This is a genomic window from Rhodococcus sp. AH-ZY2 (assembly GCF_030916465.1).
Classification (GTDB): Bacteria; Actinomycetota; Actinomycetes; order Mycobacteriales; family Mycobacteriaceae; genus Rhodococcus; species Rhodococcus ruber.
Window position 1 is genome coordinate 5,589,807 of the sequence record NZ_CP126458.1, and the last position, 45,353, is coordinate 5,635,159.

At 70.4% G+C, this 45,353-nt stretch carries 45 protein-coding genes and 2 tRNA genes; 30 read left to right on the plus strand and 17 right to left on the minus strand.

Annotation, left to right across the window (positions count from 1 at the left end; translation table 11 throughout):
- Positions 1 to 22: 22 nt before the first annotated feature.
- The 4 genes from QNA09_RS26755 (at position 23) to QNA09_RS26770 (ending at position 5,063) form a co-directional block, all read left to right on the plus strand.
- Entirely contained in the window at positions 23 to 832 is an 810-nt protein-coding gene (locus QNA09_RS26755; protein WP_010594996.1) for a metal-dependent hydrolase, read from the plus strand.
- Between the two features lie 87 nt (positions 833 to 919).
- Positions 920 to 2,695, plus strand: a complete 1,776-nt coding sequence (locus QNA09_RS26760; protein ID WP_040273647.1) for a cholesterol oxidase substrate-binding domain-containing protein — start codon at positions 920 to 922, stop codon at positions 2,693 to 2,695.
- Positions 2,696 to 2,821: 126 nt separating this feature from the next.
- A complete protein-coding gene (locus QNA09_RS26765; protein ID WP_040273649.1) occupies positions 2,822 to 4,267 on the plus strand; it encodes a family 43 glycosylhydrolase in 1,446 nt (481 codons plus the stop codon).
- Between the two features lie 49 nt (positions 4,268 to 4,316).
- Complete coding sequence (locus QNA09_RS26770; protein WP_048774220.1) at positions 4,317 to 5,063, plus strand: maleylpyruvate isomerase family mycothiol-dependent enzyme; 747 nt, start codon at positions 4,317 to 4,319, stop codon at positions 5,061 to 5,063.
- Between the two features lie 12 nt (positions 5,064 to 5,075).
- Here the strand turns inward: QNA09_RS26770 and QNA09_RS26775 are convergent, their stop codons facing one another.
- On the minus strand, positions 5,076 to 6,095 hold the full coding sequence (locus QNA09_RS26775) for an ABC transporter substrate-binding protein (protein ID WP_017681213.1): 1,020 nt from the start codon (positions 6,093 to 6,095) through the stop codon (positions 5,076 to 5,078).
- A gap of 80 nt (positions 6,096 to 6,175) precedes the next feature.
- On the minus strand, positions 6,176 to 7,396 hold the full coding sequence (locus tag QNA09_RS26780; protein ID WP_119699353.1) for a fatty acid desaturase: 1,221 nt from the start codon (positions 7,394 to 7,396) through the stop codon (positions 6,176 to 6,178).
- 353 nt (positions 7,397 to 7,749) lie between these two features.
- Between QNA09_RS26780 and QNA09_RS26785 the strand changes: the two genes are divergently transcribed.
- The gene (locus tag QNA09_RS26785) at positions 7,750 to 8,505 is read left to right on the plus strand and encodes a TetR/AcrR family transcriptional regulator C-terminal domain-containing protein (protein WP_010595002.1); all 756 of its coding nucleotides are present in this window, start codon (positions 7,750 to 7,752) and stop codon (positions 8,503 to 8,505) included.
- Here the strand turns inward: QNA09_RS26785 and QNA09_RS26790 are convergent.
- The 3 genes from QNA09_RS26790 to QNA09_RS26800 form a co-directional block, all read right to left on the minus strand.
- Positions 8,480 to 8,968: a DUF5994 family protein gene (locus QNA09_RS26790; protein ID WP_010595003.1), complete on the minus strand. Its 489-nt coding sequence runs from the start codon at positions 8,966 to 8,968 to the stop codon at positions 8,480 to 8,482. The two genes, QNA09_RS26785 and QNA09_RS26790, sit on opposite strands and share 26 nt — an antisense overlap.
- Before the next feature lie 195 nt (positions 8,969 to 9,163).
- Positions 9,164 to 9,237, minus strand: a tRNA-Pro gene (locus tag QNA09_RS26795).
- A gap of 54 nt (positions 9,238 to 9,291) precedes the next feature.
- On the minus strand, positions 9,292 to 10,245 hold the full coding sequence (locus tag QNA09_RS26800; RefSeq protein ID WP_010595004.1) for a metallophosphoesterase: 954 nt from the start codon (positions 10,243 to 10,245) through the stop codon (positions 9,292 to 9,294).
- A 65-nt stretch (positions 10,246 to 10,310) separates the two neighbouring features.
- On the opposite strand from QNA09_RS26800, the gene QNA09_RS26805 reads away from it, so the two are divergent.
- Positions 10,311 to 10,787 carry a GatB/YqeY domain-containing protein gene (locus QNA09_RS26805; protein WP_010595005.1) on the plus strand — a complete coding sequence of 159 codons (477 nt, stop codon included), beginning with the start codon at positions 10,311 to 10,313 and terminating at the stop codon, positions 10,785 to 10,787.
- 55 nt (positions 10,788 to 10,842) lie between these two features.
- Here QNA09_RS26805 and QNA09_RS26810 read toward each other — a convergent pair whose 3' ends face one another.
- A complete protein-coding gene (locus QNA09_RS26810; protein WP_010595006.1) occupies positions 10,843 to 13,194 on the minus strand; it encodes a penicillin-binding protein in 2,352 nt (783 codons plus the stop codon).
- Between the two features lie 301 nt (positions 13,195 to 13,495).
- Between QNA09_RS26810 and QNA09_RS26815 the strand changes: the two genes are divergently transcribed.
- On the plus strand, positions 13,496 to 13,819 hold the full coding sequence (locus tag QNA09_RS26815) for a WhiB family transcriptional regulator (RefSeq protein ID WP_026137870.1): 324 nt from the start codon (positions 13,496 to 13,498) through the stop codon (positions 13,817 to 13,819).
- Positions 13,820 to 13,874: 55 nt separating this feature from the next.
- On the opposite strand, the gene QNA09_RS26820 is transcribed toward QNA09_RS26815, so the two are convergent.
- Together QNA09_RS26820 and QNA09_RS26825 are read right to left on the minus strand one after the other, a co-directional pair.
- Positions 13,875 to 15,014: an ArsA family ATPase gene (locus tag QNA09_RS26820; RefSeq protein ID WP_010595008.1), complete on the minus strand. Its 1,140-nt coding sequence runs from the start codon at positions 15,012 to 15,014 to the stop codon at positions 13,875 to 13,877.
- The gene (locus QNA09_RS26825) at positions 15,011 to 16,024 is read right to left on the minus strand and encodes an ArsA-related P-loop ATPase (protein ID WP_010595009.1); all 1,014 of its coding nucleotides are present in this window, start codon (positions 16,022 to 16,024) and stop codon (positions 15,011 to 15,013) included. The genes QNA09_RS26820 and QNA09_RS26825 overlap by 4 nt, the downstream gene beginning before the upstream one ends.
- A gap of 42 nt (positions 16,025 to 16,066) precedes the next feature.
- Here QNA09_RS26825 and QNA09_RS26830 point away from each other — a divergent pair, with 42 nt between their 5' ends.
- Genes QNA09_RS26830 through QNA09_RS26840 form a run of 3 tightly spaced genes read left to right on the plus strand, consistent with a single transcriptional unit; the run spans position 16,067 to position 17,564 of the window.
- Positions 16,067 to 16,231 carry a DUF4177 domain-containing protein gene (locus tag QNA09_RS26830; protein ID WP_006945567.1) on the plus strand — a complete coding sequence of 55 codons (165 nt, stop codon included), beginning with the start codon at positions 16,067 to 16,069 and terminating at the stop codon, positions 16,229 to 16,231.
- 5 nt (positions 16,232 to 16,236) lie between these two features.
- The gene (locus tag QNA09_RS26835) at positions 16,237 to 16,716 is read left to right on the plus strand and encodes a RidA family protein (RefSeq protein ID WP_017681218.1); all 480 of its coding nucleotides are present in this window, start codon (positions 16,237 to 16,239) and stop codon (positions 16,714 to 16,716) included.
- Between the two features lie 59 nt (positions 16,717 to 16,775).
- Positions 16,776 to 17,564 carry an MBL fold metallo-hydrolase gene (locus tag QNA09_RS26840; RefSeq protein WP_010595011.1) on the plus strand — a complete coding sequence of 263 codons (789 nt, stop codon included), beginning with the start codon at positions 16,776 to 16,778 and terminating at the stop codon, positions 17,562 to 17,564.
- A gap of 66 nt (positions 17,565 to 17,630) precedes the next feature.
- Here QNA09_RS26840 and QNA09_RS26845 read toward each other — a convergent pair whose 3' ends face one another.
- Both QNA09_RS26845 and QNA09_RS26850 read right to left on the minus strand, forming a co-directional pair.
- The gene (locus QNA09_RS26845; protein ID WP_003935274.1) at positions 17,631 to 18,305 is read right to left on the minus strand and encodes a Crp/Fnr family transcriptional regulator; all 675 of its coding nucleotides are present in this window, start codon (positions 18,303 to 18,305) and stop codon (positions 17,631 to 17,633) included.
- Between the two features lie 198 nt (positions 18,306 to 18,503).
- Positions 18,504 to 18,773 carry a hypothetical protein gene (locus QNA09_RS26850; protein WP_026137871.1) on the minus strand — a complete coding sequence of 90 codons (270 nt, stop codon included), beginning with the start codon at positions 18,771 to 18,773 and terminating at the stop codon, positions 18,504 to 18,506.
- A 72-nt stretch (positions 18,774 to 18,845) separates the two neighbouring features.
- On the opposite strand from QNA09_RS26850, the gene nth reads away from it, so the two are divergent.
- From nth to QNA09_RS26870, 4 genes are read left to right on the plus strand one after another with little or no spacing between them, the layout of a single operon-like run.
- Entirely contained in the window at positions 18,846 to 19,640 is a 795-nt protein-coding gene (gene nth, locus QNA09_RS26855; RefSeq protein ID WP_026137872.1) for an endonuclease III, read from the plus strand.
- Between the two features lie 37 nt (positions 19,641 to 19,677).
- Entirely contained in the window at positions 19,678 to 20,301 is a 624-nt protein-coding gene (locus QNA09_RS26860) for a TlpA disulfide reductase family protein (RefSeq protein ID WP_010595014.1), read from the plus strand.
- Entirely contained in the window at positions 20,298 to 20,996 is a 699-nt protein-coding gene (locus QNA09_RS26865) for a CoA pyrophosphatase (RefSeq protein WP_119699354.1), read from the plus strand. Before QNA09_RS26860 ends, QNA09_RS26865 begins: the two co-directional genes overlap by 4 nt.
- A complete protein-coding gene (locus QNA09_RS26870; RefSeq protein WP_010595016.1) occupies positions 20,993 to 22,183 on the plus strand; it encodes a MarP family serine protease in 1,191 nt (396 codons plus the stop codon). Before QNA09_RS26865 ends, QNA09_RS26870 begins: the two co-directional genes overlap by 4 nt.
- 12 nt (positions 22,184 to 22,195) lie before the next feature.
- Here QNA09_RS26870 and QNA09_RS26875 read toward each other — a convergent pair whose 3' ends face one another.
- From QNA09_RS26875 to nhaA, 3 genes are read right to left on the minus strand one after another with little or no spacing between them, the layout of a single operon-like run.
- Positions 22,196 to 23,128, minus strand: a complete 933-nt coding sequence (locus tag QNA09_RS26875; RefSeq protein WP_026137873.1) for an alpha/beta fold hydrolase — start codon at positions 23,126 to 23,128, stop codon at positions 22,196 to 22,198.
- Between the two features lie 20 nt (positions 23,129 to 23,148).
- Complete coding sequence (locus tag QNA09_RS26880; protein ID WP_003935267.1) at positions 23,149 to 23,649, minus strand: phage holin family protein; 501 nt, start codon at positions 23,647 to 23,649, stop codon at positions 23,149 to 23,151.
- The gene (gene nhaA, locus QNA09_RS26885; RefSeq protein ID WP_010595018.1) at positions 23,646 to 24,863 is read right to left on the minus strand and encodes a Na+/H+ antiporter NhaA; all 1,218 of its coding nucleotides are present in this window, start codon (positions 24,861 to 24,863) and stop codon (positions 23,646 to 23,648) included. The genes QNA09_RS26880 and nhaA overlap by 4 nt, the downstream gene beginning before the upstream one ends.
- Before the next feature lie 195 nt (positions 24,864 to 25,058).
- On the opposite strand from nhaA, the gene QNA09_RS26890 reads away from it, so the two are divergent.
- Positions 25,059 to 26,432 carry an MFS transporter gene (locus QNA09_RS26890; RefSeq protein ID WP_048774219.1) on the plus strand — a complete coding sequence of 458 codons (1,374 nt, stop codon included), beginning with the start codon at positions 25,059 to 25,061 and terminating at the stop codon, positions 26,430 to 26,432.
- A gap of 70 nt (positions 26,433 to 26,502) precedes the next feature.
- Here QNA09_RS26890 and acs read toward each other — a convergent pair whose 3' ends face one another.
- Positions 26,503 to 28,440 carry an acetate--CoA ligase gene (gene acs / locus QNA09_RS26895; protein ID WP_010595020.1) on the minus strand — a complete coding sequence of 646 codons (1,938 nt, stop codon included), beginning with the start codon at positions 28,438 to 28,440 and terminating at the stop codon, positions 26,503 to 26,505.
- A gap of 203 nt (positions 28,441 to 28,643) precedes the next feature.
- Between acs and QNA09_RS26900 the strand changes: the two genes are divergently transcribed.
- A complete protein-coding gene (locus tag QNA09_RS26900; RefSeq protein WP_010595021.1) occupies positions 28,644 to 29,396 on the plus strand; it encodes a hypothetical protein in 753 nt (250 codons plus the stop codon).
- A gap of 427 nt (positions 29,397 to 29,823) precedes the next feature.
- Here the strand turns inward: QNA09_RS26900 and QNA09_RS26905 are convergent, their stop codons facing one another.
- A complete protein-coding gene (locus QNA09_RS26905) occupies positions 29,824 to 30,666 on the minus strand; it encodes an HAD-IB family hydrolase (RefSeq protein ID WP_010595022.1) in 843 nt (280 codons plus the stop codon).
- Between the two features lie 344 nt (positions 30,667 to 31,010).
- On the opposite strand from QNA09_RS26905, the gene ssd reads away from it, so the two are divergent.
- The 7 genes from ssd to QNA09_RS26940 are packed head-to-tail and all read left to right on the plus strand — an operon-like array spanning position 31,011 to position 35,565.
- Positions 31,011 to 32,084 carry a septum site-determining protein Ssd gene (gene ssd, locus QNA09_RS26910; protein WP_017681222.1) on the plus strand — a complete coding sequence of 358 codons (1,074 nt, stop codon included), beginning with the start codon at positions 31,011 to 31,013 and terminating at the stop codon, positions 32,082 to 32,084.
- Positions 32,081 to 33,253 (plus strand): TadA family conjugal transfer-associated ATPase, encoded by a 1,173-nt coding sequence (locus QNA09_RS26915; protein ID WP_010595025.1) that lies wholly within the window; start codon positions 32,081 to 32,083, stop codon positions 33,251 to 33,253. Before ssd ends, QNA09_RS26915 begins: the two co-directional genes overlap by 4 nt.
- The gene (locus QNA09_RS26920; RefSeq protein ID WP_010595026.1) at positions 33,250 to 34,050 is read left to right on the plus strand and encodes a type II secretion system F family protein; all 801 of its coding nucleotides are present in this window, start codon (positions 33,250 to 33,252) and stop codon (positions 34,048 to 34,050) included. Before QNA09_RS26915 ends, QNA09_RS26920 begins: the two co-directional genes overlap by 4 nt.
- The gene (locus QNA09_RS26925; RefSeq protein ID WP_119699355.1) at positions 34,014 to 34,646 is read left to right on the plus strand and encodes a type II secretion system F family protein; all 633 of its coding nucleotides are present in this window, start codon (positions 34,014 to 34,016) and stop codon (positions 34,644 to 34,646) included. The genes QNA09_RS26920 and QNA09_RS26925 overlap by 37 nt, the downstream gene beginning before the upstream one ends.
- A gap of 42 nt (positions 34,647 to 34,688) precedes the next feature.
- Positions 34,689 to 34,892 carry a DUF4244 domain-containing protein gene (locus QNA09_RS26930; RefSeq protein ID WP_026137874.1) on the plus strand — a complete coding sequence of 68 codons (204 nt, stop codon included), beginning with the start codon at positions 34,689 to 34,691 and terminating at the stop codon, positions 34,890 to 34,892.
- Between the two features lie 17 nt (positions 34,893 to 34,909).
- Positions 34,910 to 35,224, plus strand: coding sequence for a TadE family type IV pilus minor pilin (locus tag QNA09_RS26935; protein WP_017681224.1), 315 nt, complete (start codon positions 34,910 to 34,912; stop codon positions 35,222 to 35,224).
- The gene (locus QNA09_RS26940; protein WP_010595030.1) at positions 35,221 to 35,565 is read left to right on the plus strand and encodes an Rv3654c family TadE-like protein; all 345 of its coding nucleotides are present in this window, start codon (positions 35,221 to 35,223) and stop codon (positions 35,563 to 35,565) included. The genes QNA09_RS26935 and QNA09_RS26940 overlap by 4 nt, the downstream gene beginning before the upstream one ends.
- Positions 35,566 to 35,572: 7 nt before the next feature.
- Here QNA09_RS26940 and QNA09_RS26945 read toward each other — a convergent pair whose 3' ends face one another.
- Positions 35,573 to 37,918, minus strand: coding sequence for a DEAD/DEAH box helicase (locus QNA09_RS26945; RefSeq protein WP_119699356.1), 2,346 nt, complete (start codon positions 37,916 to 37,918; stop codon positions 35,573 to 35,575).
- A 392-nt stretch (positions 37,919 to 38,310) separates the two neighbouring features.
- Between QNA09_RS26945 and QNA09_RS26950 the strand changes: the two genes are divergently transcribed.
- The 4 genes from QNA09_RS26950 (at position 38,311) to QNA09_RS26965 (ending at position 43,002) form a co-directional block, all read left to right on the plus strand.
- Positions 38,311 to 38,514 (plus strand): cold-shock protein, encoded by a 204-nt coding sequence (locus tag QNA09_RS26950; protein WP_003935252.1) that lies wholly within the window; start codon positions 38,311 to 38,313, stop codon positions 38,512 to 38,514.
- 129 nt (positions 38,515 to 38,643) lie between these two features.
- Positions 38,644 to 39,231 (plus strand): hypothetical protein, encoded by a 588-nt coding sequence (locus QNA09_RS26955; protein ID WP_040273695.1) that lies wholly within the window; start codon positions 38,644 to 38,646, stop codon positions 39,229 to 39,231.
- A 134-nt stretch (positions 39,232 to 39,365) separates the two neighbouring features.
- Positions 39,366 to 42,296, plus strand: a complete 2,931-nt coding sequence (gene topA / locus QNA09_RS26960; RefSeq protein WP_119699357.1) for a type I DNA topoisomerase — start codon at positions 39,366 to 39,368, stop codon at positions 42,294 to 42,296.
- A 31-nt stretch (positions 42,297 to 42,327) separates the two neighbouring features.
- Positions 42,328 to 43,002 (plus strand): AraC family transcriptional regulator, encoded by a 675-nt coding sequence (locus QNA09_RS26965; protein ID WP_010595035.1) that lies wholly within the window; start codon positions 42,328 to 42,330, stop codon positions 43,000 to 43,002.
- A gap of 4 nt (positions 43,003 to 43,006) precedes the next feature.
- Here QNA09_RS26965 and QNA09_RS26970 read toward each other — a convergent pair whose 3' ends face one another.
- Complete coding sequence (locus QNA09_RS26970; RefSeq protein WP_010595036.1) at positions 43,007 to 43,393, minus strand: VOC family protein; 387 nt, start codon at positions 43,391 to 43,393, stop codon at positions 43,007 to 43,009.
- Positions 43,394 to 43,487: 94 nt separating this feature from the next.
- Between QNA09_RS26970 and QNA09_RS26975 the strand changes: the two genes are divergently transcribed.
- From QNA09_RS26975 to QNA09_RS26985, 3 genes are all read left to right on the plus strand, one after another.
- Complete coding sequence (locus QNA09_RS26975; RefSeq protein WP_010595037.1) at positions 43,488 to 44,675, plus strand: DNA polymerase III subunit delta'; 1,188 nt, start codon at positions 43,488 to 43,490, stop codon at positions 44,673 to 44,675.
- A gap of 65 nt (positions 44,676 to 44,740) precedes the next feature.
- A tRNA-Thr gene (locus QNA09_RS26980) sits at positions 44,741 to 44,813 on the plus strand.
- 288 nt (positions 44,814 to 45,101) lie between these two features.
- Complete coding sequence (locus QNA09_RS26985; protein WP_017681228.1) at positions 45,102 to 45,299, plus strand: hypothetical protein; 198 nt, start codon at positions 45,102 to 45,104, stop codon at positions 45,297 to 45,299.
- The last annotated feature ends 54 nt before the right edge of the window (positions 45,300 to 45,353 follow it).

A 45,353-nucleotide genomic window follows, 5' to 3' on the forward strand; every position in this document is an offset into this window, starting at 1 on the left:
CGATCGAAAGGTGCCTGCAGCGATGGTCATGGGTCCTACCCACGCGGTGTCCGGGGCGCTGGTCGGCCTCCTCGTCGCCGACGTGCTGCCCCCGGAGTGGGGTGGACCCGGCTCCACGGCGGAGACCTTCGCGTTCGCCGCGGTCTGCGCCGGCTCAGCCCTGCTGCCGGATCTCGACACCCCGCAGTCGACGGTGGCGCGGTCCTTCGGGCCGGTCAGTCAGGTGGCGGCGCGCGGCATCGACAACCTCTCGCTCGGCTACTACACGCTCACCAAGGGCCGTCGTGACCGTAGCCGCCGGGGTGGCCATCGCACGTTGACGCACACGGCCCTGTTCGCGGCCCTGCTGGGGGCGGGGGTGTCCATGCTCGTCGCCCGGTTCGACCGGGTCGCGGTCGTCGCCGTCCTGTTCGTCACGCTCGGCCTGGCGCTGCGCGGGCTCGCGGACGGCTGGGCCAAGCGCAACGGGTGGCTCGTGGTGACCGCGACCTCGGCGGTGTTGTCGGTGCTCATGTGGAACTGGTTCCCCGGCGAGGTGGGTTCGGTGGGCCTCGGGGTGGCGGTAGCGCTCGGATGCGCGACGCACTGCCTGGGCGACGCCGTCACCAAGGAGGGCATCCCTTTTCTCGCGCCGTTCGTGCCCTGGCGCGGCGAACGCTGGTGGGAGATCCGGATGCCCGGGTTCCTCGCCATCCGCGCCGGCGGCGCGTTCGAGCTGGCGATCCTCGGCCCGGCGCTGACGATCGCCGCGGTTGCGATAGCGGTGTGGTCGATCGACGGCGCGCCGGAACTCCTGCGCGAAGCCGTCGGGGTGTCGCGCGCCGGCAGCTGACGCGGATTTCGGAACCACTGGCATCGAAAGAGAACTTGTTCTATTTTTGCTCTGTTTCTGCCTCCCGCCAGATCGGAGCCCAGCCCGGTGAAAGCCCGCGATGCCCGGACGGACGGCGACCCCGTCTCCACCACGACCCTCAGCCGACGAGGCTTTCTCGGCGCCGCCGGTGCCGTGGGATTGACCGGTCTCGCCTGGAAACCCGCCGGCGCAGTCCCGGTCGGTGATCCGCGCGCCACCATTCCGGCGCCCCCGGCATTCCCCGCGGATATCCCGCTGGCCCAGCAGCGCTTCGAGAACTGGGCCCGGACGATCCGCTTCGACGCGGTGTGGACCGCGACCGCACGCGATGCGCACGACGTCGTGCGCATCGCCGACTGGGCCCGCGCCCACGGCTACCGCGTCCGCCCGCGGGGCACCATGCACAGTTGGAGCCCGCTGACCGTCGTGCCCGGCGAGAGCGTCGAGAAGATCGTGCTGATCGACACGATGGCGCACCTGAACGCCGTCACCGTCGATCCCGCAGGAACGCCCGCCACCGTCACCGCCGGCGCGGGCGCGAGCATCGAATCGATCCTCACCGCGCTGGAGCAGCACGGCCTCGGGTGGGCCAATGCGCCGGCCATCGGCGACATCACCATCGCCGGAGCGCTGTCGATCGGCGCGCACGGCGCCACCTATCCGGCCGCGGGGGAGCGGGCGATCCCCGGCCAGTCGTTCGGCTCCCTGTCGAACCTCGTCGTCGCCCTCACCGCCGTCGTGTGGAACGGCGCCGCCGGCGCCTACGAACTGCGCGAGTTCCGTCGGTCCGAACCCGAGATCACGCCCCTGCTCGCCCACCTGGGCCGCAGCTTCGTCACCTCGGTGACCCTGCAGGCCGGGGCCAACTACCGGCTGCGCTGCCAGAGCTTCACCGACGTGCCGTGGCAGGAACTGTTCGCCCCGCCCGGCGCTCCGGGCCGCACCTTCGAGCGGTTCGTCGAGGAGTCCGGCCGAGTGGAGGCGATCTGGTTCCCCTTCACGCAGACGCCGTGGTTGAAGATCTGGTCGGTGTGCCCCGAGAAGCCGCCGACCGCGCGCGAGGTGCACGGCCCGTACAACTACTTCTTCTCCGACAGCATCCCCGAGGAGGTCACCACACTTCTCGGTCAGGTGGCGAGCGGGATGCAGGCCGCCACCCCGGCCTTCGGCGCCGCCCAGTTCGGGGCCGTCGCCGCCGGTCTCGCCGCCACCGGCACCGCCGACCTGTGGGGCTGGTCGAAGGACCTGTTGTTCTATCTGCGGGCCACCACGCTGCGCGTCGTCGCCGGCGGCGGGGTGGTCCTCACGCGGCGGGCGAACATCGCCCGCGTCATCCACGAGTTCACCACGTGGTTGCACGAACGGATGACCCACTACGCCTCGCTCGGGCAGTATCCGGTCAACATGCCGTTCGAGGTGCGCCTGTGCACCGTGGACGATCAGTCGGAGGTGCTCGTCGAGTCGGCGGGCCCGCCGAACCTGTCGGCCGTCCGTCCCCGTCCCGACCGGCCCGAGTGGGACACGGCCATCTGGATGAACGTCGTCTCCGTTCCCGGCACCGCGGGACAGTCCGCCTTCTTCCAGGAGATGGAGCAGTGGATGGCCGACCATTACTCCGGTGACTACGCGACCTTCCGGTCGGAGTGGTCGAAGGGCTGGGCGTTCGACGCGGCGGGCGGATACCGGGATCCGAGGTTTCTCGGTGAGGTCGTCCCGGCGATGTACCGCACCGGACTGTCCGCCGACGAGGGCTGGGACGCGGCGCGCGCGTCGTTCGACCGGCACGACCCGCATCGGGTGTTCACCAACGGATTCCTCGATCGGTTGCTGCCGCCGGTGTGAGGCGCGGGACCGGTCCGAGGGCACGGTTCGGTTTCGATCCCGCCGCTTCCGTCGTTCACAACTCTCACATCAGTCACATCCGTATACATTTGCCCCGTTCCATGTGGGTGCGACGGTGGGAGCGACGTGCGGAAGTTCGAGACGGGGAAGAACGCGGGAGGCACGCACGCGGCGCGGCGCCACGTCCGTCGGGGGGCCGCCGCCGCAGCGCTGCTCGCCTGTCTGATCGCCCCGGCGCCGTCGGCCGCGGCGAACCCGATCGTCGAGCCGGTGGCGGCCGACCCCAGCATCGTGCGGGCATCCGACGGGGCGTACTACATGTACACGACGGGTGACGACTGGGGCGACGGCCGGGGCCTGCGCGGGATGTCCGTCTTCACGTCCTTCGACCTCACGGACTGGAAGTACGTCGACGACGTGTTCTCCGAGATTCCCACCTGGCACCCGCCGGACAACTACGTGTGGGCTCCCCACGTGATCGAGTCGGACTCCGGCTACAGCCTCTACTACGCGCTCCCGGACGGGGCGAATCCGTGCATCGGTCTCGCCACCGCACCCGGACCGGCCGGCCCGTGGACCGACCTGGGTCGTCCCGTGTTCTGCGCCGAGGACGTCGGAGTCCAGGGCACGATCGATCCGTTCGTATGGGACGACGGCACGACGAAGACGATGTTCGTCGGGAATTTCAAAGGCGTCTACGCCATCCCGCTGAATGCGGAGGGAACCGCGCCTGCCGGCGAACCGGTCCGGGTCGCGGACGAACGCTTCGAGGGACCACACGTCGAACATCGCGACGGCTACTACTACCTGTTCCTCTCCTCCGGCCACTGCTGCAACGGCGCCGACACCGCCTACCGGGTCCTCGTCGGCCGGTCCGAGTCGTTGACCGGCCCGTACGTCGACCGCAAGGGCGACGATCTCGACGGCGGTGGCGGCGCGCTCATCCTGGCCGGCAGCGACCCGTGGGCAGGGCCCGGGCACAACACGGTGGTGACCGACGACGCCGGCGACGACTGGATCGTCTACCACGCGATTCCCCGCGACGATCTCCAGCTGCCCAGCGGCGCGCAGCGACGGGAGGGCATGATCGACCGGATCGTGTGGGCCAACGGCTGGCCGGAGATCGGCGACGGATCCCCGTCGTCGACCCGGCCCGCCGTTCCCCGAACGGATCTGCCCGTGCGCGTCTCCCTCACCGCGGACACGTCCACGACGCTGCCCGCGTCCGGCGGGGTGGTCGAGGCCACCCTGCTCGTCGAAGCACCCGACGACGCGCCCTACACGGGGCAGGTGTGGGCCGGGGCGGTCCGCCCGAACGGCGAGGAAGGCGAGCCGGTCCTGGACCCGATCGACGTCGATCTGGCCGCGGGGGAAACCCTCGAGGAGCGGATCGCGTTCACGGTGAGCGACGGTGCGGCGAACGGCACGTATGGTCTGTACGCGTTCGCCGGCACCCACGGCGGGGAGATCGTCGAGTTCGGTGCCGTCACCGCCCGCAAGTCCGACGGGCTCTCGGACGTCGGGGAGCCCGTCGACGTGATGACGCTGCGCGTGCGCGAGACGGCGCGCTGACAGGGGGCGCTCCGGCAGGAAGCAGGTGCCCGGGACGCATAATCGAGGCGTGGATCGAGCGTCCTATCCGAAGCTGTTGCGCGCGGACACCGAGCGGCTGCTCGCCGTCGGCGAAGGCCGGCTCGACCGGCCGGTCCCGACCTGCCCGCGCTGGTCCGTCGAGCGGCTTCTCGGGCACGTCGGCCGCGTGCACCGGAACGCGGCAGCCTGGCTGCGGACCGGCCGCCGCACCGAGATCCCACCCGCTCCGGCCGGGGCCGCCGTCCTCCCGTGGGTGCGGGACGGACTCGAGGAGTTGACGGAGGCCGTGCAGTCGGCCGACCCACACGCCGACGAGCAGACCTTCGCCGGACCGCAGCCGGCGTCGTTCTGGGTCCGTCGCATGGCGGTCGAAACTGCGCTGCACCGGATCGACGCCGAGCTCGCCACGGGCGAGGGCACCACGCCCGTCGACACCGCACTGGCCGTCGAGGGCATCGACGAACTCTTCGGGGTGCTGCTCCCGTTCCGTGCCCTTGCCGGGACGGGGAGTGCCGGGTCGCCGTCCTGGTCTGGGAAGACGATGCACCTGCATGCGACCGACCCCGCCCTCGCCGCGGGCGAGGGCGAATGGTCGATCACCTTCGATGCCGACGAACCTTCCGTCGTCCACACCCACGCCGAGGGGGACGTCGCAGTCTGCGGGCCGGCATCGGATCTGTTGCTCCTCCTGTGGAACCGGGCGTCCCTCGACCGGTTCGAGGTGTTCGGTGACGCCGCGTTGCTGACCCGTTGGCGCGACGAGGTGACGATCTGACGCAGATGTCGGTTACTGCCGTGCGAGCAATCGCTCGAGGTCGTCGAGAACGAGCATTGCGCCGGTCGGGCCGAGTGCGAGGAACCACGTCTCGTCGCTCACCGCGACGGCGCGCCCCTGCTGCACGGCTGTGAGGCTCGACCACAGCGGGCCGCCGACGACGGCCGCCTCGTCGGTTTCTCTGCCGTAGCTCGAGTAGAAGATCCGGTCGCCGTCCGCCTCCGTGATCGTTTCCGGGCTGACCTCGGCCGCAAGTTCCTCGATGTCCTGGACCGGCGGACGGCGCAGCCCGACGTCCTGCAGGATGACGCCGATGAACGAGAGGTTCCCGTACAGGCGGATCTTGCCGGACATGAACCGCACGAGCGAGATGCTCGGATCGCCCTGGATCGAGTCCCCCACCTCGTCGGCGCGGGTCTGATAGGCATTGAGGACCGACTCGGCCTTCTCCTCCTCGCCCAGCGCGTCCGCGACGAGCAGGAAATTCTCCTTCCACGGGAAACCGGGCCGGATCGAGAACACGGTCGGGGCGATGGCGGACAGCTGCGGGTACATCTTGTCCGCGCGGAGCTTGCTGCCGACGATCAGATCCGGCCGCAGCGTGCCGATGGCCTCGAGATCGAGGTTGTTGATCGTGCCCACGTCGGCGACGCCGGCGAGCCGGTCCGCGAGGTACGACGGCTGCTCCGCAGCGCCCTCGGGACTCGCGATGCCCACGGGAGTGAGGCCGAGGGAGAGGACGGCATCGAGCTCGCCGCCGTCGAGCACGACGACGCGCTGCGGCTTGACCGCGATCTCCGTCTCGCCGAGAGCGTGGGTGACGACCCGGGGGAACTGTCCGGGCGCCGCGTCGCTGCCGAGCTTCGCCGTCTCCTCGTCGGCGGTGGCGAACAGCCGGCCACCGGTGGCGACGTCGGCGTTGCCGGCGCCGGTGTCGCGGGTCGACTCGGCGGCGCCGCCGCAGGCCGCGACCGTGAAGGTGACGAGCAGGGCCGCGGCGGTGAGGCGGCCGAGGTGTCTGAGCTTGTTCATGAGGGGAGGCTATCCTCACGGCCTGCTCTTCCGTGGCCCCGCCCCGGATGGTCACCCCAATGCCGGGCAGGGTTCATCGCTCACCGGCGGTTGCGCCGGTCGAGGTGCAAGGTCCGCAGAACTGCCCGACGGCCGGGCCGAAGGGCCGCCGGCGGAACGACCGGCGCGGTAGCCGGGGAGCGGAACTTCAGTTCGGAGGCGGTTTCCGGGGCGTCATCGGAGGTCGCCCGCAGGAATCGATCGGGCAGCGCGAGCTTGTGGATCGTACGCAGAGTCAGAAGATACTGCCGCACAAGCGGACCCGTCGTGTACGGCAGATCGTACTTGTCGCACAGCGCCCGGACCTTCATGGAGATCTCTGCGTAGCGGTTGCTGGGAAGGTCCGGGAACAGATGATGCTCGATCTGGTAGCAGAGGTTGCCGCTCAGGAAAGCCATCACCGCGCCGGCGCGGAAATTGGCACTTCCGAGCATCTGCCGGAGATACCATTCCGCCCTCGTCTCGTGCTCGAGCTCGACGAGGGTGAACTTCTCGGCGCCGTCGGGAAAGTGCCCGCAGAAGATCACCACGTACGACCACAGGTTCCGGAGCAGATTCGCGACCAGATCGGCCGTCAGGGTACGCCGCCAGCGACGATCGCTGAGCGCGGGGAAGACCAGGTAGTCCTTCAGCGATTGGCGGACAAGCTTTCCCGTCAGTGCTCGCCGGTGGGCGGTCTTCTCGGCCTCGCTGCCGGCGTGCTCGTTCGCGGAATGCAGACCGTGCAGTGCGATCCCCCACTCGAAGGTGATTGCCAACAGCAGGTTTCGCAGCGGTTGCGCCAGATTGCCGGGCTGCCAAGGCTGGTCGCGGGTGATCCGGATGACGCCGAAGCCGAGGTCGTCGTCCACGCCGACGACGTTGTTGAAAACGTGGTGGCGGTAGTTGTGGGAGTACCGCCACTGCGAGGAGAGCCCGGCCATGTCCCACTCCCACGTCGTGGAGTGGATTTCCGGGTCGTTCATCCAGTCCCACTGCCCGTGCGAGACGTTGTGACCGATCTCCATGTTCTCCACGCTCTTGGCGACAGCGAGGGCTGCCACTCCGAGAACCCACCCGGCCCGAGCCCTGCTGGTGCAGATCAGCAGCCGTGCAGCGACATCCAGTGCACGCTGGAACGCGATCGTGCGCCGGATGTAGGCGGCGTCCGCCGCCCCGAGCGACTCGGCGACATCTCGGCGGATCTCGTTCAGTTCGGTGCTCAGCGCCTCGACATCATCCGCGGTGAGGTGCGCATATTCCTTGATGTCGGAGATCGCCATGGTGTCCTTTCCGCATCGAGTTCGCAACGGGCGAGGTAGGATTCGGACCCCGCTGCGGGAGCGGATCAACGGTCGGTGCGGTGGCCCACCGCGGCGCACGTCGTCGAGTCACGTTCTCGGTAGCGGGGCGGCCACGACGCCGGTGCGTGTCGGTCGATTCGCGACGGGATCCGCGGGGCGCCCCGCCCGTTCCGGCGGTCACGACGAGCAGGACGTTCGGTCGCACAAGGTCGATCACGGCGGCCTCCCGAGGCCTGGGATGTAGGACCAGTCAACACCGCGTCACCGAGGGTGTCAACGCTGTAGACCTACAGCACAGGGCTACAGTGGACACGGACGGGAAGGAGTCCGTGATGCCGAAGACTCCCGCGGGCCGCCCGGTCGGACCCTGGGGCGGGAACATTCGGACCCGGGAAGCGATCCTCACGTCCGCGCTCGCGATCATCGATCGCGACGGCGTCGAGGGGCTCTCCATGCGCCGCCTCGGCAAGGCACTCGGCCGGGATCCGATGATCCTGTACCGCCACGCGCCGAACAAGGCCGCCCTCCTCGACGGAGTCGCCGAGATCGTCCTCGGGCAACTGTCCGTCGACCCCCAGGGCGGTGACTGGGAAGATCAACTACGAACGGTGGCAAGGGATTTCCGTCGACTGGCTCTCGACCACCCGCACGTGGTTCCGTTGCTGGTCACCCGCCCCTTGTCCACGCCCCTCGCGCTGCGTCCGCTCGGAACTCTGCGTCCCCTCGAAGGTATCCTGACCCTGCTCACCCGGGCCGGCTTCACTGCGGCCGACGCCCTGCATGTCTACCGGGCCTTGTTCGGGTTCCTTCACGGTCACGTCCTCGACGAGTTGCAGGAACTCGTCGAGCGGCCGGAGGAGTCCGACGACCTGCTCCGCCTGGGGCTGCATCGGCTACCGATCGGCGAGTTCCCCATCCTACGTAGTCTCGCGCCGATTCTGGCCTCCTACGACGGTGCCGCCGAGTTCGAGCGCGGCCTCGACGTCTTCTTTTCGGGCCTGACGGCCACACTGGACTCCGGGGGCGGCCGGTATCCGGACGAGCCGGCACCGCCGGCCGATCCTACGAATCCGCCAACGTGCGCATGATGCCGTAGGCGTGGTCCGGTTCGGTGTCGGGGGACAGGAGCACCAGCACGAGTTGGGTGCCGTTGCACCCGAGGAAGTACATCGTGTGCGGTGGTTGTCCGGGTGCCGGTTCGCGCAGGGCGGTGCCGCCCGAGTCGAGGGTGAACTCGTCGATTCGTTTTCGCGAGATCTGCAGGGCGTTCCAGTCGAAGCAGACCCGGGCCACGGGTCCGAGGCGCAGGACGAGCGCGGAGATCAGGTCGTCCAGCTCGTCGGTGAGGTTCGTGGTCCACGGGAACCAGGAGCCGTCGATCGAGGACGGTGGTGCGGAGTTCGGCCGGAGCAGGAAGCGCGGCGTGTGGGCCGGTGTGGGAAATCGGGCAGGCGGGCGGTGCGACGGCGCGGTGCGCTCGGGCGGCACGGAGCGATCGGGCGGCACGGAGCGATCGTCGGCGACGTGGGTGATGGCGTGGTTGTGCGTCATGAGACGCTCCTTGGGTGGCCTCGGGGAGGCCGGCTTGTCACCGGGAGGCGTCGAGCCGGATGCTCGAGACGGGAACGTGCCGGTCTGCTCACCGTACGTCACGATCACGGCGGACGTGCCGTGCCGAGAAACTGAGAACGAGATCGGGGCCTCTTCTCCGTGCGGAGAAGAGGCCCCGATCAGGTTCTTCGCGAGTCGGGGTGGCGGGATTCGAACCCACGACCTCTTCGTCCCGAACGAAGCGCGCTACCAAGCTGCGCCACACCCCGTTTCGAACCTCGGTCAGCTTACAGCACGATGGGGTTGACGGTTAAATCGCCTGGTCAGCGCGGCGAAAACGTACTCCGGGTACCCGCGTCCGCGGTGCTTCGAGCCTGCTCCCGCGGTGCCGGAACCAGCGTCAGCAGCGTCGCCTCGGGACGGCACCAGAACCGGGCGGGTGCCGTCGGTGACGTGCCGATGCCCGCCGAGACGTGCAACCGCATGTGCGACCCCCAGCGCGACGGGCCCTTGACCCGCGACCGGTCCAGCCCGCAGTTGGTCACCAGCGCGCCGACCAGCGGCAGGCACAGTTGACCACCGTGGGTATGACCCGCCATCACCAGGTCGTACCCGTCGTCCGCGAACCGGTCCAGCACCCGCGGTTCGGGCGAGTGGGTCAGCCCCAGCCGCAGATCCGCCGCCGGATTCGCGGGACCGGCGACGGTGTCGTACCGGTCCCGGTCGATGTGCGGGTCGTCGACACCGGCTGCGCTGATGCGCACCCCGGCGATCTCGAGCTCGCGTCGCACGTGCGTGACGTCGAGCCAGCCGCGCTCGCTGAACGCGGCGCGCAGATCACTCCAGGGCAGTGGCGCGCCGTGCACGCGCTCGTGGTTGCGGTCGAAGTACTTCAGCGGGTTCTTCACCCGCGGCCCGAAGTAGTCGTTGCTGCCGAAGACGAACAGCCCCGGCCGGGCGAGCAGACCGCCGAGCGCCTGCACGACGGCGGGGACCGCCTTCGGATGCGCGAGATTGTCACCGGTGTTGATCACCAGGTCGGGTTCGAGGCGGTCGAGCTCGCGAAGCCAGTTCTGCTTGAGCCGCTGCCCGGGCGTCATGTGGATGTCGCTCAGGTGCAGCACTCGCAGCGTCGAGGCGTCCGGCGCGAGCACCGGCAGCGTCACCTCCCGCAGAGCGAAGGCGTTGCGCTCGACGAGCGTCGCGTAGCCGAGGCCGAGGACAGCGGCACCGGCCGCGCCGATCGCGGCACGTCGGAGAGTAGGAACGTCTGGCACGTCTCCAGCGTACCGCCGGGGCTCGTCCGTGCACGGGTTCGCAGGGCACCGCGTAGCGTCGAGGCATGTCCGAGACCACGTCCTCGCTCAAAGCCACGCTCCGCGCCGACCTCACGTCCGCGATGAAGGACAAGGATGCGCTGCGCACCAACACGCTGCGCATGTTGCTCGCCGCCGTCCAGACCGAAGAAGTCGCCGGCAAGCAGGCACGCGATCTCACCGACGAGGAAGTCGTGAAGGTGCTCGCGCGCGAAGCGAAGAAGCGCGGCGAAGCTGCCGAGGTGTACACCGAGAACGGCCGCGGAGAACTGGCGGCGAAAGAGCACGCCGAGGCCCGCATCATCGACGGGTACCTGCCGACCCCGCTCACCGACGCCGAACTGGCCGACGTGGTGGACACCGCCCTCGCCCAGGTCGCCGAGGAGATCGGGGAGCGGCCGGGGCCCCGGCAGATGGGTCAGGTCATGAAGGCGGCGACCGCGATCGCCGCCGGGAAGACCGACGGCAAGCGCCTGTCCGCCGCCGTCAAGTCGCGCCTGTAGACCGCACCGGTAGACGACGGCGCCGCCCGGTCGTCGCGCGACCGGGCGGCGCCGGTCATCGTCCCGGGATGGGTGCCGGCGCGGCCGGCACCGTCGTGTCCGGTACCCGGCTCTCGCTCGGCCGGGCCGGTGTCGCACTCGGGCTCGGCGGCGCGGCGCGCACCGACCCGTCGCTGACGAAGATCGTCACCGTCGAGCCGGGGACGGCGGAACCGGACGGCGAGACCGAGGCGACGGTGCCACTGCGGCCTTCCGCCTTGACGGTCGTCTCCGTCACCTGGAACCCGGCGTCGATCAGGCGCTGGCTGGCCTGCTGCCGGTTCAGGCCCACGACGTTGGGGACCTGCGCGTTGCCGGCGCCGCGCACGTACTTCTGATCCACGGGGGGCAGCTCGGTGGGGCCGAACTTGTTCGCGACCGGCAGCAGCGCATCGAACCACGTGCGTGCGGGCTCGGTGCCGCCGAAGAGGTTGCCGTCGTAGCAGGGGCGCACCGGCCCGGAACAGATCTGCCCCGGCGTAGGCGAGTCACCGTACGTGTAGACGGATCCGGCGAGATTGTTGGTGAAACCGAGGAAGGCCGAGGACATGTGCGACTCGGTGGTTCCCGTCTTGGCCGACACCGGCAGGTTCCAGCCCACCGAGCCGGCCGCGCCGGCCGCCGTGCCGCCACCCGACGTGTCCTTGCCCAGGGCGTTCGCGAGCGTGTCGGCCAGGCCCGGTTCGACGACCTGTTCGCAGGCCTGCTGGGTGATCGGCACGGGCTTGCCCTCGCGGTCGAACACCGCGTCGATCGGCGTGGGCGGGCACCACTTGCCGTGGGAGGCGAGCGTCGCCGCGACGTTGGACAGCTCCAGCGGGTTGACCCAGGTGGGTCCCAGGGTGAACGAACCGAGGTGCTGCGCCTTCTGCATCTCGGACATGCTCTGCTCGCCGAAACCGGAGGAATTGGGCTGGGCGTAGGAGCGCAGACCGAGCCGCACCGACATGTCGACGACGGAGTCCACCCCGGTGGCCTCGATCAGCTTGACGAAGGCGGTGTTGGGGGACTGCGCCAGCGCGTCCGTCACCGACAGCTTCGGCGGGTACGGCGCGGCGTTCTCGACGCAGTAGGTGGCCGGCGGGCACCCGGGGGCGCCGCCGTCACCGAGACCGCGGGCGTTGTAGCGGGCCGGCACGTCCAGCACGGCACTCGTGCCGAGGCCCTTCTCCATCGCCGCGGCCACCGTGAAGATCTTGAACACCGAGCCGGCGCCGTGACCGGTCAGCGAGTACGGCTGCGGCTGCACCGTCTGGTTGGCCTCGCCGTCGAGACCGTACACGCGGCTCGACCCCATCGCGAGGACACGATGCGAATCCTCCCCGGGCCGGATCACGTTCATCACCGTGGCGACGTCCTCGACGGTCGGGCTCGTGAACTTGTCCAGCGACGACTTGACCGAGTTCTGGATCTCGGGGTCGAGCGTGGTGCGGATGAGATATCCGCCCTTGTCGATCTGTTCGCGGGACAACCCGGCTTCGGCCAGGTACTGCAGCGCGTACTCGCAGAAGAACCCCCGGTCGCCCGCGGCGATGCACCCGCGCGGCAGGGTCTTCGGCTCGGGCAGGACGCCGAGCGGCTGCTCCTTCGCGGCACGGATCTCGGCGGCGCGCTCGGGGATGTTCTGGATCATCGTGTCGAGCACGACGTTGCGCCGCGCCAGCACGCCGTCCGGATTGGTGTACGGGTTCAGCGCGGAACTGGACTGCACCATGCCGGCGAGCATCGCGGACTGGGTGACGTTCAGGTCCTTCGCGTCGATGCCGAAGTACGTCTGCGCGGCGTCCTGCACGCCGAAGGATCCGTTCCCGAACGGCACGAGGTTCAGGTAGCGGGTGAGGATCTCGTCCTTGGTCAGCTCGTCGTCGAGCGTCAGCGCCATCCGGATCTCCCGGATCTTGCGCGCGGGCGTCGTCTCGATCGCGGCGCGGCGTTCGGCGTCGGTCTTGGCGACCACGTGCAGCAGGTAGTTCTTCACGTACTGCTGGTCGATCGTGGACGCGCCCTGCTCGACCTGCCCGCTGGTGGTGTTGGTGAGGAAGGCGCGGATGGTGCCCTGCCAGTCGACACCCTGGTGTTCGGCGAAGCGCTTGTCCTCGATGGAGACGATGGCGAGCTTCATCTCGTTGGAGATCTGGTCGCTCGGCACCTCGAACCGGCGCTGGTCGTAGAGCCAGGCGATGGGTGTGCCCGCGGCGTCGGTCATGGTGGTGACCGCGGGCACCACCCCCTCGACGAGTTCGGCGGAACTGTTGTCCACCGTGTCCGCGGCGCGGTTCGAGACGTAGCCGAACCCCCCGGCCGCCGGGAACATCACACCGGCCAGCAGGACTCCGCCCAGTGCCGTGCATCCTGCGAGCTTCGCCACCGTTTTTCCGATCGACACGCCTACACAGTACGTGCCGCGGCGGAGCACGGACCCCGCCGCACGCGTTCCCGTGTCCGCGTTGCGCTGGCGAAAACCCTCCGACGTGCAGTGATGCACGGGCGTACCAGAAAAGTGTTTCTCCACCTTGCGCACGGGGAACTCTTTACCTAGATTGAGTCCTCAGTGTGATGCAGATAACACCTGAATAGGAATGTGGCGCAGAACGGTCGTGCTAGGCCGTCGATACTGCGTGCCTTCCAGGACCCCGTGACACGGCGTTCGGAGAGTAAGGGGCAACTGAATGCACATGACCACCCCGATGGCCCGGCTCGACGTAGACCAAGCAGAAGCACGCATCGCATGGGTATCGAAAGCCCGATGCCGTGAAGTGGACCCCGATCAGTTGTTCGTCCGTGGCGCCGCCCAGCGCAAGGCCGCAGTCATCTGCCGGCACTGCCCGGTGATGCTCCAGTGCGGCGCCGACGCCCTCGACAACCGCGTCGAATTCGGCGTCTGGGGCGGGATGACCGAACGTCAGCGCCGGGCGCTGCTCAAGCAGCATCCCGAAGTCGACTCCTGGGCCGACTTCTTCGAGGCTCAGCGTCAGCACCAGAACGCCGTCTGACCGATCGGCCGTCCGACCGATCAGCCGTCCGACCGATCAGTGGGAACCCGCGAGGTCATGCCTCGCGGGTCATCTGATCGGCCACGGCGCGCAGTGCCTCGAGATCCGAGACCTCGAAGGGCAGCGACGGTACGCCGACGACCGGCACCCGCGGATGCGCACTCGTGAATCGAGCCAGCAGCCGCAGCTCCCGCTTCGCCGTCACCGCCCGGTGCGCGTGGACCCGCAGCACGGCCTCGGCCGGCGCGTTCTCCTTCCGGCCCTGCTCCTCGAGCAGATCCGCCGCAGTCAGGGCGTGGTCGGCCGGTAGCGAGGACAGTGTCGGATGCGTGCGGTTGAGGATCAGCCCCGCGAGCGGCATGCGGTCCTCGGACAACCGCTCGACGAAGAACGATGCTTCCCGCAGCGCGTCCGGTTCGGCCGCCGCGACCACCATGAAGTGGGTGCCCGGCTGCTGCAGCAACTGGTAGGTGCGGTTCGCCCGCTCCCGGAACCCGCCGAACATCGAATCCAGGGACTGCACGAAAGCGGATGCGTCCGAAAGCATCTGGCTACCGACGATCGTCGAGACCGCTTTCAGGGCCAGGCCCATGGCGCCCGTCACCAACCGTCCCAGCCCCCGCCCCGGCGCGGTGAACATGCGGATCATCCGGCCGTCCAGGAACGCGCCGAGCCGCTGCGGTGCATCGAGGAAGTCCAGCGCATTGCGCGACGGCGGAGTGTCGACCACGATCAGATCCCAGGCGTCGCTCGCCGCGAGCTGCCCGAGCTTCTCCATCGCCATGTACTCCTGAGTGCCGGAGAACGACGAGGCCACGGTCTGATAGAACGGGTTGTCGAGGATCTGCTGCGCCTTTTCCGGTGTCGAGTGCTCGAGCACCATGTCGTCGAAGGTGCGGCGCATGTTCAGCATCATCGCGTGCAGCTCGCCCTTCGCGCCCGGCCCCAGCTGCACGAGCTGCGGACTGTTGTCGAGGGCCTGCACACCCAGCGCCTGAGCCAGCCGCCGGGCCGGATCGATCGTCAGCACCACGACGTTGCGGCCCTGCTCTGCGGCCCGCAGCGCCAGCGCCGCAGCGGTCGTGGTCTTGCCGACCCCGCCCGCGCCGGTGCACACGATGATGCGCGACGAGGGGTCGGCGAGGATGGACCGGACGTCGAGCGGCGGCGCATGGTGCGCCCGCGGCGCGGTCACCGCACACCCTGTTCGCCGAGCTGCTCCGCGAGCTCGTACAGCCCGCCGAGATCCACGCCGTCCGCCAGCGCGGGCAGATGCATTCGTGCCACGTTCACCTCGTCGAGTTGGGCGGCGCTGACCTGCTGCGCCTGCAGGGTGGATGCATGCTCGATCGTCTCGGTCAGCAGACCCGCGAAGTTCGCTTCGTCGAGCGCGACCCCCGCCCGGTCGAGTCCCTCGCGTACCGCGGCCGCATCGATCCGGCCGGCCGCCGCCTCGTCCACCATCTCCTCGGGCAGGAAGTCGGGTGCGGTCCGGTTGACGATCACGGTACCCAGCCGCAGGTCCGCCGCGAGCAGCTCGCTCACCGCGTCGGAGGTTTCCTGCACCGGGAGCGCCTCGAGCAGCGTGACCAGGTGGACCATGGTCTCGTCGGAGTGCAGCAGCCGCACGACCCCCTCGCTCTGGGAGCGGATCGGACCCGACTTCGCGAGGTCGGCCATCGCCTTGGTCACGTCGAGGAAGCTACCGATGCGGCCCGTGGGCGGGGAGTCCACCACGACCACGTCGTACACGGGTTCGCCGGTGCGGTCGGTGCGCACCACGGTCTCCTTGATCTTGCCGGTCAGGATCACGTCCCGCAGACCCGGCGCCAGCGTGGTCGCGAACTCGATGGCACCGATCCGGCGCATCGCCCGCCCCGCGAACCCGAGGTTGTAGAACATGTCCAGGTACTCGAGGAAGGCCGTCTCGATGTCGATGGCCAGGGCGTACACGGCGCCGCCGCTGTCCGTCGTGGCGATCTTGGTTTCGACCGGCGGCAGCGGCGGCACGTCGAACAGCTGGGCGATGCCCTGCCGTCCCTCCACCTCCACCAGGAGCACCTTGCGGCCCCCGGCCGCCAGCGCGAGGGCCAGCGCCCCCGCGACGGTCGACTTACCGGTGCCACCCTTGCCCGAGACGAAGTGCAGCCGCGCCTGCGCGGCCTTCGCCGGCCAGACGTCGTGTTCAGCAGTCGTTGATGCCACGACGTCGAGCCTATAAGTCCGGTGCGCATATAGGGTCGAGACATGAGCGAATTGACAACGTGGGAGTACGCGACGGTGCCCCTGCTGACCCATGCCACGAAGCAGATCCTGGACACGTGGGGGGCCGACGGCTGGGAACTCGTCTCGGTGCTTCCGGGACCCACCGGTGAGCAGCACGTCGCGTACCTCAAGCGCCCGAAGGGCTGACGGGCGTGGCAACAGGGGATTCCGCCGGGCAGAGCTGGACGGCACGGCTCGCCGAACTGGGCCTGAGCCTGCCGCCGGTGGCGGCGCCCGTCGCCGCGTACGTTCCCGCCGTCCGCACCGGTGACCACGTCTACACCTCCGGCCAGCTGCCGTTCGTCGACGGCGCGCTGGGCCTCGCCGGAAAGGTGGGCGCCGAGGTCGCGGCCGAGGACGCGAAGGCCGCGGCGCGCATCGCCGCGCTCAATGCGCTGGCCGCGGTGGACGACCTCGTCGGCATCGACAACCTCGTCCGCATCGTCAAGGTCGTGGGCTTCGTCGCATCGGCGGAGGGTTTCACCGGTCAGCCGGGTGTGATCAACGGCGCATCCGAACTCCTCGGCGAGGTGTTCGGGGAGGCGGGCGTGCACGCCCGGTCCGCCGTCGGCGTGGCCGAGCTGCCGCTCGGCGCACCCGTCGAGGTCGAGATCGTCGCCGAGGTGCGCTGACGGATGCGGGGTGGACCGGATCTAGAGTGGGACGCACCCCACATGGAGGAGGCCGGATCGTGACGCTGGTTCACCCCGCGTACGCACAGTTGCGGCAGGTCACCGCCAACGCCGCGGTGGTGCTGGCCGAGAACCCGTCGATGATGACGCTCGACGGCACCAACACCTGGATCCTGCGGGCCCCCGGCAGCGACGAATGCGTCGTGGTCGATCCGGGCCCGCTCGACGAGGCGCACCTCGCCCGCGTCGCGCGCGTTCCCGTGGCCTTGACGCTGGTCAGCCATCGGCACGGCGACCACACCGACGGCGCCGGCCGGTTCGCCGAACTCACCGGCACCCCGGTACGGGCCGTGGATGCCCGGCACCGGCACGGCGGGGGAGCGGGCCTGGCCGACGGCGAGACGATCGAGGCGGCCGGGCTGCGGATCCGGGTGCTCGCAACGCCGGGTCACACCGCGGACTCGTTGTCCTTCGTCGTCGAGGACGACCGCAGCGTGCTCACCGCCGACACCATCCTCGGCCGGGGCACCACCGTTCTCGACGACTCCGACGGCGACCTCGGGGACTACCTCGGGTCGCTCCGCCGGCTGATCGACCTGGGCGGCGGCTACACCGTTCTGCCCGGTCACGGACCGGACCTGCCCGACCTGGAGACCGTCGCCCGCGGCTATCTCGCCCATCGGGAGGAGCGGCTCGACCAGGTGCGGGCCGCGTTGCGAGTGCTCGGGGACGACGCCACGCCGCGATCCGTCGTCGAGCACGTGTACGCCGATGTGGACCCGTCGCTGTGGCCGGTCGCGGAGAAGTCGGTCAACGTCCAGCTCGAGTACCTGCGCAGTTTCGCCTGACCTGGGACGACCCGAGGCCGGTGCATCGACGATGCACCGGCCTCGGGTCGTTCGGAAGGGGTAGGCCTACCGCGCGCGGCGGGCGAGGCGCTCCGAGTCGGAGATGAGCACGCTCTTGCCCTCGAGCCGCAGCCAGCCGCGGTGGGCGAAGTCGGCGAGCGCCTTGTTCACGGTTTCGCGGGAGGCGCCGACGAGCTGTGCGATCTCCTCCTGGGTCAGGTCGTGGGTGACGCGCAGCGCGCCCGCCTCCTGGGTGCCGAACCGCTGCGCGAGCTGCAGCAGAGCCTTCGCGACGCGACCGGGCACGTCGGTGAAGATCAGGTCGGCCAGGTTGTTGTTGGTGCGGCGCAGGCGGCGCGCGAGCACGCGCAGCAGCTGCTCGGCGATCTCCGGGCGCTGATCGATCCAGGCCTTGAGGGCGTCGCGGTCCATGCTCACGGCGCGGACCTCGGTCACGGTCGTCGCGGTGGAGGTGCGCGGGCCCGGGTCGAAGATCGACAGCTCGCCGAACATGTCGGACGGACCCATGATGGTCAGCAGGTTCTCGCGCCCATCCGGGGAACGGCGGCCGAGCTTCACCTTGCCGGAGACGATGATGTACAGGCGGTCGCCCGGCTCACCCTCGTTGAAGATGACATGTCCGCGGGGGAAATCGACCGGCTGAAGCTCTTTGACCAGCGCCGCAACCGCCGAGGGTTCGACTCCTTGGAAGATGCCTGCTCTGGCCAGGACGTCGTCCACGTGCGCTCCTTTGAGGGTAATTCTCGTCGTCATGCTGCCGGGTCCGCACGACGTCCACGGGCGCCCGGACAGGCCACCTGCAACGCGTACGGAATCGAAGTCTACTGTGCGCGCCCTCGGCACGAGTGATTGACACCACGACAACCGTCGTGCCGTTCCCGCAGCAGCGCCCACGCATCCTACCGATGCGTCCCGAAATCAGCTCGCGCGGCGCTCCCCTATGTCGGACTCCGCGTCGTCGAACTCCATGACGAGGACCCGCCGCCGGCGGCGGTGGAACCGGGCGAGAGCGTGGGGGAATCCCTCCCTGGCCAGGGTGGCGACGTCGTCGTGGCTCGCCTTGTCGAGGAACTCCTCGACCTCCTGCTGGCGAACGGACAGACGGCTCAGCCGGGACTCGACCCGCTCCATCGCCAATGCGAACAGCATGAGCAGCACGGGGAAGAGCACGACAGCAAGAGCTTGCATACCGGGAAGTAAACACAAGAAAGGTCTCAGATGCGACACAGCGCCGAATCCGCGACGGGCCGGGTACGTACAGTGGAGCAGGTGCATGCGACCCCGTCCGAGAGTCCCGACGTGCGCCGACGACGCGCGTCCGGAGGCGAGCGCCCACCCGAGAGTCGGCTCGCCCTCGTGCGCCGGGCGCGTCGCATGAACCGGCGGCTCGCCGAGGCGTTTCCCCACGTGTACTGCGAACTCGACTTCACCACGCCACTCGAGCTGGCGGTCGCCACGATCCTGTCCGCCCAGTGCACGGATGTGCGGGTCAACCAGGTGACCCCGGCACTGTTCGCCCGCTACCCGGATGCCCGCGCCTACGCCGAGGCCGACCGCGCCGAGCTCGAGGAGTACATCCGGTCCACCGGCTTCTACCGCAACAAGGCCAACTCCCTGATCGGGCTCGGCCAGGCCCTGCTCGAGCGGTTCGACGGCGAGGTGCCACGCCGGCTCGAGGATCTCGTCACACTTCCCGGATTCGGGCGCAAGACCGCCAACGTCGTCCTCGGCAACGCGTTCGGCGTTCCCGGCATCACCGTCGACACCCACTTCCAGCGCCTCGTGCACCGCTGGAAGTGGACCGGGGAAACCGACCCGGTCAAGATCGAACACGCCGTCGGTGCGCTCGTCGAACGCAAGGAATGGACCCTGCTCTCGCATCGGGTGATCTTCCACGGCCGGCGCGTGTGCCACGCCCGCAAACCCGCCTGCGGCATCTGCGTACTGGCCAAGGACTGCCCGTCCTACGGCATCGGACCGACCGACCCCGTGACCGCCGCCGCGCTGGTGAAGGGACCGGAGACCGAGCACCTGCTCGAACTGGCCGGACGGTGACCCGGTGCAACTGACCCGCGCAGGCCGCTGGAGCCTGGTGGCACTCGTCGTCGTGGTGGCGCTGATCGTCGCGATCTGGCCCCGCGACACCGACGATCCGGCACCGCCCGTCGACGGTGCCCGGCCGGCCGCGGCGCCGGTGGACCGCCGGGCCCAGGACACCCCCGAGGCCCTCGCGCCGCTGCGTGCCGCGGCGGCGCTCGAGGCCTGCCCGGCCCCGGCCGGGAACGGAGCGGGGCCGCTTGCGGGGCTGCGGTTCGAGTGTCTCGGCGACGGCAGCAGCGTCGACCTGGCGGCCGCGCTCGCGGGACGGCCCGCCCTGGTGAACCTGTGGGCGTGGTGGTGCGGGCCGTGCGCCGAAGAACTGCCCTACCTGCAGGAGTACGCGCAGCGTGCCGGGGATGCGGTCACGGTCGTCACCGTCCACACCGATCCCAACGAGGCCAACGCCCTGTCCCGGCTCGCGGAGTACGCCGTGCAGCTGCCGGGGGTGCAGGACGGGTCCGCGCGGGCGCAGGCCGCGGTGCAGTCGCCGCCGGTGCTGCCGGTGACGGTGCTGCTGCGGCCCGACGGTTCGGTCGCCAAGGTGCTGCCCCAGCCGTTCCGCAGCGCCGACGAGGTCGCCGCCGCCGTGGAGTACCACCTGGGAGTGAAGGTATGACGCCGTACTGGCTGCGCCACGTGTCCACCGTCCTGCCGAGCGATCCGCACCGGGTCAACCCCGTGCTCGACCGCCGGGCTCCGAGCGGGGTTCCCGTTCGTCCCGCGGCCGTGCTCGTACTGTTCGGCGGCTCGCCCGAACCCGATCCCCTGGCCCGGGGCGGACTGCCCGCCGACGCGGACGTCCTGCTCACCCAGCGGGCGCCGACGATGCGTCAGCACAGTGGACAGGTCGCGTTCCCGGGTGGTGCCGCCGACCCGGAGGACGACGGCCCGGTCGCGACCGCGCTGCGCGAGGCGCAGGAGGAGACGGGCCTCGACCCCGTGGGTGTCCGCCCGCTGACGGTGCTGCCGGAGATCTTCATTCCGCCGTCCGGGTTCGACGTCACTCCGGTGGTGGCCTTCTGGGAGAAGCCCACTCCCATCGGGGTGGTCGACCCCCGCGAGGCGGTCCGGGTGGTCCGGGTGTCCCTGCACGACCTGCTCGACCCGGACAATCGCTTCCAGATCCGGCACGAGCGCGGCTACCAGGGACCGGCGTTCCTGGTGGAGGACATGCTCGTGTGGGGATTCACCGCGGGGATCCTCGCAGGCCTGTTCGCGGTGTCGGGCTGGGAGATCGAGTGGGACCACAGCGACATCCGTGACTTCGACGTCACGCTCGCCGAGCTCGAGACAGGGGTGGTCGAACCGTGACGCCGTCCGGATGGATCGATCTGCTCATCCTGCTGGTCGTGCTCGTGGCCGCGTCGTCCGGCCTGCGGCAGGGCGCGGTGGCGTCCGCGCTGGCGTTCCTCGGCGTGGTGCTCGGCGCGGTCGCCGGCATCCTGATCGCCCCGCACGTGCTCGTGCACGTCGAGGAGGGACGGATGCGGATCCTCGCCGGGATCGCGCTCATCGTCGTCCTCGTCATCATCGGCGAGGTCGCGGGCATGGTGCTCGGCCGGGCGGCCCGGAGCAACATGCACAGCCCCGTCGCGCGGGGCGTCGACAGCGTGGTCGGGGCCGGCCTGCAGGCCGTGGCGGTGCTGGTGGCGGCATGGCTGCTCGCCATTCCGCTCACCGCCTCGTCCCAGCCGGAGATCTCCGCGGCCGTGCGCGGGTCCCGGGTGCTGAGCACGGTCGACGTGCTGGCCCCGGACTGGTTGCGCGGGGTCCCGAAGGAGTTCTCTGCGCTGCTCGACACCTCGGGCCTGCCGGACGTCATCGGCCCGTTCGGACGCACCCCGGTCGCCGAGGTGGAGCCACCGGACCCGAGTGTGCTCGCCAGTCCCGTCGCGCTCGACCTGCACCCGAGTGTGCTGCGCATCAACGGCATCGCGCCGACCTGCCAGCGCGCGCTCGAGGGCTCAGGGTTCGTCGTCGCGCCCGAACGCGTCATGACCAACGCCCACGTCGTCGCCGGCACGTCGGCAGTGTCGGTGCAGACGCTGGGCGGGGCGCTCGACGCCGAGGTCGTGCTGTTCGATCCCGCGGTCGACGTCGCGATCCTCTCGGTGCCGGGACTCGACGTGGCACCGCTCGAATTCGCCCCGGCCCCGGCCGACTCGGGGCAGGACGCCCTCGTCCTGGGCTATCCCGGCGGCGGCCCCTACACGGCGAGTGCCGCGCGCATCCGGGAGACGCTCGACCTGCAGGGACCGGACATCTACCGCTCGGGCACCGTCGAGCGAGAGGTGTACACCGTCCGCGGGTCCATCCGGCAGGGCAACTCCGGCGGTCCGCTCGTCGACGAGCAGGGCCGGGTCCTGGGTGTCGTGTTCGGGGCGGCCGTGGACAACAGCGATACCGGATTCGTGCTGACCGCGGCGGAGGTCAGCAGTCAGCTGGCACTGGCCGACGATTCGTTCGCAGCGGTGGCGACGGGGACCTGCATCGCCTGAATCCCGGGGCTCCTAGAGCCCGGCGGCGAAGTCGAGCAGCGCGGCGGTCACGTCGTCGGCACGCTCCTGATGGGCGTAGTGCCCGGCGTCGTCGATCATGAGCAACTTCCGGCCGGGAGCGTGACGGACGCACCGGCGCACGGTCGCCGGCACGACGTACGGGTCCCGCGCGCCGTGCAGTTGCAGGACCGGCAGCGTCAGCGTCTTGTCCATCGCCGCCATGAACCGTCGCCCGTCCGGCCGCCACTGGCTGCGGAAGGCCCAGCGCTGGTACTCGAGCGTGCAGTGTGCGGTGCCGGGAATGCGGATGGCCGAGCGCATCCGTTCGGCGACCTCCCGGAATTCGTCCGACTGCTGCCACCGTGCGCCCGCGCGGGCCCGCAGCAGTCGTTCGATCTCCCAGCCGTCGTCGCGCACGAGCTTGCGTTCGGGCCGCCACGGCACCTGGTAGGCGAGGAACGTGGGCAGCAGCGCTGCCCGCTGCGCCCGGTCGTGCAGCGTCGCGTCCCGCAGTGAGATCGGATGCGGCGAGTCCACGAGCGCGATCGCCCGGACGAGCCGCGGGTGCAGCACGGCCGTCGCCCAGCACACCAGCCCGCCGTCGGCGTGCCCGACCAGCGTCGCCTCCGAGCAGCCCAGGGCGCGGATGAGTCCTGCGACGTCGCCCGAGAGGGTCCAGCCGTCGTAGCCGCGCGGGGGCTTGTCGGAGTCGCCGTAGCCGCGCAGATCGACGGCGACGGCGCGGTAGCCGGCGTCCGCGAAGGCGGTGAGCTGGTGCCGCCACGACCACCACAGGTCGGCGAACCCGTGCAGGAACAGCGCCAGCGGTGCGTCGGGGCCGGACGGGCCGGCTTCGACGGCGTGCAGACGGATGCCGTTCGCGTGGATGTCGCGGTGCGTCCACGGCCCGGGGAACCGGACCGTGGACGGGTCGGGGAGGGACACGGTGCCCTGCACGTGGAGGATCAGCGCGCGTGCCGGGGGCCCGCTGCCGGCTCCGCGTCGTGCTGCTGCGGCAGGACGGTACGAGCCTGCCTGAGCGAGTCGATGGTCTTCTCCGGGGCGCGCAGTTTGCGCACCCGCAGGTACCCGATCAGGGCGAAGATCGCCGTGACCACGACCATGATGAGGAAGACGATCAGGAACGCCAGCCAGCGGGGCGTCCAGATGTCGATCAGTTCGGCGAGGAAGAAGAAGAAGAAGAACGAACTGAACACCAGGACCGCGAAGGCCAGGATGAAGAACAGACTGCCCTGCAGGCCCTTCTTCACCTCGCCGGTGACCTCGGCCTTGGCGAGTTCGACCTCGGCGCGGAACAGCGTCGAGACCTGTGCTGTGGCGTCGCGGACCAGATCCCCGATGCTCGCTTCCTGAGGAGTGCGGGCGCGCACCTCGGTCAGCGGAATGGACGAGATGCTCGTCGGTACCCCGTCACCCTGCTTCCGGTTCCCGTTCGTCACGCTCACTTGTCGACCCCTCCAGTTGATTCGTATTGCCTACGGTGGGCTCGCCCACGCCGTAACAGTAGCGTCGATCCCAGCAGCGAGGCGATCAGTGACGTGACGAGGACCGACGCCTTCGCGATCTCCGCGGGCGCCCCGCCGTCGATTCCGGCGAGCGAGAGGTCGGCGATGAGCAGGCTCACGGTGAATCCGATGCCGCCGAGTACGGCGAGGGCCAGCAGGTCCGGCCATGCCAGGCCGGCGGGCCTGGTGGCCACGCCTGTCCGGATCGCGAGCCAGGATGCGCCGAAGATGCCGACCGTCTTGCCGATCAGCAGGCCCAGCAGAACGGACAGGCCCACCGGACTGGTGAACACATCGGCGAGGACCTCGCCGTCGATGGGAACGCCGGAGGCGAACAGCGCGAACAGAGGCACACACAGGCCGGCGGACCAGGGTTGGAGGTCGTGGGCGAGCCGCTCGGCCGGTGCCCGCCGCTCACCCGGGTCGGCGCGGACGCGGGTGAGCAGACCCAGCACGACGCCCGCGATGGTGGCGTGGATGCCGGCCTCGTGCATGCCGTACCAGGTGAGCAGCGCGAGCGGGACGTACAGCCACGGGGTTGTGATCCGCCGGTGCTGGGCGTACCAGTAGGCGGCGGCGCACGCGACGGTCCCGAGCAGCCACAGCGCCGCGATGGACGTGGTGAACAGGACGGCAATCAGTGCGATGCCGATGAGATCGTCGACGACGGCGAGGCTGAGCAGGAAGACACGCGCGCCGGTGGGGATGCGGGAACCGGTGAGGGCGAGAACTCCGAGGGCGAAGGCGATGTCGGTGGCGACGGGGATCGCCCAGCCGCGGTCCATGCCCGGCGTGCCCCACCCGACGGTGGCGGCGATGAGTGCCGGCAGCAGCACGCCGCCGCAGGCCGCGATGACCGGCAGCAGGGCCTTCTTGCGGTCCGCGAGTTCACCGATCACGAGTTCGCGTTTGAGTTCGAGTCCGGCGACGAAGAAGAACACGGCGAGCAGGCCGTCCTGTGCCCAGGTGCCTACGGTGAGATGCAGGTGCAGCGCCTCCGGCCCGACGGTGAAGTCGCGCAGCCTCTCGTAGGCGGGTCCGAGCGGGGAGTTGACCCACAGGACGGCGACGGCGGCGGCGACGAGGAGGATCGCGCCACCGACGGTCTCGGTGCGTAGATACCGAGTGAGTTCCGAGCGCAGTGGCTGATTCACGAAGGCCTTTCGATCGACGAATCCGCGGGGCGATGGGGCTGCCGCCGACCAGGATTCCCAGCGCACCCAGCGACGAATCGTATCCCCGTCCGTCCGGTCGGCGGATGTCCGATTTGATTCGTTCCGGAAAGGAGGTGTTCACTTTCCTAGAAGCTGGGATCGTTTCCCATCATGTGAATCTCTGGAGCTGGTTTCGTGAGCACTTCCCTCGACAACACCGCCGACCGAGACGGATCGCTGGTCGCGGGAGTACCGCGCAGCCGCATCATCGTCGCGAGCACCGTCGGCACCTCGATCGAGTTCTACGACTTCTACATCTATGCGACCGCCGCCGTCTCGGTGTTCCCGCACCTGTTCTTCCCGAAGGGCAACGGCACCACCGCTCTGCTCGCCTCGCTCGCGACGTTCGGTCTCGCGTTCGTCGCCCGTCCGGTCGGCTCGATCCTGTTCGGTCACTTCGGCGATCGCATCGGCCGCAAAGCCACCCTCGTCGGTTCGCTGCTGACCATGGGCGTCGCGACCTTCCTCATCGGAATCCTGCCCACGTACCACCAGGTGGGTCTGCTGGCCCCGGCGCTGCTCGCACTCATGCGCTTCTGTCAGGGCCTCGGCCTCGGGGGCGAATGGAGCGGCGCGGCACTGCTGGCCACCGAAACCGCCGAGAAGGGCAAGCGGGCGTGGGCCGCCATGTGGCCACAGCTGGGCGCGCCGATCGGATTCTTCCTGGCCAACGGCCTGTTCCTGATCATCACCCTGTTCCTGAACCACAACAACGCCGAGCCCGACCTGGACAGCGCGTTCCTGACGTGGGGCTGGCGGATCCCGTTCCTGCTCAGCGCGGTGATGGTGATCATCGGCCTCTACGTGCGGCTCAAGCTGGAGGAGACGCCGGTGTTCGCCCGCGCCGTCGCCGAGGGCAAGAAGGTCAAGACCCCGCTGGCCGAGGTCTTCCGGACCAGCTGGCGTCAGCTGATCATCGGCACATTCGTGATGCTCGCGACGTACACCCTCTTCTACATCATGACGACCTGGGTGCTCAGCCACGGCACCGGGAAGACCCCCGCGCAAGGCGGCACCGGCGCCGGGTTCCAGTACTCGGACTTCCTGGTGCTGCAGCTGGTCGCGGTGCTGTTCTTCGCGGCCGCCATTCCGGTGTCCGGCCGGCTCGCCGACCGTTACGGTCGCCGCATCACCCTGCTCGTCGTCACCGGGATCATCATGGCGTTCGGCCTGACCTTCGGGATCCTGCTCGACCCGGAGGGCATGGGCGAACCGCGCATGCTGCTGTTCCTCGTCCTCGGCATGATCCTGATGGGCTTCACCTTCGGTCCCATGAGCGCCGTGCTGCCCGAGCTGTTCCCCACCAACGTGCGCTACACCGGGTCGGGCATCGCCTACAACGTGTCGAGCATCCTCGGCGCCGCCGTCGCCCCGTTCATCGCGACGTGGCTCGCCACGACCTACGGGGTCGGCTGGGTGGGTGTGTATCTCCTGGCCGCGGCCGCACTCACCTTCGTCGCGCTGCTCGTGATGCACGAGACCAAGGATCGCCGGCTGGACGAGGTGTAGGCCGCTCCGCGGCCGGTGTGCCCTTTGGGCTGTTGGGGCCGCCCAAAGGGCACACCGGCAGCTTCGCTGCCTACTTGCTCTGGGAACGGATGGCTTCGAAGACCTTCGGGTCCACGAGGGTGGAGGTGTCGCCGAGTTCGCGGCCCTCGGCGACGTCGCGCAGCAGGCGGCGCATGATCTTGCCGGAACGGGTCTTGGGCAGTTCCGGCACGACGGAGATCTGCCGGGGCTTGGCGATCGGGGAGATCTCGGTGGAGACCTGGTTGCGCAGTTCCGCGATCAGCGCATCGCCGGTGTTCTCCACGCCCTCGCGCAGGATGACGAACGCGACGATGCCCTGGCCGGTGGTCTCGTCGGCGGCACCGACGACGGCGGCCTCGGCGACGGCCGGGTGCCCGACGAGTGCGGACTCGACCTCGGAGGTCGAGATGCGGTGCCCGGAGACGTTCATGACGTCGTCGACGCGGCCGAGGACCCACAGGGCGCCGTCCTCGTCGTAGCGGGCGCCGTCACCGGCGAAGTACCAGCCCTCCTCGGCGTACCGGGACCAGTAGGTGTCCTTGTACCGGTCCATGTCGCCCCAGATGCCGCGCAACATCGACGGCCACGGCTGATCGAGCACCAGGTAGCCGTTGCCGCCGGCCCCGAGCGGGGCCGCGTTGTCGTCGACGATCTTGGCGGAGATGCCCGGCAGCGGCGCCATCGCCGAGCCCGGCTTGGTGGCGGTGATGCCCGGCAGCGGGGAGATCATGATCGCGCCGGTCTCGGTCTGCCACCAGGTGTCCACGATGGGGGCCTTGCCCGAGCCGATGACCTCCCGGAACCAGCGCCACGCCTCCGGGTTGATCGGCTCACCCACCGAACCCAGCAACCGGATCGAGGACAGGTCGTGCGCGTCGGGGATCTGCCGGCCCCACTTCATGAAGGTGCGGATCAGGGTGGGGGCGGTGTAGTAGATGCTCACCCCGTACTTTTCGATGATCTCGAAGTGCCGGTGCTCGTTCGGCGAGTTCGGGGTGCCCTCGTAGACCACCTGGGTCGCGCCGTTGGACAGCGGGCCGTACACGATGTAGCTGTGCCCGGTGACCCAGCCGATGTCGGCGGTGCACCAGTACACGTCGCGGCCCGGCTTGTGGTCGAACACGTAGTGGTGGGTGTACGAGGCCTGCGTCAGGTAGCCACCAGAGGTGTGGACGATGCCCTTGGGCTTACCGGTGGTGCCCGAGGTGTAGAGGATGAACAGGGGATGTTCGGCGTCGAACGGCTGGGCCTCGTGCTCGGCGGAGGCCTTGTCCACCGTCTCGTGCCACCACAGGTCGCGTCCGTCGGTCCAGTCGACGTCGATGCCGGTGCGCTTGACCACCAGCACGTGCTGCACCGACGCGGCCTCGGCGAGGGCCTCGTCGGCGGCCGGCTTGAGCGGAGCGGCCTGGCCACGGCGCCACTGTCCGTCGACGGTGACCACCAGCTTGGCGCGGGCGTCGTCGATGCGCGAGCGCAGCGCGTGCGAGGAGAACCCGCCGAAGACCACCGAGTGGGTCAGGCCCAGGCGCGCGCAGGCGAGCATCGTCACGATCGCCTCGGGGATCATCGGCATGTAGATCGCCACCCGGTCGCCGGCGACCAGGCCCAGGTCGGTGAAGGTGTTCGCCGCCTTGGACACCTCGGCGAGCAGGTCGTTGTAGGTCAGCGCCCGCGAATCGCCGGGCTCGCCCTCGAAGTGGATGGCGACCCGGTCGCCGTTGCCGGCGAGCACGTGCCGGTCGACGCAGTTGTAGGCGACGTTGAGTTGCCCGCCGACGAACCACTTGGCCACCGGCGCGTCGGACCAGTCCAGCACCTCGGTCCACGGCGTGGCCCAGTCCAGCCGCTGCGCCTGCGTCGCCCAGAACCCGAGCCGGTCGGCGTCCGCGGCGGCCTGCAACTCGGGACCGGCGTTGGCGGTGGCGACGAACTCGGGGCTCGGTGGGTACACCTGCTGTTCGTGGTCCTGCGCTGCGCTCGTCATGGTTGCGGGGCCTCTTTCCGGTCGGTCCAAACAGTTCGGGCACCTGTGAGGGTAGTCACCTGTGACCGACATCGCACCGTTGCATACGGCTGCAACCTGCTCACTTTCGACGATCGGTCGGTCCCGCGCGACGGGCGGTCGGCCTCCGCGTCCAGCGGAACCGGCGCCCGGGCAGTCGGCACCGGCCGGTACCGTCGGATGCCGTGACCGACCCCTTGCAGCCCCTGCTCGACCTGCCCGGAGTGCGCGATGCCGCGGACCGCGCGCGCGACGCCCTCGCCGAGGTGCACCGGCACAAGACCAACCGGCGCGGCTGGCCGAACACCGCCGCCGAGGCGTCGGTCCGGGCCGCCCGGGCCTCGGCCGCGCTCGACGGTGGATCCATGGAGCTGCCCACGCCGGGGGAGGCGGGTGAGCCGATTCTGACGGGCGCACTGCGAGTGGCGCAGGCGCTCGACGGCGACGGCCTGGCCGTCATGGTGTCCACCTGGCAGCGCGCGCCCTTGCAGACCCTCGCACGTCTGCATCTGCTCGCGGCGGCCGACCTCGTCGACGATCCGGAGGTGCTGGGCCGGCCCCGCCCGGAGCCGGGCGTGGGGGAGCGGCTCGACGCCCTCGCGCAGTTGGTGACCGGTGGTACCCGGGCACCCGCCCCGGTGCTGGCCGCGGTGGTGCACGGCGAGCTGGCGGTGCTGCGTCCCTTCGGAGTGGCCGACGGCGTGATCGCCCGGTCGGCGTCGCGCCTCGTGTCGGTCGCGAGTGGGCTGGACGTGCACAATCTGGGCGTGCCCGAGGTGAGCTGGATGCGTCGCGCCCAGGCCTACCGCGACGGGCTCGCGGGTTTCGAGTCGGGCACCGCGGTCGGCGTCGGCGGCTGGGTCGTCTTCTGCTGCGGCGGGCTGGAAGCGGGCGCGCGGGAGGCGACATCGATCGCGGACGCCTTCGCCGGCGGCTAGTCCGAGCGGTGCGGCTGGTTAGAGCAGTGAATCAGGCTGCCCGACATCGTTTTCGGGCCATGTCGTCACATGTAAGCGGGCGACGTCGCCGAATGACTTCGGTGGCGTCGCCCGCCAGCACGGACTGCCGAGTTACCAAGCGTGCTGCATGGGTTGTGTGTCACTGGCCTCGGCGAGGGTTCGGATATCGCTGGTTCGTCCTCGCAACGGGTGCGGGGTGCTCGCCGTCGAAGACCCGAATCTCGCAAGCCCACAACGCTTTTGCCCTTATAGTGGCATCGGCTCCGCGTGGGTGCTCGGTGTCCGTGCTGGGAAGTCCGGTCGGGAGATCGAACCTTCTCTTCCGATTCGCTCTTGGCCTTCCGTCCTTCCGTAACTCCTTTCTACTCCCGGTCTCACAGGGGGGCAAGTCCCATTTTCGGGACCGTCACCCCCGGGGCGTGAACCCGCGCCGGTGCCTCCGGCGCAACGCCAGGTACGCCGCGGCGCCCGCGGCCGCCGCGCCCGCGGTGATCGCGGCCGTCGCGGCGACCACGGCCGGCGACGTCGTGGTGAATCGGTGCAGGAGCGGGACGGGACGGATGAAAGTGAGTATGGGCCAATCATTTTCGACTGCTTCGCGGCGCAGTACCCGATCCGGGTTCACCGCCCGCGGATGACCCACGGCCCGCAACATCGGGATGTCCGTCGACGAGTCCGAGTACGCGTAGCAGCGTGCGAGATCGTACCCGTACTGCAGCGCCAGCGCCTGGATTGCCTCCGCCTTGGCCTCCCCGTAGCAGTAGAACTCCAGCTCCCCGGCGTAGCGGCCGTCCTCGATCCGCATCCGGCTCGCGGTGCTGTGCGTCGCCCCGAGCGCCGTCGCGATGGGGGTGACCACCTCCTCCCCGGACGCGGACACGATGATCACGTCGTGTCCCCGGAGCCGGTGGTCCGCGATGAGATCGGCCGCCTCGGCGAAGACCAGCGGGTCCACGATGTCGTGCAGTGTCTCGGCGACGATCGCCTTGATCTGCTCGACATCCCAGCCGGTACACATCGCCGCGATGTGGGCACGCATGCGCTCCACCTGATCGTGGTCGGCGCCGGACAGCATGAACAGGAACTGGGCGTAGCTGCTCTTGAGCACCGCCCGCCGGTTGAGGAGCCCCTGGGCGAAGAACGGCTTGCTGAAGGCGAGCGCGCTGGACTTCGCGATGACGGTCTTGTCGAGATCGAAGAAGGCGGCGATTCGGCCGGACGGGGTCGGGTCCACGGTCGCGTCGGTCACGGCACCACAATAGGTGTGGCTGCATCTTCCCGGTACGTCCCGTGATCCGGCCCGTCGTCGGGCGCCTCCACCTGCGTGGAACACGCGACGGTTGAACTTGCAAATATCGGGTCCCGGCGTAGTATCGACCTCACCTGGACATAGTCCAGGGGGTGTTCAGCCCGACCCCCCGGGGCTGAACATGACGACCCTCGCCTCCTCCCCCCCTGGCGAGGGTCGTCCTCTGTTCCGGGACCTTTCGAAGCCCGGCGTGTTCATCCACAGGCGGCGCATTCATCCACAGATTCGCCGATTCGCCCCGCCTCGGCTTCCGGCACCCTCGTTCGGCGCGCAAGCTGGGCGCCATGAACGACGTCCTGGCCCTCGTCGACGATCCCGCCCTGACGGCGAGCCTGCACCGCGTGGCGGCCGCCACCGACCGCACCGTCGGCGCGGCGGCGATGCCACCGCCGCGCAGAACCTGGCTCGACGCGGGACTCGTCGTGGTCGACCGAACCGCAGCCCTGCTCTGCGCGCAGCAGCTTCCCCGTCGAGGCGGCATCGTCCTGGTCACTGCCGGCGGGGCCGACCTCCCCGACTGGCAGGCCGCCACCGCCGTCGGGGCCGAACACGTCGTCGGCCTGCCCGACGACGAAGTCGAACTGCTCACGGTGCTCGGCACCGCCGCCGAACCCGACACCGGGGGTGGGCACGTCGTCGCCGTACTCGGCGGCTGCGGCGGCGCCGGCGCTTCCACGTTCGCGGCCGCCCTGGCATGGACCGTCGCCGCCTTCCGGCACAGTGCGGGAGCACTTCTCGTCGACGGTGATCCCCTGGGCGGAGGGTTGGACGTCCTCACGGGAATCGAGGAGCGGCCGGGTGTCCGCTGGTCCGGCCTGGCCGTCGATCGCGGCCGGCTCTCCGCCCGGTCGCTGCGGGATGCGGTGCCCGAATGGCTTCCGGGACTCGGCGTGCTCTCCGCAGATCGCGAGTCCACGTCCGAGCCGGCCCCCGCCGCCGTCACCGCGGTGCTCGACACCGTCCGCCGCTCGGGCGACCTGGTGGTGTGCGACGTGCCGCGCAGCCGCGGGCCGGCCGCCGAGGCGATGGTGGCGGCCGCCGACCTGGCCGTGCTGGTGGTCCCCGCCCGTGTGCGTGCCGCCCTCGCCGCGGGGCGGGTCGCCGGCTGGGTCGCCGACCAGAACACGAACCAGGGCATCGTCGTGCGCGGCCCGGCCCCCGGCGGACTGCGTGGCCGGGACGTCGCCGAGGTGGTGGGGCTGCCGCTGATCGCCACGATGCGCGCGCAGCCCGGCCTCGCCGCGGCACTCGAACGCGGTGGACTGCGGCTCGGACGTCGTTCGCCCCTGGTCCACGCCGCCGAGTCGGTCCTCGACGTGCTGGCCGGTCCCGAGCCGGGATCGCGGTGGGCAGCATGAGCGCCGTCCTCACTGCCGAGCTGCTCGACCGGGTCCGTGAACGTCTCGCGACGGAGGCCGGCGAGCCCACGCCGGACCGTGTCGCCGCTGCGCTGCGTGCCGAATCCGGCGGGGTTCTCGGCGATTTCGATCTGCTCACGGCACTGCGGCATCTGCAGACCGAGCTGTCCGGCGCCGGCCCGCTCGAAGCGCTGCTTGCCGAACCCGGCGTCACCGACGTACTCGTCACCGCCCCCGACCGCGTCTGGGTCGACCGCGGCGGCGGGCTGCGGCTCACCTCCGTCGCCTTTCCCGACGAGGCGTCGGTGCGGCGACTGGCCCAGCGCCTCGCGCTGTTCGCCGGGCGGCGGCTCGACGACGCCCAACCGTGGGTCGACGGCCGGCTGCCCGGGCACGGCGATTTCGGTGTCCGCCTGCATGCCGTCCTCGCGCCCGTCGCACAGGGTGGCACGTGTCTGTCGCTGCGGGTGCTGCGGCCCGCCACCCAGGGACTCGACGCGCTGCGCGATCGCGGCGCCGTCGACCCGCACGCCTACGTGTTGTTGCGCCGGATCGTCGCCGCCCGGCTCGCCTTCCTCGTCGTCGGGGGCACGGGTGCGGGCAAGACCACCCTGCTCGCGGCGCTGCTCGGCACCGTGGATCCGGGTGAGCGGATCGTGTGCGTCGAGGACGCGGCGGAACTGGCGCCCGCCCATCCCCACGTCGTGCGGCTCGTCGCGCGAGCCGCCAACGTCGAGGGCGTCGGGGAGGTCGCGGTGCGCGATCTCGTCCGGCAGGCGCTGCGAATGCGGCCCGACCGCATCGTCGTCGGCGAGGTGCGCGGCGCCGAGGTCGTCGATCTGCTCACCGCGCTGAACACCGGTCACGACGGGGGTGCAGGCACCGTGCACGCCAATTCTCCGGACGAGGTGCCGGCGCGGCTCGAAGCCCTCGCCGCGCTCGGCGGTCTGGACCGCGCCGCCCTGCACAGTCAGCTCGTCGCAGCGGTGCAGGTAGTCCTGCACGTGCACCGCACCCCCGACGGAACCCGTCGGCTGACGGAGATCGGTGTCGTGCAGCGCGACGAGGTCTCGGGTGTCGTCGTCGCACCCGCGTGGACCCACGAGCGCGGCACGCAGGCCGGCATGGACCGGCTCGAACAGCTCTTCCGGCGACGGGAGGCGCCGTGACCGCGACCGCCCTGTGCCTGGCCGCGGCCCTGCTGGTCGCGCCGGCGACGGTCGCCGCGCCGCGACTGCGGTCGCTGCGCACGACAGTCGTCGCCGGACGGCCGTGGCGACCGCCGCAGGAGGTGACGGCAGTGCTGTGCGTCCTCCCGGTGTTGCTGCTCGGCGTCGCACCCGCCGTCGCGGCGGCGGTCGTCGCCGGCACCACCGTGCGCCGGGTGCGGCGACGCCGACGGGACCGCGCCCGTGACGCCGAACAGCGGGCCCTGCTCGCCGGTCTCGAAACCGTCGTCGCCGAGCTGGAGGTGGGCACCCATCCGGCCGAGGCGTGTGCGACGGCGGCACGGGAGACGACCGGGCCCACCGCCGATGCCTTCCGTGTCGCGGCGGCGCGGGCCCGGCTCGGCGGAAGCGCAGCCGACGGCCTGCGCGCGGTAGCCCGCGCGACGGACCCGTCGGGGATCGCCGCGTCGCTCGATCGGGTCGCCGGGGCCTGGGAGGTGTCCGACCGGTACGGGTTGGCGCTGGCGCAACTCCTCGCGGCCGCACGGGCGGATCTGTCCGGTCGTATGCGCCTGCGCTCCCGTACCGAAGCGGGACTGGCGGGGGCCCGCGCGACGGCGGCGGTGCTCGCGGCTCTGCCGGCGCTCGGTGTGGCGCTCGGGCAGATGATGGGGGCGTCGCCGGTGTCGGTGCTGCTCGGCGACGGTCTCGGCGGGGTGTTGCTGGTGGTGGGCACCGCACTGGGGTGCGCCGGACTGCTGTGGACCGACCGGATCGCGAGGGGGGTGGCATCGTGACCGTAGCGCTGGTCTGCCTGGCCGCGGCGCTCGTGATCCTGCCGGACCTGCGGACGCGACGGTGCCGGACTGCCGGGGCCGCGGCCTCCGGGGAAGCCACCGGAACCGGCGGCGCCCCGGACGACCCGCACGCCGTGCCGGCCGCATTCGACCTGATGGCCGCCTGCCTGCGCGCCGGCCTTCCGACGGCGACCGCGGCACGGGCGGTGGCCGACTCGGCACCGCCCGCGCTCGCCCTGGCCCTGCGGCGGGGCGCCGACCGTCTCGAGCTCGGGGCCGCGCCGTCGGAGGCGTGGAGCGGTCTCGGGGAGGCGACGGCCGACGGATCCGACGACGAGACGGAGGCGCTGGAGGCCTTCGCCCGCGCCGCGCGGCGATCGGCACGATCCGGTGCCCCGCTGTCGGGCCTCGTCGCCGAGGTGGCGGAGCGGCAGCGCGAACGAGCGGAGGACCGGGCGGCTGCAGCCGTCGAGCGTGCCGGGGTTCTGGTCAGCGGCCCACTCGGACTGTGCTTCCTGCCGGCGTTCGTGTGCCTGGGCATCGTGCCCGTCGTGATCGGGCTCGCGGGACGCGTGCTCGGTGAGGGGCTGTTGTGAGACGTCGGCGCGGACGGTCCGCGCCGGAGGAGGGGAGGAACCATGGTAGGCAACGTAATTCGTACGGTCGTGCAACGGCTGAGCGGTGCCGTCGCGGCGGAGGACGGGATGTCCACCGCGGAGTACGCGATCGGTACGATCGCGGCGGCGGCGTTCGGGGCCGTGCTCTACACGGTCGTCACCGGCGACAACATCGTCACTGCGCTCACCGGCATTGTCGAGCGCGCACTGAACACGGCGGTGTGAGCGGGGACGACGGTGGGGTGACCGTCGAGGCGGCGATCGCCCTCACCGCTCTGGTGAGCGTCCTCGTGCTGTGTCTCGGTGCGGTGCTGTGTATTTCGAGTCAGCTCCGATGCCAGGACGCCGCACGGGAAGCCGCCCGGCTCGCGGCCCGTGGCGACGGGACGCGGGCGGTGGAGGTGGCGGCGCGGATCGCCCCGGAGGGCGCACGGATCTCCGTGCGCCCCGACGGCGACCTCGTCGTGGCGACGGTGACAGCGGACGGTCCGCTGCTGCCGGCGGTGACGCTCACCGCGGAGGCCGTGGCTGCGTTCGAACCGGAAGTGGCGCAGTGACGTTCCGGGACGATCGGGGTAGCGCGAGCGTGGTGGCGTGTTTCGTTGCGGCCGCGCTGATCGCGGTCACCGGACTGCTCGTGCAGATCGGCGCGGGGGTCGCGACGCGGCATCGGGCGCAGGGGGCGGCCGACCTGGCGGCCCTCGCGGTGGCCGGTGCACTCGACCGCGGATCGGGCACCGCCTGCTCGGAAGCGAACCGGATCGCGGCGCGGATGCGGGTGCAGGTGCGTTCGTGCACCGTCGACGGCTGGGACGCGGTCGTCGAGGTCGAGGCCGCGGTGGCGCTGCCGGGTGGGCGGCAGGCCCGCGCGATCGCGCGGGCGGGGCCGGTCGAGTGAGCGCCGGTCAGGAGAGGGCGTCGAGCACCGCGCCGAGCAGAGCGACCGCCCCGGCCTTGTCGAGCGGGTCGTTGCCGTTGCCGCATTTGGGGGAGTACACGCACGACGGGCAGCCGGCGGCGCACTCGCAGGCCGTCACGGCCGCGCGGGTCGCCCCGAGCCATTCGGCGATGCGCGCGTAACCGCGGTCGGCGAAGCCCGCGCCGCCGGGATGCCCGTCGTAGACGAAGACGGTGGGCAGCCCGGTGTCCGGGTGCACCGCCGTGGACACCCCGCCGATGTCCCAGCGGTCGCACGTCGCCACCAACGGCAGCAGCCCGATCGCGGCATGCTCGGCGGCGTGCAGCGCGCCGGGTACCCGTTCCGGTCCGATTCCGCACCGGTCGAGCAGTTCGGGGGTGACGGTGTACATCACTGCGCGCGTCGGCAGGCACTGGGACGGCATATCGAGTTCGGTGCTGTCGAGAACCTCGCCGGACGGCAGTCGCCGCAGGTAGGAGACCACCTGATGGGTCACTTCCACCTCGACGAGGCCCACAGTCACCGGACCGAGCGAGCGCTGCTCCGTCACGGCGGTCACGACGATGTCGGTGATCTCCCGCGCGGAGGTGGACCATTCGGGCTCCTCGGCGTGCACGAGCGCGATCCCGTCGTCGAGGTGCAACTCGTCGACGACGAACGACTCGCCGCGGTGCAGGTACACCGCGCCCGGATGCACGGTCGCCGGTGCCCGGCCGCCGTCGACGGTGCCGAGCATCCGTCCGGTGTCGGATTCGACGATGGCGATCTGGGTGCCGATGCCGCCGCGGATGTCGATGTCGGAGTGCGGACGGGTGTCGGGGGTGACGAACCAGCCGTGCGGGCGCCGCCGGATCGCGCCCTGGGCGGCCAGGGCAGCGAGGACGTCGGCCGCGCCGAACTCCTCGACCTCGGCGTCGCTGAGGGGCAGCTCGAGCGCAGCGCACAGCAGTTGCGGGCCGAGCACGTACGGGTTGGTGGGGTCGGTGACCGTCGCCTCGACGGGCTTGTCGAGCAGCGCCGCCGGATGGTGCACGAGGTAGGTGTCGAGTGGATCGTCGCGGGCGACGAGCACGACCAGCGATCCCGCGCCGCGGCGGCCGGCCCGGCCGGCCTGCTGCCAGAACGACGCGACGGTGCCCGGGAATCCGGCGACGACGACCGCGTCGAGGCCGGCGATGTCCATACCGAGTTCCAGGGCGTTGGTGCTGGCGGCACCGAGCAGACGGCCGTCCGCCAGAGCAGCCTCGAGCTCGCGCCGCTCCTCGGCGAGGTAGCCGGCGCGGTACGCGGCGACACGATCGACGAGTTCGGGGGCGGCCTCGGCGAGCAGCCGCTGTGCGCCGAGCGCGGTGAGCTCGGCGCCGCGCCGGGACCGTACGAAGGCGAGGGTGCGGGCACCTTCGACGACGAGGTCGGCGAGGATGCGCGCGGCCTCGGTTCCGGCGGCGCGGCGCACCGGGGCGCCGTTCTCGCCGGTCACCTGCTCGAGCAGTGGCGGTTCCCACAGCGCGACGGTGCGCGGGCCGTGCGGGGAGCCGTCCTCGGTCACCTCCCGGCAGGGCGCGCCGACGAGCCGGGACGCCGCGGCGCCGGGGTCGGCGGTCGTCGCGGAGGCGAGGACGAAGACCGGTCGGGCACCGTAGCGTGCGGCGATCCGTCGCAGCCGGCGCAGCACCAGGGCCACGTTGGAGCCGAAGACGCCGCGGTAGGAGTGGCACTCGTCGACCACGACGTAGCGCAGTCGGCGGAAGAACCGGGACCAGCGGGCGTGCCCGGGCAGCATCGACATGTGCAGCATGTCGGGGTTGGTGAAGATCCACCGCGAGTGGCTGCGCGCCCACTGCCGCAGTTCGGTGGAGGTGTCACCGTCGTAGGCACACGCGTGCACCCGACCGAGTTCGGGCTCGGCGGCGGTCACGTCGGTGACGGCGCGCAACTGGTCTGCACAGAGCGCCTTCGTGGGGGAGAGGTACAGCGCGGTGGCGTGCGGGTCCTCGACGAGTGCGGTGAGCACGGGCAACTGGTAGGCGAGGGACTTGCCCGACGCGGTGCCGGTGGAGACGACGACGTGCTCCCCGCCGGCGGCGACGTCGGCGGCCGCCCTCTGGTGGCTCCACGGCCGGGGCACACCCGTCGCGCGCAGGGCCCGGACGACGGCGTCGGACGCCCAGTCCGGCCAGTCGGTGTGCCGGACCTCGCGGGCGGGCAGCTCCGCGCTGTGGGTGAGGGGGTGCTCCGAGGCCGGGGTGCCCTCGAGAACTCGTTCGAGCAGTTCGTGGCCGAAGCTCGTCGGCCCGTCGCCGACGGGACGGCGGTGCGGCGAGCTGGTCACACTGGGTACTCCGGAGGATGCGGTCGGGATGGGAAACCAGCGTAGTCGGCCGTCGTTCCCGGCGTTCGGTCGGTGTGCGACCCGCGGTCGGGTTAACATCGACGTAACCGTACCGACGAGTAATCGTACCGTCGGTATGTACAAGATCAAATTTTCGGGCGAATTGTGCGCCCTCCTACTGTTGTCGGCGCCCCGAACGTGGTTCACTGGCATCGGTCGCAGCTTCTGTGTTCGGTGACTTGAGAAAGTGCACGGCTCGCAGGATCGATGGTTGCGAGCGCGGTGCTTTGCTCTTCCTGTGGGGGGATCAAGAAGTACAGCGGTCGGAACCGGCCCGGCGGCTCGCTCGCCCGCGAACCGCCGCATCCGGTGTTAGAAAGAGAAGGAAAAGCATGGCACAGGGCACTGTGAAGTGGTTCAACGCGGAGAAGGGCTTCGGCTTCATCGCTCCCGAGGACGGCTCCGCCGACGTTTTCGTCCACTACTCGGAGATCCAGGGCAGCGGCTTCCGCACCCTGGAGGAGAACCAGCGCGTGGAGTTCGAGGTCGGCCAGGGCACCAAGGGCCCGCAGGCCACCGGCGTTCGCGCGCTCTGATCGTCGACGCTCCTGCCGGAGCCTGACGTGACTCGGTCCGCAAGGACCGAAGCCTCGATCGTCCCCCGTCACCCTCGGTGATGGGGGACGATCTGTTTCTGCGGGAGGCAGCGAAGGAAGGACGGGGGAGTGAGTCAACTGTCGTTCTTCGGGGCCGAGGTGATGCCGCCGGACCCGGCCGACCTCGGTGGTCTGCTGGCCGCGCACGGACACGCGGTGGTCTCCGGTGACGGCGCGCGGATCTCCGTGGTCGTGGACGAGCCGTGGCGGGCGGACGCGATCGCGGAGCTCATGACGCAGGCCGCGCTGTCCCCGGAGGTCACCCGCACGGACGAGGGACATCCGCTGGTGCGCACCGCAGCCCTGCCGGAACTCGTCCCGGTCGCGGCCGAATGGACGCGGGGCGCGGTGAAGGCGGTGCCGGCGGGATGGGTGCCGGGCTCGCGAGCCCTGCGGGCGTGGGTGCTCGCGGCCGGTCGCGTCGAGGTCGAGGGCGAACGCTACGTCCTGGGGCTGGATCCGCACGCCCCGGACACCCACGCGGTGCTGGCCCAGTCGCTGATGCGTGCCGGGATCGCGCCGACGCTGATCGGCGCCCGCGGCGCCGGACCGGGCCTGCGGGTGTCCGGGCGACGGCGATTGACGCGTCTCGTCGAGAACATCGGGGCACCCCCGGACGACGCCCGCGCGCGGCAGATCTGGCCGCGCGTGCAGTAGGGGCCGCATCACGCGTGACGGGCCTTCCGTTGCAGGTGTGCGACCCTGTGTATGGCCGCGTCCGGGGAACGGGTCGGTATACATGTCTTCAAGAAGCGGGACATGTCAGCGAACAGGGAAGGTGCGGCAGCGCTGTGGCAGCACGGGACAACAGCACGTCGAACGGCTCGTCGGGCACGCGTCGGCTCGTCATCGTCGAGTCCCCGACCAAGGCGAAGAAGATCGCGCCCTACCTGGGCCGTGACTACGTCGTCGAGGCGTCCGTCGGACACATCCGCGACCTGCCACGCGGGGCCGCCGATGTGCCGGCCAAGTACAAGGGCGAGTCGTGGGCCCGCCTCGGTGTGAACGTCGACCACGGTTTCGAGCCGCTGTACGTCGTCAGTCCTGAGAAGAAGTCCAAGGTCACCGAGCTGAAGGGGCTGCTGAAGGACGCGGACGAGCTGTACCTCGCGACCGACCCCGACCGGGAGGGCGAGGCCATCGCCTGGCACCTGCTCGAGACGCTCAAGCCGAAGGTCCCGGTCCGCCGGATGGTCTTCCACGAGATCACCGAGCCGGCCATCCGGGCCGCCGCGGAACACACCCGCGACCTCGACAACAACCTGGTCGACGCGCAGGAGACCCGCCGGATCCTCGACCGCCTCTACGGCTACGAGGTCAGCCCGGTGCTGTGGAAGAAGGTCATGCCGCGGCTGTCGGCGGGCCGCGTGCAGTCCGTCGCCACCCGGGTCATCGTCCAGCGCGAACGTGAGCGCATGGCCTTCCGGTCCGCGACGTACTGGGACATCGCCGCCACCCTCGACGCCGGCGCCGACGCGAGCCCCCGATCGTTCGGGGCACGGCTCGTCGGTGTCGACGGCGCCCGCGTCGCCGCCGGCCGCGATTTCGGCGCCGACGGCCGGCTCAAGTCCACCGGCGTCGTCGTGCTCGACGAGGCGTACGCGCGACGACTCGCCGACGCTCTGCACGGCGTGGACCTGACGGTGACGTCGGTCGAGAGCAAGCCGTACACCCGCAAGCCGTACGCACCGTTCATGACGTCGACGCTGCAGCAGGAGGCGGGCCGCAAGCTGCGGTTCTCGTCCGAGCGCACGATGCGCATCGCCCAGCGCCTGTACGAGAACGGCTACATCACGTACATGCGTACCGACTCGACGACCCTGTCCGAGAGCGCGATCGCCGCCGCCCGGGCCCAGGCCACCGAGTTGTACGGCGCGGAGTACGTGCACGCCACCCCGCGGCAGTTCACCCGCAAGGTCAAGAACGCGCAGGAGGCCCACGAGGCGATCCGTCCGGCCGGTGACGTGTTCGCCACGCCCGGCGAACTGCACTCGCGTCTCGACACCGACGAGTACCGCCTCTACGAACTCATCTGGCAGCGCACCGTCGCCTCCCAGATGGCCGACGCGCGGGGCACGACCCTGACACTGCGCATCACCGGCACCGCCGCGAGCGGTGAGGAATGCACGTTCTCGTCGTCCGGTCGCACCATCACCTTCCCCGGCTTCCTGAGGGCGTACGTCGAGAGCGTCGACGAAGAGGCCGGCGGCCAGTCCGACGACGCCGAATCCCGGCTGCCGAACCTGTCCGAGGGACAGCGCGTCACCGCGACGAAGCTCGACCCGGACGGTCACTCGACCAACCCGCCGGCTCGCTACACCGAGGCCAGCCTGATCAAGGCTCTCGAGGACCTCGGCATCGGCCGGCCGTCGACGTACGCGTCGATCATCAAGACCATCCTCGACCGCGGCTACGTCTACAAGCGGGGCAGCGCCCTGGTCCCGTCGTGGGTGGCGTTCGCGGTCATCGGGCTGCTCGAGGCGCATTTCGGACGCCTCGTCGACTACGGCTTCACCGCCGCCATGGAGGACGACCTCGACGAGATCGCGGGTGGTCACGAGCAGCGAACGGACTGGCTGTCGAGCTTCTACTTCGGTGGCGCCCACGGAGCCGAGAACTCGGTGGCGCGCGAGGGTGGCCTGAAGAAGATGGTGGGCGAGAACCTCGAAGACATCGACGCCCGCGAGATCAACTCCATCCGGCTGTTCGACGACGCCGAGGGCCGGGAGATCCACGTGCGCGTGGGCCGGTTCGGCCCGTACCTCGAGCGGATGGTTGCCGATCCCGACGCTCCCGACGGGGAACCGGTCTCCCAGCGTGCGAACCTGCCCGACGACCTGCCGCCGGACGAGCTGACGCTCGAGTACGCGGAGAAGCTGTTCTCGACCCCGCAGGAGGGCCGGGTCCTCGGCGTCGACCCGGCCACCGGCAACGAGATCGTCGCGCGGGAGGGCCGCTTCGGTCCGTATGTGACCGAGTTGCTGCGTGAGCCGGAGCCGGAGCCCGAACCCGACATCACGCCGATCCCGGTCGAGGCGGCGCCCTCGGCGGGCGGCACCACCACCGTGGCGAAGAAGGCTGCGAAGAAGGCACCGGCGAAGAAGGCCACCAAGAAGGCGGCCGGTCCCAAGCCGCGGACGGCGTCGCTGCTCAAATCGATGGAACTGTCGACGGTGACGCTCGAGGACGCACTGCGACTGCTGTCGTTGCCGCGGGTCGTCGGGGTCGATCCTGCGACGGGTGAGGAGATCACCGCCCAGAACGGTCGCTACGGGCCGTACCTGAAGAAGGGCACCGACTCGCGGTCGCTGGCGAACGAGGAGCAGATGTTCACGGTCACCCTCGAGGAGGCGCTGAAGATCTACTCCGAGCCGAAACGACGCGGTCGGCAGGCCGCCGCCACGCCGCCGCTGCGGGAACTGGGCACCGACCCGGTCAGCGACAAGCCGATGGTGATCAAGGACGGCCGCTTCGGCCCGTACGTCACGGACGGCGAGACCAACGCCAGCCTCCGCAAGGGCGACGAGGTCGACACCATCACCGACGAGCGTGCCTCCGAGCTGCTCGCGGATCGACGTGCCCGTGGTCCGGCGAAGAAGACCGCCAAGAAGACCGCTGCGAAGAAGGCTCCCGCGAAGAAGACGGCGGCCAAGAAGACCGTCGCCAAGAAGACGACTGCGAAGAAGACGACTGCGAAGAAGACCGCCGCGCAGAAGGAGTGACCTTCCGGGTACGGCGTCCTATCCTCGCCGTGTGTACCGCGAAGCGGCGTCCGGCATACCCGGTGTGCTCGTGTGGACCGCGACGAGGACCGCGGATTCGGCGGGAACGTCCGTGCTGCCCGACGGCTGCACGGACCTGATCTGGCACGAGGACGGCCTCCTCGTCGCCGGACCGGACACCCGAGCCCAGTTCTCCGACCTGGGTGCCCGGCGTGACCTGACCGCCGTGCGTTTCGGTCCCGGCGTAGGGCCGGCGGTGCTCGGCGTGGATGCAGCCGACCTCCGTGACGCACGCGTACCGCTGGACCACATCCGGCCCGGCGCACACGTTCGTCGCCTGGTCTCGGACGCGGAGTCCGACCCGGTCGGTGCGCTCCTGCGCGAGACCCGGCGCCGTCTGGACGGCGTCGACCGCAGCGTCGAGACGAGCATCGCGGCGCAGCTCGGGGCCGGAGCGTCCGTCGCCGAGCTGGCGGCGTCGACGGGCTGGAGTGCGCGCCGGTTGCACCGGCACGCACTGCGCGCGTACGGCTACGGACCGAAGACGCTGGCACGCGTGCTGCGGTTCCGCCGCGCGGTCGGTCTCGCCCGCGCCGGCCGACCGTTCGCCGACGTCGCGGCCGAGTGCGGCTTCAGCGACCAGGCCCATCTCGCGCGGGAGGTCCGCGCCCTCTCCGGCACCACGCTCGGTGCGCTCCTCGGCTGAGCGGTCACCCGGGCAGGGCCGCGAACAGCTCGATGCTGTGCCCGTCGGGATCGTGGACGCTCGCGTACCGCTGCTTCCAGAACGCGTCCCACGGTTCGAGCGCACTCGTGCATCCCGCCTCCAGCAAGTCGCGGTACGTCGAATCCACGCCTGCCGGTGAACCGCAGTCGAAGGCGAGCGCGGGGCCACCCGTTCCCGGCCGGAAGTCCGGATGGAAGGACCGGACCGATTCGACTGTGTCCCATGCCAGGCGGAGCCCACCTGGAAGTGTCGTTTCGAAGTGCGGTTCGTCGGTACCGGCGGGCAGGTCCAGTCCGAGGCGTCGATAGCAGTCGAAGGAACGGGTCATGTCGGCGACGACGAGCCCGACCAGGGCGAGTTGTGCGGTCATACCGGTGACGCTAGGTCGCTGCGCCGTCGCCGTCTTGAAGGTTTCGGACGGCCGACGCCTCGGCGGCGTCGGAACCGGTCGCTACGCTGAGGCCATGCCCGGTGTCTTCGAACGTCTCGTCGGCCAGCGCGACGTGGAGACCGAACTGATCGCCGCAGCCACCGCGGCGCGCGGCGGCGGAGCCGGTTCCCGGATGACGCACTCGTGGCTGTTCACCGGCCCTCCCGGTTCCGGTCGGTCGATTGCGGCGCTCTGCTTCGCCGCCGCCCTGCAGTGCACCGACCCGGACGTCCCGGGTTGCGGTCGCTGCCACGCGTGCAGCACCACCATGGCCGGCACTCACGGCGACGTCCGTCGGGTCGTTCCCGAGGGGCTCACGATCAGTGTCAAGGCGATGCGCGACATCGTCCGGACCGCGTCGCGTCGTCCGAGCACCGGGCAGTGGCAGGTAGTGGTGATCGAGGATGCGGACCGTCTCACCGAGGGCGCCGCGAACGCACTGCTCAAGGTCGTCGAGGAACCGCCGGAACGCACGGTGTTCCTCCTGTGCGCACCGTCCGTGGATCCGCAGGACATCTCCGTGACCCTGCGCTCGCGATGCCGGCACGTCGCGCTCGTCACGCCCAACCCGGACGCCATCGCCCGGGTGCTGCGCGAACGCGACGGACTCGACCCCGAGACCGCGAACTGGGCGGCATCGATCAGCGGCGGCCACGTCGGGCGGGCCCGGCGTCTGGCCACCGACGAGTCCGCTCGCACCAGCCGTCGACGTGCGCTGGATCTGGCCGCGGCCGTCCTCCGCCCTGCCACCACGTACACCGCTGCGGACGAGCTGGTGCAGCGTGCGGAGGCGGAAGCCAAGGAGATCAGCGCCACGCGCGACGAACGGGAGACCGAGGAACTTCGGACCGCTCTCGGCGCCGGAGGCACCGGCAAGGGCGCTGCCGGGGCGCTCCGGGGCTCGGCGGGCGTCCTCAAGGACCTCGAACGCACCCAGAAGTCCCGACGCACCCGGACCGAGCGCGACATCATGGATCGCGCCCTCATCGATCTGGCCGGTCTCTACCGCGACGCGCTGGCACGTTCCCTGGGCGCTTCCAGCACCGCCAACCATCCCGACATGGCCGAGCGTGCCGCCGACCTGGCTTCGCGTGCCCGGCCGGAGGCGTTGCTGACCTGCATCGAGGCGATTCTCGAATGCCGCGAGGTCCTCGCGCAGAACGTCAAGCCCCGCTTCGCGGTGGCCGCGATGGCGGCCCGGTTGAGCTCGGCCTTCCGGTAGGCACCGACGGGCGGTTTGCATTGGGCAGGGGGGTAGGCGCTAGACTCGTGCGCGCCGTCAGGCACGCTGCCTTAGCTCAGTCGGTAGAGCATTTCACTCGTAATGAAAAGGTCGCGAGTTCGATTCTCGCAGGCAGCTCCGCACGACGAAGGCCCTCCATCCCGAACGCGGACGGAGGGCCTTCGTCGTACGCACGTGCACTCTCCGGTCCGCTCGCCCCGGGCAAAGGCGCCCGCCGCCGCGTTCCGTGCCGCATGATGGCGGGTGTGCTCCTGGAGATCTTCTCGATCGTTCTGATCATCGGCGCCCTGGTCGTTCTCATCCCCACTGCGGTGCGCGTGTTCCGCCGGCGCGACGACGACCACTAGTCCGATCGCCGCTGCTCGGCACCCCGCTCGGGCGTCGTCGGCTCAGTACACTCGACTTATGAGTGAGTCGTTGAAGGAGCGGGTGCGAGCGAAGATTCTGCGCCAGCGCGGAGAAGACGGCGGGCGCCCCCTCGGGGACGCAGAAGGGGACAACCCCCGGCTCATCGACATCGGCCTCGACCTGGCACTGCTGGACCAGGCCGCCGAGGGGGACCCCGTTGTGGAAGAGCTGGCCGCGAAGTACTGGGTGCCCTGATGTCGTCCAGAAAAGCGGCTTGACCAGGCGATTTGGTAACTCGCGCAATGTTCA

Coding starts and splice junctions, on each gene's coding strand:
- QNA09_RS26755 (WP_010594996.1), top strand. CDS start 23: ATGGTCATGGGTCCTACCCACGCGGTGTCCGGGGCGCTGGTCGGCCTC.
- QNA09_RS26775 (WP_017681213.1), bottom strand. CDS start 6,095: ATGAACAAGCTCAGACACCTCGGCCGCCTCACCGCCGCGGCCCTGCTC.
- QNA09_RS26780 (WP_119699353.1), bottom strand. CDS start 7,396: ATGGCGATCTCCGACATCAAGGAATATGCGCACCTCACCGCGGATGAT.
- QNA09_RS26785 (WP_010595002.1), top strand. CDS start 7,750: ATGCCGAAGACTCCCGCGGGCCGCCCGGTCGGACCCTGGGGCGGGAAC.
- QNA09_RS26790 (WP_010595003.1), bottom strand. CDS start 8,968: ATGACGCACAACCACGCCATCACCCACGTCGCCGACGATCGCTCCGTG.
- QNA09_RS26805 (WP_010595005.1), top strand. CDS start 10,311: ATGTCCGAGACCACGTCCTCGCTCAAAGCCACGCTCCGCGCCGACCTC.
- QNA09_RS26815 (WP_026137870.1), top strand. CDS start 13,496: ATGCACATGACCACCCCGATGGCCCGGCTCGACGTAGACCAAGCAGAA.
- QNA09_RS26830 (WP_006945567.1), top strand. CDS start 16,067: ATGAGCGAATTGACAACGTGGGAGTACGCGACGGTGCCCCTGCTGACC.
- QNA09_RS26850 (WP_026137871.1), bottom strand. CDS start 18,773: ATGCAAGCTCTTGCTGTCGTGCTCTTCCCCGTGCTGCTCATGCTGTTC.
- QNA09_RS26865 (WP_119699354.1), top strand. CDS start 20,298: ATGACGCCGTACTGGCTGCGCCACGTGTCCACCGTCCTGCCGAGCGAT.
- acs (WP_010595020.1), bottom strand. CDS start 28,440: ATGACGAGCGCAGCGCAGGACCACGAACAGCAGGTGTACCCACCGAGC.
- ssd (WP_017681222.1), top strand. CDS start 31,011: ATGAACGACGTCCTGGCCCTCGTCGACGATCCCGCCCTGACGGCGAGC.
- QNA09_RS26915 (WP_010595025.1), top strand. CDS start 32,081: ATGAGCGCCGTCCTCACTGCCGAGCTGCTCGACCGGGTCCGTGAACGT.
- QNA09_RS26930 (WP_026137874.1), top strand. CDS start 34,689: ATGGTAGGCAACGTAATTCGTACGGTCGTGCAACGGCTGAGCGGTGCC.
- QNA09_RS26950 (WP_003935252.1), top strand. CDS start 38,311: ATGGCACAGGGCACTGTGAAGTGGTTCAACGCGGAGAAGGGCTTCGGC.
- QNA09_RS26970 (WP_010595036.1), bottom strand. CDS start 43,393: ATGACCGCACAACTCGCCCTGGTCGGGCTCGTCGTCGCCGACATGACC.
- QNA09_RS26975 (WP_010595037.1), top strand. CDS start 43,488: ATGCCCGGTGTCTTCGAACGTCTCGTCGGCCAGCGCGACGTGGAGACC.
- QNA09_RS26985 (WP_017681228.1), top strand. CDS start 45,102: ATGAGTGAGTCGTTGAAGGAGCGGGTGCGAGCGAAGATTCTGCGCCAG.